Origin of the sequence: Halorubrum salinum (genome assembly GCF_024494575.1) — an archaeon.
In the GTDB taxonomy this organism is placed as follows: Archaea; Halobacteriota; Halobacteria; order Halobacteriales; family Haloferacaceae; genus Halorubrum; species Halorubrum salinum.
This window is the reverse complement of record NZ_JANHDO010000005.1, coordinates 54,663-107,121: the sequence shown is the minus strand read 5'-3', so window position 1 is coordinate 107,121 and position 52,459 is coordinate 54,663. Positions and strand designations below refer to the sequence as shown.

Sequence of the window (52,459 nt, the reverse complement as noted above, 5' to 3'; positions counted from 1 at the left end):
AACGACGGCCGCGAGGAGCTGTTTTACAACGCCGCCGGCGAGCCGAACCGCCTCTACGAGCGCGTCGAAGAACGGGCCACCGACCGGACCGACCGGGCCGACGCCGGCGAGGACGCGCGCTGGCGGCGCGTCGACCCCGGGCCCGCAGCCGAGCCGGACGGGTTCGGTACGGGAGCGGTCGCCGCCGACCTCGACGGCGACGGGGTCCTCGAACTGGTCGTCGTCCACGGCGAGGTCGCCGCACAGCCGATCACGGTGTACCGACATTCGGACGCCGCGGACGCCGACTGGCTTCGGATCCGGCCCTCGACGCGGTACGGAGCCCCCGCCCGCGGCGCGGTCGTCAGCCTCGATACGACGGACGGAACCCAGTGCCGCGCGATCGACGCCGGCGGGGGCTGTCTCTGTCAGACCGAGCCGGTGGCGCACTTCGGCCTCGGGGACGCGACGCCCCTCAGCGCGACCGTCCGCTGGCCGGACGGCCGCGAACGGACCCTGACCGATCTCCCGACGAACGCGTCGATCGGCGTCGAACACCCGTCGAACCTGGCCGTGACGCGACGGCGCGGCGGTCGAGTCGGCGGGTCGTCGGCGGGGCGGTGACCCCGCGGCGACAGTCGACCCGTCCGCCAGCGACCCGCCGCCGCTTATAATCCCGCGTCCCGATACGCCTGTATGGACGGAGACGCCACCGTCGTCGGCGGCGGGCTAAGCGGGCTCGTCGCGGCGGCCCGACTCGCGGACGCGGGCGCGGACGTGACGCTTCTCGAACGCCGCCCGGAGGTCGGCGGCCGCGTGCGGACCGAGACGGTCGACGGATTCACGCTCGACCGCGGGTTCCAGGTGCTTTTCACGGGCTATCCCGCCGTCGAGCGCGAACTCGGCTCCGACGGGGTCGACGACCTCGACCTCCGGCGGTTCGCTCCCGGCGCGACGATCTGTCGACCGGGGTCGCGCGCGGTGCTCGCCGATCCGATCCGCGACCCCCGGCACGCGCTCGCGTCGCTGCGAAACGACGAGGTGTCGTTCTCTGACAAGTTCCGGACGCTCGCGCTCCGGTACGACCTCGACCGACGGAACGAGAGCGACTTCTTCTCCGGACCGGACGCGTCCATCCGCGAGTACCTCCGCGACTGGGGGTTCGCCGACGACTACCTCGCGAACTTCGTCGAGCCGTTCTACGGCGGGATCACCCTCGACCGCACGCTGTCGACCTCCAAGCAGGTCTTCGAGTACACGTTCCGCGCGATGAGCCGCGGCGCGATCGGCGTGCCGGCGGCGGGGATGGCGGCGCTCCCCGAGGCGCTCGCCGATCGCGCCCGGTCGGCGGGCGTCGAGATACGGACCGACGCGGCCGTCGAGTCGGTCCGAGCGGCGGGCGGCGGGCGGCTCCCCTTCCGAGGCGGAGCGTCCGCCGGGCGCGCCGTCGTCGAGCTCGAAGACGGCTCGACGCGCGAGAGCGACGCGGTCGTCGTGGCCGCGTCGCCGCCGGAGGCCCGCGAGCTTACCGGCGTCGACGCGATCCCCACGGAGGGCGTCCCCAACGTCACCGGTTGGTACGCGCTGCCGGCGGACGCGGCCCCCGATGCCGGCTCCCGGATCCTGCTCAACGCCGCCGGCGAGTCGCCGAACGCGGTCGTGCCGATGTCGACGGTCGCGCCGGAGTACGCGCCCGACGGTCGGGCGCTGCTCGCGGCGACGTTCCTCGGCGACGGACCGCTACACCGCCCCGCGGACGCGCTCCGCGACGACGTCCGCGACGCGCTTCGCGCGTGGTTCCCGGAGGGCGACTTCGCCGACTTGGAGACCGTCGACGTCCACCGGATCCGGTTCGCGCAGTTCGCACAGCCGCCGGGCGTCCACGCGGCGCTCCCCGACACGGACGACCCCGAGGGGCCGGTCGTGCTCGCCGGCGACTACACGGAGTGGTCGTCGATTCAGGGAGCGATGGAGAGCGGGAGGACGGCGGCGGAGGCGGCGCGAACGTACCTGTAGGCTCGTGTGGCCGCGCGTTCCCGCTTCTCGCTACTCCCGCAGGAACGCGTCCTCGCCGTGCTCGTCGACCGCGGCGAGCAGTGCGTCGCGCTGGCGGCGGACCTCCGGCGGGAGTTCGGCGTAGGCGTGATCGAACATGTCCGCGGGGTCGGCCTCGACCGATTCCGCGGCGTCGATGGCGTCTGCGACGACCTCGTCCGCCTCCTCGCGGACCGCCGCGACGCCCTCGTCGTCGATCCGGCCCGTCTCGCGGAGGAACGTTTCCATCCGATCGATCGGGTCGAGCGCGCGCCACGGATCGACCTCCTCTTCGTCGCGGTAGACGGTGGGGTCGTCGGCGGTCGTGTGCGCGCCGAACCGGTACTCGACGAACTCGATGAGCGCGGGACGAGGGTGGGCGTCGTCGGACGCAGTGGCGTCCGTCCCGTCACCGCCCGCCCGCGCTCGCTTCGCCGCCTCGCGCGTGACCGCGTAGCTCGCCAGCGGGTCCATCCCGTCGACGCGGACGCCGTCGAAGCCGTAGGCGTCCGCCTTCTGCGCGAACGTCTCGCTCGCGGTCTGGTCCGACTCGGGGATCGAGATGGCCCAGCCGTTGGCGTGACAGCAGAACAGCGTGGGGGTGTCGAACACGCCGGCGAAGTTCATCGCCTCGTGGAAGTCGCCCTCGCTCGTCGCGCCGCCCCCGAAGTGGCAGGCGACGATCCGGTCCTCGTCGCGGTAGTCGAACGCCCACGACGCGCCGACCGCGTGCGGAATGTGCGCACCGATGCCGATGTTCAGCGGGAAGACGTTGCCCGCGGCGATCGCCTCCGTGCCGACCTCGTGGCCCATCCAGTAGGGGAGGTACTCGGTGAGCAGGTCGCGGACGACGATCGCGCCGTGCTCGCGGTACTGGTAGCTGATGAGATCGCGGTCCGCGAGCGCGTGCGTCGAGCCGACGGCGGACCCCTCTTGTCCCGCACAGGGCGCGTACGTCCCGATCCGGCCCTGTCGCTGGAGGCTGACCGCGCGCTCGTCGAACCGCCGGGTGACGACGAGGTCGCGGTAAATCGCCCGAAACCGGTCGTCAGAGAGGTCGGGAACGGTCGCGTCCGGGAGCGGACGCCCGTCCGCGTCGAGCACCCGGACCACGTCCTCGTCGGCGAGCGGGTCGGTCCCGTGTTCGTCCATGTCGTATCGATCTGCGCCGAGGTCAAAGGAGTTAGCGGTCGGGAAGGGGGAGACGCCGCGTGCGTTCGTCCGAGCGTTTTGGAGGAATTTATACCGACCGCGCACCCTCTCCCGGTATGATATTGTCGGACGCGGACATCCTCTCCCGGCTCGCGGACGGGGACCTCGCGATCGAACCCCTCGACGACGTCGACCAGCAGGTCCAGCCGGCCAGCGTCGACCTCCGGCTCGGCGAGCGGTTCTTGGAGTTCCAGCGGACCAACATCCCGTGTATCCACCCGACGGAGGCCGCCGAGGTCGGCGAGTACGTCACGGAGACCACCGTCGATCAGGGCGACGAGTTCATCCTTCACCCCGGCGACTTCGTCCTCGGTACGACCGCGGAGCGCGTCGCGATCCCAGACGATCTCGTCGCGCACGTCGAGGGGCGCTCCTCGCTCGGCCGATTGGCGATCGTCGTGCACGCGACTGCCGGGCTCTGTGACCCCGGATACGAGGGACAGATCACCCTCGAGCTCTCGAATCTCGGGACCGCGCCCGTCGCGCTCTCGCCGGGGATGCGCGTCTCACAGCTCACGTTCACGGAGCTCACCTCCGCGGCAGACAGGCCGTACGGAGCGGAGCGCGGCTCGAAGTACCAGAACCAGGACGGCCCGCAGGCCTCGCGGATCGGCGACGATCCGGAGTTCTCGGACGGCGGCTCGGAGGGCGACTCCCGATGAGGTTCATCGAGGAGGTCGTCGTCGACGAGTTCTTACCCACGGTGCGCTCGATGCTCGCCGAGGACCTCCGCGAGCGGGGGTTCACGCAGCTGGAAGTCGCTGACGCGCTCGGGATCTCGCAGTCTGCGGTCTCGAAGTACGCCCACGGCGAGGTCGCCAGACACGAGCGCGTCGTCGCCGACGACCGGGTCCGCGACCTCGTCGACCGCGTCGGCGAGGGACTCGCCGCTGGCGACCTCACGCCCGTCGGCGCGCTCGTCGAGATCGAGGTGCTGATCCGCCGGCTCGAGGAGGGCGACCTGCTCGCCGACCTCCACGAGGAGGCGATGCCGGCGCTGTCGGACGCCGACGTCGAGTTCTCCGTCCACGACCCGGACAGCGGGCTCCGCGAGCGCGAGCGCGTCCTCGGGTCGGTCCGGCGCGGGCTCCGCACCCTGACGAACGCGTCGGGGTTCGCGGGCCTGATCCCGAACGTCGGCGCGAACGTCGTGGAGTGTCTCGACGACGCGGCGACCGTCGACGACGTCGCCGCCGTCCCCGGCCGGCTCGTCGACGTGAAGGGGCAGGCGATGGTCCCGGGCGAGCCGGAGTTCGGCGTGAGCGAGCACGTCGCGAGCGTCCTGCTCGCCGCCCGCGAGGCCGGATCGACCGCCCGGGGCGCGGTGAACCTCCGGTACGGTCCCGAGACCGTCGAGACGCTCGCCGACTCGTACCCGACCGTCGAGTTCGATCCGGAGCGCCCGACGCGCGAGGCGGTACGGGAGGCGGTCGCGGCCGCCGACCTCTCAGCAGAGAGCGACGACGGACCGCTCGTCTGCTATCAGACCGGCGCGGTCGGCATCGAGCCGATCATCTACGTCCTCGCGCCGACCGCGTCCGAGGCGGCCGCGATCGTCCGGAAAATCGTGTGAGCGAGACGCGACTGGCGGCTGCTCCCATCTGTGGACGGTTCGTGATCGGTCTTCATTACCGTCCCGGACGAAGGTGACGTATGAGCGATCTCGACGCAGTTCGGATGGACGCAGACGAGCGCGACGAGTTCCTGGGACGGGCGGGAACGGGGGTCCTCTCGCTGTCGACGGGCGACGGCGATCCCCCGCACTCGGTTCCTGTCTCGTACGGGTACGATCCGGTCGACGCGGTGTTTTACTTCCGACTGGCCGTCGGAGAGGAGAGCGGAAAGGCGGAGCCGACGGAGCGCGACGCCACGTTCGTCACCTACGGGGAGCGCGGCGACCGGTGGAAGAGCGTGGTCGCGAGCGGCCGATTGGTGTCGACGGCGGACGAGTCCCTCTCGACCGAGGCGCTCGCCGGACTCGAACGGACGAGCCGGATACCGATAGTCGACGTCTTCGGTAAACCCACGAATCAAGTGACCTTCGAGTTCTACCGGCTCGATCCCGACCGACTCACCGGTCGGGCCGAACGGTCGATGGAGCCCTGACGAGCGGCTCCCGGACGCCGTCGCGGTCGGTCGCGTACTCGCGATCGGTCGCGTGCGGCACTCGTTGGCACGGCCGGGTGCGGCCTCGCACTCACGGGGGGATCCGCCTCGATCGCACCCGGAAATCAGGGGGCTTTAGGCCCGTATCCACGACAACACGAACACCCACCACATGAGCCACGACGACTTTCCCACCGACCACCCGGCGGTGGTGACCTGTGGACTGCCGTACGCCAACGGCGACCTCCACATCGGCCACCTCCGCACCTACGTCGGCGGCGACGTGTTCAGCCGCGCGCTCGACCGCCTCGGACAGGAGACCGCGTTCGTCTCCGGCTCCGACATGCACGGCACGCCCGTCGCGGTCAACGCCGAGAAGGAGGGCGTCTCGCCCGAGTCGTTCGCGCTCGACTGGCACGAGACGTACGCCGAGACGTTCCCGAAATTCAACGTCGAGTTCGACAACTACGGCCACACGCACGACGAGACGAACACGGAGACGACCCAAGGGCTCGTCCGCGACCTAGCGGACGGCGGTCACCTCTACGAGAAGGAGATCATGGTCGCGTACGACCCCGTCGACGACCAGTACCTCCCCGACCGGTACGTCGAGGGGACCTGCCCGTACTGCGGCGCGCACGCCCGCGGCGACGAGTGCGACGAGGGATGTCAGCGCCACCTCGAACCCGGCGAGGTCGAAGACCCCGTCTCGACGATCACCGGCAACCCCGCCGAGTACCGCGAGCGCACCCACAAGTTCTTCGAGGTCTCCGCGTTCGCCGACTACCTCTCCGAGTTCCTCGATCGCTTGGAGGGGACCTCTAACGCACGGAACCAGCCCCGCGAGTGGATCGATCAGGGGCTCCAAGACTGGTGTATCACCCGCGATATGGACTGGGGGATCGACTACCCCGGAGAGAACCCGCAGGACCTCGTCTTGTACGTCTGGGTCGACGCCCCCATCGAGTACATCTCCTCGACCAAACAGTTCTCGGAGCGGGTCGGCGCGGACGCCTTCGACTGGGAGGCGGCGTGGAAAGAGGGCGCGCACGACGCCCACCCCGAGGGCGGCGAGATAATCCACGTCATCGGCCGCGACATCATCCAGCACCACACGATCTTCTGGCCGGCCATGCTGGAGGCGACCGACCACGCCGAGCCGCGCGCGGTGATGGCGAGCGGGTTCGTCACGCTCGGCGGCAAGGGCTTTTCCACGAGCCGCGACCGCGCCGTCTGGGCCGACGAGTACCTGGAGGAGGGATTTCACCCCGACCCGCTGCGCTACTACCTCGCGACCAACGGCGGGTTCCAGCAGGACGTCGACTTCTCGTGGGAGAAGTTCGCAGACCGCGTGAACACCGAACTCGTCGGGACCGTCGGCAACTTCCTCTACCGGTCGCTGCTGTTCGCCCACCGCAACTACGACGAGGCCCCGATCGCCGAGGCGACGAGCGACGAGGTCGAAGGGCGGATCGACGAGGCGATAGCCGACGTCGAGGCGGCCGTCAACGACTACTCGGTGCGGGCGCTCGGCGACGCCGTCACCGACCTCGCGCGCTTCGGCAACGAGTACATCCAGCGGAGCGAGCCGTGGAAGCTCGTCGACGACGAGCCGGAGGAGGCCGCGCAGGTCATCCACGACTGCGTCGCGGTCGCGAAGGCGATCGCGGTCCTCTTCGAGCCGATCGCCCCCGAGAAGTGCGAGCGCCTCTGGGACCAGCTCGGCGAGGACGGCTCCGTCCACGAGGTCACCGTCGAAGCCGCTCGCGAGGGCCCCGCGGGCGACCTCGCGGAACCGACCGAGCTGTTCGCACAGATCGAAGACGAGCGCGTCGAGGCGCTGAACGAGAAGCTCGAATCGCGCGTCGCCGAGGCGGAAGCCGGCGACGGCGGCGACGCTGACGACGGCGAGGACGGCGACGCGACCGACGGAGACCACGACGACACCGACGACATGACCGACATCGAACCCCTCAGCGACGACCGCATCGGCTTCGACCAGTTCCAGGAACTCGACATCCGGGTCGGCCGGATCGAAGAGGCCGAGGGCATCGAGGGCGCGGACGACCTCCTCAAGCTCCGCGTCGACCTCGGTGCGGAGACGCGGACGATCGTCGCGGGACTCAAACGGCTCCACGACGTCGACGACCTGCCCGACACGAAGGTGATCGTCCTCGCGAACATGGAGAAGGCGGAGCTGTTCGGCGTCGAGTCGAACGGGATGGTGCTCGCGGCCGGCGAGGAGGCCGACCTCCTGACGACCTACGAAGACGCCGCTCCCGGAACGAAGGTGAAGTGAGGCGAGACGGGGGTAGTGAATAAGACGAAGTGAGACGCCGCCCGCGGACCGAGCCTCGCGCCGGACGTTCCGGTCAGGCGTCGAGCACTTCGATCAGGTTCCCTTCGGGGTCGACGACGAACAGGATCGTCGTGCCGCTCGACGTGGTCCGCGGCGGAGAAAGCGTCTCGACGGCGTCGTCGAGGTCGGCGTAGAACCCCTCCACGTCGTCGACGGAGAGCCCGAGGTGGACCGCTCCCGGCCGGTTCAGTTCGGGGTCGGGCTCCGGCTCGCCTCGCGGGTCGTACGCCACGAGTTCGACGATCGCGCCGTCGGCGTCGAGGTGCGCGAACGACGCGGCCGCCCCCTCCACGTCGACCGCCTCGGCGAAGGCCTCGCCGCCCACCGAGAACTCGGAGACGACGTCGAGCCCGAACGTATCGGTGTAAAACTCGACCGCGCGGTCGAGGTCGGAGACGGTGACGCCGACGTGGTGTGCGGTCGGATCGGACGCGGACGGTGAGTCGGACGCGAGCGAGGAGTCGGTCACAGAAGGTGAGTCGGTCACGGATCGCCGATCGGCGACCGCGGAAAAAACGGTGTCGACCGCGCTACATCCCCATGTCCGCGGCGGCCTCGGGGACGGGGAGGTCGCCGACCGCGACGCCGAGCAGCTCCGCGGCGTGATCGAGCGCCATGTCGAAGCCGTAGTACCGCTCCAGTTCGTCCCCGTCGGGGCCGGTCCGGACCTTCAACATCGCGTAGCCGTCGACGTTCTGGGCGACCGTCGCGGTCCCGCCTTCTGTCGAAAACGTGAGCAGCCGCTCGCCGTCGGCCTCCTCGTAGCGCGCGGTGACGCCGTTCGCCTCCGCGGTCGTGGTGTCGCTCATACACGCGGAACGGACCGAACGCGGTCGTATCTATCGGTTCCGCACGGGGTCGCGCCGCGGAGATGTCACCGCGGGTCCCAGCCGTGAAACGACGTGCCCTCCTCTAATTCGAGGTCGAAGGCGTCGATCATCTGCGCGAGCGCGCCGTAAGCACCCGCGATCGCGGCGACACCGACGATCGCGTCGTCGTCGTACAGCGCGGCGGTTTCGGCGTGGACGATCGCGTCGACCTCGTTGCGGGCCACCGCCAGCGCGTACTCCAGAAGCGTGCCCTCGTCGTCGTCGAGCGAGGCGAGGTCACCTCGTCCGACCGCGGCGATCTCGGCGTCGTCGATCCCCACATCGCGCGCGATGTTGACGTGCTGGTGCCACTCGTACCGGCTCCCGACTTCGGCTGCGACCGCGAGGATCACGAGCTCTCGTTCCCGGTCCGTGAGCCCGCTGTCCGTCCACAGCGCTCCGAAGAACGACCGGAGCCCGACGAGCACGTCGGGGTTGTTCCCGATCGACTCGTAGACGTGCATGGGCTTGCCCTGCAGCGACGACCGGAGGAGGTCCTCGTGTTCGTCCGGAACGTCTGACGCGTCGGCGTATGGTACGCGGGCCATACGACCGCCTCGCGACGCACGGGGATAGCTGTGTGCGCCTCGGTAGCGTTGGCCGGGACTGTCGTGGCGGGTCCAGCCGCGACGGAGACGATGGCGGCCCCGCGGGGCGCGTCCCGGCGTCGGCGATGGTAACCTTAAGGGGCGAACCGACCCAACTGAGCGTAATGAACGTTGAGGTGTCGCGGCGGCGGGCGTGGCTGATCGCCGCGCGGCCGCAGACGCTGCCCGCGGCGGCCGCGCCCGTGATCGTCGGCGTCGGACTGGCGGTCGACGCCGGCGTGTTCGCCCCGCTTCCCGCGCTGGCGGCGCTCGTCGGCGCGGCGCTGATCCAAGTGGGAACGAACTTCGCGAACGACTACTACGACGCGATTCAGGGCGCGGACACCGACGACCGCGAGGGGTTCACCCGCGTGGTCGCTAGCGGACTCATCGAGCCGCACGAGGTGAAGCGGGCGATGTGGCTCACGTTCGCGACCGCGATCGCCGTCGGGACCTACCTCGTCGCCGTCGGCGGTGTCCCGATCCTCGTGATCGGGCTCGCGTCCGTGGCCGCGGGGATCGCCTACACGGGCGGTCCGTACCCGCTCGGGTACCACGGGCTCGGCGACGTGTTCGTGTTCCTCTTTTTCGGCGTGATCGCCGTGACCGGAACCTACTACGTGCAGGCCGCGGCGCTCGCCGCCGGCGCGTTCCCGCTGTGGGTGCCGCCCGGAACCGTCACGCCGTCCGCGGTCGTCGCCAGCCTCCCGATCGCCGCGCTCTCGACGAACATCCTCGTCGTCAACAACGTCCGCGACCGCGACGAGGACGCCGAGACGGGGAAACGCACCCTCGCGGTGCGGTTCGGCTACCGGTTCTCGCGCGCGCAGTTCTGCGCGCTGCTCGCGCTCGCGTACCTCGTCCCGCTCTGGTTCGTCGCGACCGGACGCGGGCTCACCGCGCTCCTCCCGGTCGTCACGCTCCCGCTCGCCGTCGCCGTCGCCCGAACCGTCCTGACGGAGACGGCCGGAGACGCGCTCAACCCGGCGCTGGAATCGACCGGCAAGCTCCTCGCGGCGTACGCCGTCGCGTTCGCCGTCGGGATCGCGCTGTGACCCGGGCGTCGCTGCGCCCGTTCGCGCTCGAACTGACGAACCCGCTCGACACCGCTCGCGGACCGATCCGCGAGCGCGAGGGGTTCGTCGTCGCCGTCGACGCCGAAGCGTCCGGCTCGTCGGCGGCGACGGGGATCGGCGAAGCGACCCCGTTGCCCGGTTGGACCGAGTCGCTGTCGGCGTGTAAGTCCGCGCTTCGGGACGCGGGGGCCGACGAGACGCTCGCCTCCGATCCGCTCGTCCGCCTCGACTCGGCCGATGCGCCCGCGGCCCGCCACGGACTCGCCCTCGCGCTCACGGACGCCGCGGCCCGCGACGCCGGGCGGTCGCTGTCGGCGGAACTCGCCGCGGATCGCGGCCTCCCGTCCCCGAGCGAGACGGTACCGGTCAACGCGACGATCGGCGACGCCGACCCGGACGCGACGGCGGCGGCCGCGAGCCGCGCCGTCGGTGAGGGGTTCGACTGTCTCAAGGTGAAGATCGGCGCGCGGTCGGTCGACGCGGACGCCGCGAGGCTCCGAGCGGTCCGCGACGCCGTCGGCGACGCGGTCGCGCTGCGGGCCGACGCGAACGGCGCGTGGGATCGGCGGACGGCGCGCGAGGCGCTCGACCGGTTCGCGCCGTTGGATCTCGCGTACGTCGAGCAGCCGCTCCCCGCCGCCGACCTCGACGGTGCGGCTCGCCTCCGAGCGGACGCACCGGTGCCGATCGCCCTCGATGAGTCGCTTTCCGACCACGGCCTCGACGCGGTCCTCGACGCTCGCGCGGCCGACGCGCTCGTGGTAAAACCGATGGCGCTCGGCGGCCCCGACCGCGCGCTGTCGGCGGCGCTGCGGGCGCTCGCGGCCGGCGTCGACCCGGTCGTCACCACGACGATCGACGCGGTCGTCGCCCGGACCGCTGCGGTCCACGTCGCGGCCGCGATCCCCGAGGTGCGCCCATGCGGGGTCGCGACCGGGTCGCTCCTCGAAGACGACCTCGCTCCCGACCCGTGTCCGGTCGCCGACGGGGCCGTTGCGGTACCGAGCGATCCGGGGCTGGCGGGCGGCGCGTTCGACGCGCTCAGGTAGGCGGCGGCGCGCTCACGTGGGCGGCGGCGGCGCGCGCAGTCCGGGAGACGGGACCGGACGCATCGAGCGCGCGGGGACGGGCTTTTACTCGCGAGCGCCGAACGGCCGCGTATGAGCGAGTGGACAGACGCGATCGTCGGCGAGCGAATGACCGTCGACACCCAGTTCAACGACCGCGTGGCCGACTCCCGGTTTACCAGCCAAGAGTGGGGGCTCATCATGACCGCGGTCGATTTCGAGATCGAGAACCACGACGACCCCGACGCGGCCAGTCTGGTCGCCGACACGTCGAACCTCCCGACGATCATGCCGGAGCTGGAGAACGTCAGGTCACAGGTCGCGGCGATGGGCGGCGCGCCGGGCGGGTCGGGCGGGGGAAGCGAGTCCGGCGGAGGGATCGTCGACTCGATCAAAGGTGCGCTCGGCCTCGGCGGGGGCGGTGACGACGGGGTTTCAGAGGAGGAGCTCGACGCGGCCGAACGGCTCGTACAGGAGTACGCCGACGAGCTGCAGGCGCACTTGGAAGACGTCGGGAAGTGGGAGCAGGTCCGCGTCGCCTACGCGGAGTGAGCGGACCGAAGCACGTCAGTCGAACGGGTACCGAGCGGTCGATCCGCACTCGCGACAGCGGACGACGACGCGGCCCGGTCCGAGCCTGACCCGGCTCGTCTTCCCCGGGCGCAGGTACACGTCGCAGTCGTCGCAGGTGCGCCGCGAGAACGCGGCGGGGACGCCACATCGGTTCCGCTCCGCGATCCGGCGCGCGAGCGCCACGTACTCGCGAGCCCTGTCGTACTCGTCGTCCACGACCGCCTCGCGTGCCAGCGTGAACAGTCGCTCGATCCGTTCCGACGGGATCCCCATACGCCGTCCGGGGGAGCCAACCGTCAAAATCGTTGTCATCGGCCGCCGTCCGGGCCGGTCGACTCGCCCGGTCCCACCGGTGCGTCCGACCCGCACGGTTTTTTACCGGCGCACGCGAACCGGGAGGTATGAAGGAATCTCTGATGGACGTCGTCTGTTGTCCGCTCGACAAGGCCGACCTCGACCTCGACGCCGACGAGCGGGACGGAGGAGAGGTGCTGCGCGGGACGCTCACGTGCACCGAGTGCGGAGAGACGTACCCGATCGAAGACGGCATCCCGAACCTCCTTCCCCCGGACATGCGAGACGAGGCGGCCGCTTGAGTCGGTGCGAATCGAGACGCCTAGCGGAGTAGACGCACGCGACGAATCGTACTGCATCTTTTTTTAGTGTGAGTCCGTCGACCCACACGTGCCGACACTCGTCGTCGAACTGAACGGAGACTCGGTCCACGAGATACGGGCCCCGGACCGTTTCTCGGCGAGCGGGCCGTTCCCTATCGCGTTCGAGAACCGTGGACGCTCGACCCACGTCCACGTCCACTTCGACGACGACCTAGACCGGGTCGCGTCCGTCGACGAGACGAACCACTTCGTCGACGACGAGGCGACGAGACACGTTCACGTGTCCGTTTCGGCCGACGACCTCCGAGAGCCGGTCCGCGGAAAGCTGAAGATCGTCACCGGGTACGGCTCGGAGACGCGGTACGTGGACGTGCAGATCGACCCGCCGGCCGACACCGAGGCCGACACCGTCGCGGTCGACGAGACGTTCACGAAGCCGCCGGAGCGCCCCCCGGAGACGCCGCTGAGACAACGCGTCGAGAACGCGCTCGACCGGCTCGTCGAGCGGGGCGGCGTGCCCGCCGCCCTGCTCGCGCTCGTGGCCGTCGTCGCGGGTGTCTCGGTCGCGCTCACCGTCGACAGCGTGATCGTCTCCGTCGCGGTCGGCGTGGTCATCGCGGTGTCGGTGATCGCCGCGTTGCTTGCGGTGTGGTAACTGCGCCCGCCCCGCTTGCGGTGCGATGACGTTCTCCGGAGTTTCGACGGCGGCGTTCGGGATCCGCGCGCTTTTAACTGTCCCAGCGGAACGGGCATTCATGAGCTTCGAGAAGGAAGACGAGGTCGTACTCCACGACAAACACAGCGAGTACGACGGCGAGACGGGCACGATCACGCAGGTCATGGAGACGATGTTCGGCGACGCGACCTACACCGTCAGCTTCGAGGACGGTCAGGAGACCGGCGTTCCCGAGGAGTCCCTCGACGCCGTCGAGAGCGACGAGTAACGCCTCCCACCGTTTTACCCCGTAATGCCCACAGTCCCGTTCCACTACGTCGATCTCCGCGCGTTCGCGTACGCCACTGAAGACGAAAAGCGGGTCACGGACGCCCTCCGCACGTTCCTCCCCGAGGACGCCGAAATCGACCGCGCCGAGAACGTCGGCCACCACGGCGACCGCATCGTCGTGCTCTCCGCCCGCGTCGAGAACGCCGACGGGATGCGCCACGTGCTCGACGCCCTCGCCGACCTCGACGGCGTCGATCGCGTGATCGACGAGCTCGACGACCGCGTCGACGACAACTGCGCGCTCTTCTTGCGCGTCGACAAACAGGCCGCCTTCCGCGGCGAGGTCCGGCTCGGCCCCGGGATCACCGTTCGGGCGAAGGTAGAGGCGTATCCGGCGAAGAAAGAGAAGGCCGTCGAGAACGCGCGCGAGACGCTGTCGCGGCTGGCCGATGACGGTGACGGACCGGCCGCGACCGACGACGCCTGATCGGACGACGGGACCGTCCGACCGCCGTGGCTTTTTGAACGCACCCGCCGTTCCCCGCACCATGAGCGATCCGTTCGTCGTCGTCGGTGCGGACGCGGCCGGCCTGAGCGCCGCCAGCAAGTTCCGTCGGGAGGCACCCGATCGCGAGGTCGTCGTCTTCGAGAAGGGGCGGTGGATCTCGTACGCCTTCTGCGGGATGCCGTACTTCATCGAGGGGCGCGTCGAGCGCATGTCGAATCTGCTGTCGCTGTCGCCGAGCGAAGTCGACGAGCGCGGGATCGACCTCCGGCGGGCCTGCGAGGTGGTCACGGTCGACCCGGAGGCGAAGGCGGTCACGGTCGCGACCGCCGAGGGCGACCGGTTCGAGCAGTCGTACGAAGACCTGCTCGTGGCCACCGGCGGACGCGCGACGACGGGACCGTTCGACGTGCGCGGGCTCGACGGCGCGTTCACCCTCCACGACATGGACGCCGCGGCCGCGATCGACGCGTACGTCGCCGACCCCGCGGAGTACGACCCCGACCGCGCGGACGTGAGCGCCGTCGACCGCGAGCGCGTCGAGCGCAACGCCGCGATGGACGCGCCGGAGACCGCCGCGATCGTCGGCGGCGGGTACGTCGGCGTCGAGATGGCGGAGGCGCTCACCGAGCGCGGGCTCGACGTGCACCTGTTCCACCGCTCCGGTCACCTCCTCTCGGACTTCGGCGCGGCCGTCGGCGAGCGCGTCGAGGAAGCGATCGCCGAGCGGGGGGTGACGGTCCACACGAACGCGCCCGTCGGATCGATCGACGGCGGCGACCGGATCGAGTCGATCGCGTTCGAGGACGCAAACGGCGACCCGGAGACGCTCGCGGTCGACATGGCGATCGTCGGCGTCGGTATCCGTCCGAACACGGAGCTGCTCGACGGAACCGGCGTCGACCTCGGCGAGGGCGGCGCGGTCCGGACCGACGAGTACGGCCGGACGAACCTCTCGGACGTGTACGCCGCCGGCGACTGCGCGACCGCGCGCCACGCTGTCACGGGCGAGGACGCGTGGATGCCGCTCGGGCTCACCGCGAATCGGGCCGGGCGAGCGATAGGGGCGACGGTCGCAGGCGACCCCACGCCGGTGGGCGACATCGCCGCAACCGCCGTCGTGAAGGCGTTCGACATGGAGGCCGGCCGCGCGGGAATCCTCGACGACGCGGCGGCTCGCGAGGCCGGATTCGACCCGGTCCGCGAGACGGTGACGGCCGGCTCGCGGTCCGGCTACTATCCCGGCGCGGCCGAGACCGACGTGACCCTCGTCGCCGACCGCGACACCGGCCGGCTGCTCGGCGGGAGCATCGCCGGACCCGACCGCGCCGCGGTCCGGATCGACACGGTCGCGACCGCGCTCGAAGCGGACATGACGGTCGGCGAGGTGGAGCGGCTGGATCTGGCGTACGCCCCGCCCTTCAGCCCCGTGTGGGACCCCGTTCTCGTCGCGGCGAAGGTGCTCAACGGGAGCGTGGAGTAGAGAACGCCGTCGGAGGCGGAGAACGCGACCGACCCGTTCACCCGTTCGACCCGCGGTCAGTCGTCCGCGGTCGCACCCGACGCGTCCGGGCCGTCGTCGTCGGTCGACGAGGAGCCCGCGGTCTCGTCGGCATTCGATCCGATTCCGGCGATCGCGCGACCGAGACCGGATCCGACGACGCCGACTGCGACCGCGCCGGCGACGGCGGCCGCCAGCGGCTCACCGAGCGCGACCGCGAGCGAGACCCCCTCGTCGACCGGCAGCGCGTACGCCGTCGGTCCGATCGTCCTGAGGAGCGCGGCCGCGAGGGGGCCGTACGCGAGCGCCGCGGCGGGGAGGACGCCGCCGCCGGTCGCGCCGAAGGCGGCGACGCCGGCGACGGTCACCGCCGTGACGACGGCGGCGGCCGGCAGGGTCGTCGCGCTGGCGGCGGTCGACGACGCGACGCCGAGCGTGGCGAGGATGTCCGCTCCGAGCGCGACGACGTCGAAGGCGACGTACGAGACGCCGAAGCCGGCGGCGCTCCACACGGCGGCGCGCTCGAACCCGGCGTTTCCGAGGAGAGCACGCACGAGCCGGGAGGAGTCGGAGCCGTCCGTCATTCCGGACGCGTCGCACCCCGGCCCTCTCGGTCGGGGGTGAGGTGGCCGTGTTCGTCGATCTCGCCGGCGACGATCCGCGTCGAGGAGATGCGCTTGCCGTCGTCGGCCTCGACGTGGTCGACGACGACCACCTCAAGGGGCTCGTGTCCGTTCTCGGCGCGGATCTCGTTTATCCGCTTTCCGCCGTCTCTCGTTTCGGGCGAGACGATGAGCGCGTCGAACTCCGGTTCGACGGCGATGCCGGTCGGTTCGGTCAGCTCGCGGATCGCGTACTCGCGGTCGTACTTCTCCGCGCGCGGCGCGAGTTCGGCTTCGAGGTCGCGCTTCCGGCGGTCGTACGGACGGACGTACCGCTCGACGTGTCGGGTCTTCGGCGCGAGTTCGTCGGACGTGAGCCCGACGGTGACGTCCCCCAGCTCGAACGCCCGTTCGAACAGCTTCCGGTGGCCGTCGTGAACGGGATCGAACGTACCCCCCAGCGCGACGTTCATGTCCGTCCGTTGCGCGGGCGGGACTTAAATGGTCACGAAGCCGGGTCCGCGAGCTGCGTCGGCGAGGCGCTCGAACGCGCGCTCGGATCGACGAATGGCGGTTCAGCGGCCGTCCGAACCCGACTCGTCCGGCGTCTCGTCGGCCGCCGACTCGTCGGCCGCCGACTCGTCATCCGTGTCGGATCCGGCGTCGCCGACGGAGATCCTGACGGGGTCCGCGTCGCCTTCGGGTGACTCGCCGCCGAGCCGACGGTCGAGGTTGAACACGGCGTTCAGCTCCTGTTGCACGTCGCCGACGACGCCGCGGACCAGCTCGCTCGGGGCGATCGCCTCGTACTCGTAGGGGTTGTTTCCCGCCCCGCTCGCCTCGCGCTTGTCGCGCTCGACGGTCCCCTCGTCGTGGAGTTCGGCGAGCGCCTCTCGGACCGTGCTCGGGTAGAGCCCGGTGCCGTCGGCGACCTCGTCGCTCGTGCTCTGTGGGTTGTCGCGGAGGTAGACGTAGATCCGGGCGCGCGTCTCCGTGTCCAACAGCCACGAGAGGAGGTCGACGACGTTGTCGTCGAACTCCCGTACCGCCTTGTCCGCGCCTTCGCCGAGCCGCGCTTTGGTCTTGCGAAGCTCCTCGCGGGTGCGTTCCGTCGGGGACTCCTCGCCGTCGGCGTCGTCCGTGGTCATGCCCGAATCTGGGGTCCGCTCGCTCAAAAGGGTTTCTCGTCGTTTCTGCGACGACGGAACCCGGCAAGTCGGTGGCGCGGGCTACGGTGAGACGATCAGGTCGTCACACAGCGCGTCGACGCCCGCCTCGTCCCGGAGGCGTCGTTGGCGCGCCGACCCGCTCTCCGACTCGTACACGTCGCGGATGCCGGATATTCCCAGTCGGTCGCACTCGGCGTCGACCACCTCACCGAGCGATACCGTCGACTCGCCGTCCCGGTCGACGAACGACGCGTCGTGGCCGTGGCGGATCGCCCGCCACTTGTTCTCGTCGAGGAGCTCGCGCCGGAGCGGATCCGCCGAGCGCTCCCCGTCCGCGTAGCGCTCGGCGTAGTCGACGACGAGCGCGTGGACGTACTCGGCCAGAGCGAGGGTGATTTCGGGGTCGCGCTGGGCGTCCGGCGCGCGGACCTCGACGGTCCCGTGGCCGGTGTGCGGCCGCACGTCGAACCAGAGTTCGCCGCGGTCGGCGATGGAGTCCGTCTCGACCATCCGGCGCTCGTACCGCTGAAACGCCTCGAAATCGGCGAATGCCGACGGAATACCGGTGTTCGGGAGGTTCTCGAACACCTTCGCGCGGGCCGACGCGAGCCCGGTGTCGAAGTCGTACCAGTAGGGGGAGTTCACAGACAGCGCGAGCAACACGGGACAGTGCCAGCGGAGCCGGTTGGCGACCCACACCGCCTTGTCGGCGTCGTCGACGCCGACGTGGACGTGCAGCCCCGCGGTGAGGTTCCGGTGTTGCGGGTACTGGATTCGGTCCAGTTGGGCCTGATACCGAGGTTTTTTGACGTGTTCCAGCTCCCGCCACTTCGCGGTCGGATGGAGCCCCGCCGCGGCGATCTGGTACCCGTCGTCGGCCGCGTGGTCGACGAGGGCGCGGCGCACGGTCGAGAGGGCCGACCCGGCGTCGCTCGGGTCCTCGATGAGCGGCGTCTGCGCCTCGATGGTACAGGTGAAAAGCTCGTGGTCGAACCCCTCTGGGATCTCCGGCGGGGGGTCTCGCCCGTAGACGAGGTCGTCGGTTCCGGAGGTCGGGCGGCCCTCGGCGTCCACGATGTAGAACTCCTCTTCGATGCCGAGCGTCCCCATCCGAGCGAACGCGTCCCGCGAACCGAGGTCCATTACCCGCCTGTTCCGCCCCCGCGCTCTTATATCGATTGGAACCCGAAACGCAGGGCCGGTGCCGCGAAATGAGACCCGGGCCGCCGGCGCGCACGAACGCCTCGCTCGCCGCCGTCCCGGGGTCGTCCCCGGTTACCCGAGGACGTATCGGAGCTTCGGGAACCGCTCGACGAGCGCCTCGCCGCCGACCTGAATGCGCTCGATGTAGGCGTCGAGCCCGAGGATCCGACCCGCCCCGAACGCCGCGACCGTGAGGAACACGACCGCGTACACGAGCGTCGAGTCGAACAGCGCGAGGGCGTCTCCCGACCAGCCGCCGAGGTAGAACAACAGCATCTGGGCGGCCCCGCCGAGTGCGGCCAGCCGGACGAACGCGCCGACCACGAGCGCCGCGCCGATGAGCACCTGCGTGGCCGGGACGAACACGTTCGCGAACTCGACGAACCACGGCGTCGACGCCATCGCGGCGTACAGGCCGCTGACCGGGCTCGCCGACCCGACGTTCGCGAGGTAGCCGCTCGCGTCGAACGGCCACTCCGCGAGCTTTCCGAGCCCCGCGAACAGGATCATCCCGCCTATCGTCGCCCGCAGTAGAACGATGAACAGCGCCGACAGCGAGTGTGCCTTCCCGAGCAGCGTCACACCGCCGAACTCCCCGCCGAACTCGTTGGTCGCGTTAGTTGACATAGTGTCTCTCCTCACTTGCGAGTACGACGAGTACGAGGATAAACCCGGACGCGAGTTCCCTTTCGAAGAGAAACGGGTCGATCGCTCCCCCGGTCGGCGGGGGTTTTATATTCGAGAGCGTGTCTGTGCCGGCGTTTCACCACGCCTCGCCGCTGGCGAGGTCGACGTCGGCGTCGGGTTTCGCAGAGGGACAGAGGTCGGCGAGCACGCAGTCGCCACAGTCGGGGTTCCGCGCGGTACACACCGCGCGGCCGTGGTCGATCATGAGGTGCGTGAACTGCTGCCAGTCGCTCTCGGGGACGACGTCGAGGAGGTCCCGCTCGATCTTCTGCGGGCTCTCCTCCTCCGTGATTCCGAGCCGACGCGTGAGCCGCTGGACGTGGGTGTCCACGACGATTCCCTCGACCACGTCGTGGCCGTGCTGGAGGACGACGTTGGCCGTCTTGCGGCCGACACCGGCGAGGTCCGTCAGCTCCGACATCGTGTCGGGGACCTCGCCGTCGTGTTTCTCCGCGATGTCCGCGCACGCCGAACGGATGTACGACGCCTTGTTGTTGTAGTAGGTGATGGAGTTTATCGCCTCCGCGAGCTCCTCTTGCGGGGCGTTCGCGTAGTCCTCGGGGGTCTCGTACGTCTCGAAGAGGTCTGCACACACCGCGTTCACGCGCTCGTCCGTACACTGCGCCGATAGTATCACGGCGATGAGAAGTTCAAGCCGGTTCGAGTAGTTGAGCGAGATAGTAGAGTCGGGATACTCCTCGTAGAGCCGGTCGAGGACCTCCGCGACCTGTTCGTCCCGCGAGTCGAGTGGCGTGCCCATGTCAGTCACTCCGCCCGGTCGACATTGAACGATCCGGATGCAGGCGACCGTCCGCGGCGCGGCTCCCTTGGGCCGCGCCGCGGACGACGGAGTCGTGCCCGGACTGTGACCCGACAGATTCAGGCCCGGTCCGCGACTGGATCAGTCGTGTCCCGTCCCGGTGACGCCGACTCCCGCCCGCCCGTCTACCGTCGCCGCACGCGCGAGTTCTACTCGCTGTGGATCGCGGCGACGACGACGTACGGCGTCGGCGACGTCGTCTCGACCATCGCCTTCCTTCGGTACGTCCCCGCCGTCAGCGAGGCGAACCCCCTCGTCGCGGGCGCGGTCGACGCGTTCGGTCTCGGCGGGCTGGTCGCGCTGAAGATCGCCGTCTACCTCGCGATGCTCTGGATCAGCGTGCAGGGCGCGAACGAGGGCGACGCCCACCTCTATTATTTTCCCCCGATCCTCCTCACGCTCGTCGGCGCGATCCTCACCGCGAGCAACCTCCGTCTGCTCTGGCTCGCGTGACCGCGCCCGTGGCGTTTTATTCGATGGCGACGAACGGCCCGCATGGAGACGGAGACGACCCGTCAGCGCATCACCGAGGCCCTCCGTGAGGGACCGGCGACCGCGAGCGACCTCGGCGCGTCGCTGGCGCTGCCGACGCCCGTCGTGTACGACCACCTCGACCACGTCTCGCGGTCCGTCGCCGACAGCGACGCGTCCGAGCAGTTCCTCGTCGCGCCGCCGGAGTGCCGCGCGTGCGGGTTCGACGGGTTCGACGACCCGGTCAACGAGCCGTCGCGGTGTCCCGACTGCAAGAGCGAGCGGATCGCGGAGCCGCGGTTCGTGATCCGGTGACCCCCGACGGGCGGGCGAGTCGGCGCGCGTCGTCCGACGGCCACGACGCGGTTCGATCGTTTACAGTTCGTCCAGGAGCGTCCGGGCGGCCGCGGACGACGACCCCGGCCCGCGGGCGGTTAGCAGGTCGCCGTCGACGGTGACGCTCTCGTCGGCGTCGAGTTCGGCGTCCCAGTTCGCCCCGGCGAGCACGACCTCGTCTTCGACCCAGTAGGGGAGCTTTCGGCCGTCGGGCAGCACGTCCTCGTCGTCGACTATCCCCTCCTCCCACTCGTTCGGGAAGCCCGTGACGTCGCGTCCCTCCACGAGCGGCGTCCCGTCGGCCTCGCGGGTAAAGGCGAGGATGCCGACCGCGTGACAGACGACGAGCGCGACGCCGTCGTCGCCGGCGACCGCGTCGAGCAGGAGCTGGCGGGCGTGCCGGTCCTGGTTCACGTCCCAGACGGTGCCGTGGCCGCCGGGGAACACCACGGCGTCGTACCCGTCGGCGTCGACGCTCGCGAGCGGGGCTGGATCGGTGAGTTCCGGGTGGGTCTCGTCGACCTCGCGGAACTCGGCGGCCGCTTCCTCGCCGCCGGCCGCGTCCGGCTCCAGCGAGCGCTCGTCGACGACCGGCGGCGACCCGGAGGGCGTCGCGACCGTCACGTCGACGCCTTCGCTCTCCAGGGTCGACAGCGGCTCGATACACTCCTCGGCCCAGTACCCCTCCTCGCTCACGACGAACAGCGCGCGTGTCATGTGTCTCGTCGTTCACGCGCTCAGCATAAAAGGACCCCGCGACCGGCAGCGACGTGGGGTGACGTGAGTCGTATATCCCGGCGACGGAGGCGGCGCGGCGCGCGTTCGGTGCTCGCGGGGGCTCGGCTCTCGCCGGAGCGCCCGGATTAGTACTCCTCGTACGCGAGGTTCATCATCCACTGCGAGAAGGCGTCGGCCTGCGGGTCGACCTCCTCCTCGCCGATGAACGGCGACAGCATGTCGCCGGCCATCAGAAGCGAGAAGTCCAGGTCGCGGGGCGCGGGCTCCAGGTAGTAGGTGTTGTGGCCGTCGTAGACGGTCTCCTCGCGCTGGATGAGCCCGGACTCAGCCAACGCCTCCGCGATGCGGCTCCCCTTCCGCGAGGAGACGTCGAGTTCCTTCCAGAAGTCGCTCTGATGGATGCCACCGGTCTCGCGGATGAGGTCGAGGCCGGCGCGCTCGTCGGGGGACAGGTCGGCCTCGAGTTCGGTCGCGCTCATACACTCACAGCCGCCCGCGAGTCGCTTAAAACTGGCTTTCCGCGCCGTCGGCGGCGGCAGTGCCGAATCCGGCCGGAAGCGACACGGGCGCCGGCTCAGTCTCGCAGGGCGGGCCGTCCGCGTACGCGAACGCGGGATCGGAGCCGGTCCGGATCCGCGTGAACGACACCGTCCCGAACCCGTCGCCGTGGAGACACGCTCCGTACTCGTGGTCGGAGAGGACCTCGCCGGCGCGGTCGAGCCACGCGCCCCCCGACTCCCCGGAACCCGGCGCGAGCGCGTCGGCGACCGACCGCGCGCTCTCCGCGCGTTCCTCGCCGAACTCCCGTCGTCGCTCGGGGACCGCGAACCGTTCCGTCCCGTTGATCACGCCGCCGACGTTGCCGACGACGTGGACGCCGGGATCGAGTCGCGTCGCCGTGAGCGCGCCGTCGTACGCGAGCAGGAACGCCGACCGCGCGTCGGCGAGTACGAGATTGAATCCGTCGTACATACGCGCGTCCGTCTCTCGTTCGACGATGCGACGGGCGTCGAGGGCGGAGTCGGCTTGGAGGCAGTCGCGGACGAGCAGTCCGCGGGACCGGTCCCCGTCGCGGTCGGTATCGAGCCAGCGGTTGGTGACGGCGACGACGAGGCCGCCCTCAGTGAGGCCGATCCACGTCCCGCCGGCCTCCGCGTCGCGCGGGGCGACGTACCGGCCGGCCTCGGCGGCGTCGGCGGGAGCGCCGGCGGCGACAGCCGGGTCGGTGTCGGCGTCGGTGGCGACAGCGGTGTCGGCGTCGGTGGCGACAGCGGTGTCGGCGTCGGTGGCGACAGCGGTGTCGGCGTCAATGGCGTCGGTGGCGTCGGTCTCGCCGCCGCGGATCGCGGGCGGCTCGGCCGGGCGGTCCAGCGCCTCGTCCCGGTTGGCGGCGAGCGCGACCGGCGCGTCTTCGAAGGCCCGCCACGCGAGCGTCAGCGTGCACACGATACCGGCTACGCGGGAGCGAGGGAAAATCCCGCGGTTGGTCCCCGGAGGGGGCAGTCAGCTGAGCCATTCTTTACTCACAACAAAAGAAATCTTTTGGTGGGTGGCCGCATACGCCGGCGTATGAACGCGATCGCCGTGTACGAAGGGGCCGACGAGCCGGTCGTGACGGAGAGGCCGCGACCGGAGCCCGCACCCGGGGAGGCGCTCGTCCGCACGCTCCGCGTCGGGGTCGACGGGACGGACCACGAGGTCATCGCCGGCGGGCACGGGGGCGCGCCGGAGGGCGAAGACCACCTCGTGTTGGGTCACGAGGCGGTCGGCGTCGTGGAAGACCCGAACGACACGCCGTTCGAGGCCGGCGACGTCGTCGTGCCGACGGTCCGCCGGCCGCCGAACGGCGCGAACGAGTACTTCGCCCGCGGCGAGCCCGACATGGCACCGGACGGCGAGTACCACGAGCGCGGCATCGTCGGCGCACACGGGTTCATGGCCGAGTACTTCACCAGCCCCGCGGAGTTCCTCGTCGAGATCCCGCCGGCGCTGGCCGAGTGGGGGTTCCTCGTCGAACCGATCTCCATCGCCGAGAAGGCGATCGAACACGCCTACGCCAGCCGGTCAGCCTTCCACTGGGATCCGGAGTCTGCGCTAGTGCTCGGGAACGGATCGCTCGGGTTGCTTACGGTCGCGACGCTCGACGAGTCGTTCGATCGGGTCCACTGTCTCGGCCGACGCGAGCGACCGGACCCGACGATAGAGATCATCGAGTCGCTCGGCGCGACGTACGTGAACTCGAACGAGACGCCGGTGCCCGACGTGCCGGACGCCTACGAGCCGATGGACTTCGTCTTCGAGGCGACCGGCTACGCCCCGCACGCCTTCGAGACTATCGAGGCGCTCGCGCCGAACGGCGTCGGCGCGCTGCTCGGCGTCCCCGCCGACTGGGAGTTCGAGGTCGACGGCGGGCGGCTCCACCGCGAGTTCGTGCTCCACAACAAGGCGCTCGTCGGCAGCGTCAACTCGGGGTACGAGCACTTCGAGGCGGCCGTCGACTCGCTGTCTCACTTCGATCCTCGATTTCTCGACGATCTCGTCACCGGCGTCCACGGGCTCGACGAGTTCGAGGCCGCGTTCGCGGATGACGACACGACTATTAAAACGGCGGTCGAATTCGACGTATATGAAGAACGTTGACGACCTGATAGACAGCGCGGCGGAACTCGCAGAGCGGGGCCTCTCGAAGGGAGAGATCGCGGACGAACTGAACGTCTCGCGCGAGACGGCGAGCTGGCTCGTCGAGCGCGCCGGCGGGAACGACACCGCGGAGACGGCGGCGTCCGCGTCGACCGCCGACATCCACGTCGACTGGTCGGCGCTCGGCCGGGACTCGACCCGGCTCCGGTACGCCGCGAGCGCGATGGCGGACCTGCTGGCCAAAGAGGGCGAGGAGGTCGATCTCACCGTCGGCATCGAGAAGGCCGGCGCGCCGCTCGCGACCGCGGTCGCCGGGCAGCTCGACACGGACCTCGGAACGTACGCGCCCGCGAAACACCAGTGGGAGGAGGGCGACATCGACGAGCACGGCGGCGGCTTCTCGCGCAACTTCGCCGGGATCCGCGACCGCGACTGCTACGTCGTCGACGACATCATCACCTCGGGGACGACGATGCGCGAGTCGATCGACGCGATCCGCGATCAGGGCGGCGAGCCGGTCGCCTGCGTCGTTCTCGTCGACAAGCGCGGGTTCGACGAGATCGACGGCGTGCCCGTCTACTCGCTCGTCGACGTCGTGCGGGTCGACCGCCAGGAGTAGGTCCGCGACTGCGCGGCCGGGGCGCGCGGTATCGATTGGGATAGTCTCCGTGGCTGTGCGGAACCCATTTGCCTCGCCGTCGCGTACGGGCCCTCATGACGTTCAGTCCCGAAGCCGACGCCGACGCCGAGGAGATCGAACAGCGCGTCGAGGAGACCATCGCCGACAACGACGTGGTGCTCTTCATGAAGGGGAACCGGCTGATGCCCCAGTGCGGCTACTCACAGCGCGCGGTCGAACTCGTCTCACAGCACGTCGAGGAGTTCGAGACGGTCGACGTGCTCCCCGCGCTCCCGCAGTACCGCGAGGCGCTCGAATCCCACAGCGGCTGGGAGACCATTCCGCAGACGTTCGTCGACGGCGAGTTCGTCGGCGGGAGCGACGTGCTCGGCGAACTGGAGGAGCGCGGCGAGCTGGCCGCAGAACTCGGAGCCGAGTGACTCACGCGGATGACGTCGCGCGGACCGCGCTTGCGGGCGCGGCCGAGACGCGACAGCGCGTCCGAACGGTGATGCTCGAAGGGTAGGCCATATAAACCCACGGCACCTACATCGGGTAGGTGCAGCCGTTGCCGCTGTCGGTCCGACGACCGGCTCGACCCCACCTCACCCACCCAACAATGACAGGCCGCGTGTTCAGACTTCATTCGACGCTCGAACTGCCCCTCGAAGACGTTGAGACGTACTTCGAAGAAGATCCCGATCTGCCCGCGGAGATCGACGACATCGACATCACGCGTCGAAACAACACTCTCATCATCAAAGCCCTGTCCGACGACGAATCGATAAGCAAGTACACCCCGACGGCACAGCTCAAGGCGTCCGTCACGGAGACCCGCGTGTGGGAAGAGGAGCCGCCGCGCGCCGGCGGCCCGCAGTGGATGGACGACGAGGAAGAGGAGATCCCCTCCGAGCTCGTCGAGTTCGCGTGTTTCAAGGGTGACCGCGAGACCGTCCTCCAGAACTCCGCGCTCCAGTATCCCATGTTCCTCGTGCTCCGCGAACTGGCGCTGCTCTCGGAGAAGGGCACCCTGACCGCGATCACGGAGGCGGGTGACGATCTGGAGGCGACCCGCATCGTGGAGGGTGAGGCCCGCCCGGCGAGCATCGAAGTCGTCGAGAGCCCGCAGGGAGCGGGCGACGGGGACGGCGGCGTCAACTGGCGCGACAACGAGTTCATTTCGGACTGACCGGCTGCTAGAACGGTCGCGCGGTTTCCTGCGGCCGAGGCCGGCCGACGTCTACGAGCGTGACGAGAGCATCTCTGTCGCGACGTCGGCGAGGTCGGCGGCGTCGACGCCGCGAAGCCGCTCGTCGCCGAGTTTGAGCCGGAGTCGCGGGCGACCGACGTCGATCGGAACCTTCTCTGTGTCGACGAGTCCCGCGTCTTCGAGCCGCGTCTTCGTCCGTGAGAACGTCGCCTTCGAGGCGATACCGACGTCTTCGCCCCACTTCGAGATGTCGTAGAGGAGCACGTCGTTTTTCGCGGCCACGAGCAGCGAGGCGGTCACCTCGTCGATAGCGTCGGAGCCGCGGGCGGCCTCGACCGAGGCGAGGAGCGCGTCGAAGTCGTCCCGCGTGGCCGCGTCGATCTCGGCCGCCATCGTCTCGCGGACGCGGCTGATCGCCGGCGTCCGGAGGTCGTACTCCGCGGCGTCGTCGAAGGCCGCGCGGTTGGTCTCGAACACTTCGCCGACGAACTCGGCGTCGTCGGTCGAGAGCGCCGCGACGCGGTCGTCGGCGCTCACGAGCACGACGAGCTTCGACGGCGACACGAACAGGGCGTTGTCGACGTCGTCGGGAAGCAGGCGTATTCCGAGCGCCTCGTCCGCGACGAGGTCCGCGGCCGTGGACGCGGCGAGGAAGTCGTCCATCACGCTCGCGAGCTCGCTGTCGGCGGCCAGCATCGACATCGACGGCAGGTCCTCACGGGCTGTGGCCGCCTCGATCAGCGCCGCGATCGTCTCCGCCGACGGGTCGACGACGACGACTTCCTCGTCGTCCCCGGCGAAGGCCGCGTCGAGGACGCGTTCCACGTCGGCTTCCAATAAATTCGATACCATAGATGTCTTCGAATAAATGGCACATGCATATTTAATATTAACGGGAAGCGGCGAGTGAACAACCGAGAATAGCGTCTGAGCGGGGCGAACACGGCGGATCGACGGAGTTCGTAGCGCGGCCGGAACGCCGCGCCGCCGCCGCCCGTGCGACCGATCCTCGTCCGGCGGCGTTACGCAAGGATTAATGCGCGATCGGACCGGCGTTCGTGCATGGACACAGAGCACGTCCGGGAGGTCGATCCGGCGGTCGCCGACGCGCTGGCCGGCGAGCGCGACAGGCAGGAGCAGACCCTCGCGATGATCGCGAGCGAGAACCACGTCAGCGAGGCGGTCTTAGAGGCGCAGGGGAGCGTCCTCACGAACAAGTACGCCGAGGGATATCCGGGGTCCCGGTACTACGCCGGCTGCGAGTACGCCGACGACGTAGAGGAGCTGGCGATCGAACGCGCGACGGAGCTGTGGGGCGCAGACCACGTCAACGTCCAGCCGCACTCGGGGACGCAGGCGAATCAGGCCGTCTACTACGCGGTGTTGGATCCCGGCGACAAGATCCTCTCGTTAGATCTCACTCACGGCGGTCACCTCTCGCACGGTCACCCGGCGAACTTCACCGGACAGATCTACGACGTCGAGCAGTACGAGGTCGACCCCGACACCGGCTACATCGACTACGACGGGCTGCGCGCCGCCGCGGAGTCGTTCGAGCCCGACATCATCGTCTCCGGGTACTCCGCGTACCCGCGGACGGTCGAGTGGGACCGCATTCAGGCGGCCGCCGACGCGGTCGACGCCTACCACCTCGCGGACATCGCTCACATCACCGGGCTCGTCGCCGCCGGCGTGCATCCCTCGCCGGTCGGGATCGCCGACTTCGTCACGGGCTCGACTCACAAGACGATCCGAGCCGGCCGCGGCGGGATCGTCATGTGTGACGAGGAGTTCGCCGACGACATCGACAAGGCCGTCTTCCCCGGCGGACAGGGCGGTCCGCTCATGCACAACGTCGCCGGCAAGGCGGTCGGGTTCAAGGAGGCGTTAGAGCCCGAGTTCGAGGCGTACACCGAACAGGTCGTCGCGAACGCTCAAGTCCTCGCCGAGACGCTGCAGGACCACGGCCTCTCTCTCGTCTCCGGCGGGACCGACAACCACCTCGTGCTCGCCGACCTCCGCGACTCGCACCCGGACCTCCCCGGCGGCGACGCGGAAGACGCGCTCGCGGCCGCGAACATCGTCCTCAACGGGAACACGGTTCCGGGCGAGACGCGGTCGCCGTTCAACCCCTCGGGGATCCGCGCCGGCACCGCCGGGCTCACCACTCGCGGGTTCGACGAGGACGCGATGGCGGAGGTCGGCGACCTGATCTACCGCGTCGTCGACGACGTCGACAGCGACGACGTGATCTACGAGGTCGGCGAGCGCGTCGCCGAACTCTGCGAGGAGTACCCGCTGTATCAATAGCCACGGAGACACGCGAGTGGTCCCGGGTCGCTCCCGGCACCTCCCGCGGCCGACCGAATCCGTGCGTACAAAGTAGGGGCGTCTCCGACTGGTCGACATGGACGCCCCGTCGTTCCTCTCGGACCGCCTCGACCGCGCCGCCGCGCCGCTCCTGATCGGGGACCTCCTCGCGCTGATGGTCATGCTGACCGTCGGCACGCTCAATCACACCTCGGTCGGGTTCCTCACGGCGAACCCCCTGTACCTGCCCGGCGTCTACGCGCCGTTTCTGATCGCCTGGGTCCTGGTCGCCCCGCTGGTGGGCGCGTACTCCGCCGGCGCGGCGGAGACGGCGAAGTCGTCGGTGCCGCTCGCGGTCCGGTCGTGGATTCCGGCCGCCGTTCTCGCGCTCGCGCTCCGCGCGTTCGTCTTCCGCGGGGGCGCTGAACTGAGCTTCGCCGTCGTCATGCTCGTAGCCGGATCCGTGTTCCTCGGCGGCTGGCGCGCGCTGTACTTCCGGGTGCGGTAGGCCCGTCGCGTCCGGCTGCGCTCCGCACCGCTCGTGCTTCTCGACTCCGTACGACCCGTTCCCAGAGCCGACCTCGCAGTTCTCATCGTCCGATGCGATTCTATAAGTTATGCGTTGATTTTCCATACTTACTCTCAGCGTAACGAAAAACCACGAAAAAAATTTAATAGTCGTTTTGCCCTAGATCGAAGCGAGCATGACCGGGTACTACGACTACGTCCTCGGACTCATTCCGGCCGCACTGATCGGCGTGACCGCGGCGCTCTATCTGGTCGGGGTGCCGACGACGGCTGCGCTGCCCGGAGGCGCGCTCGTCGCGGGGACGATAATGGCCCACGCGATGTTCGTCCGGGCTCCGATTCGGCCCGCGGACGCCGGTGCTCGGTCGAACCCGTAGGAAGCCTCGACCGGGGACTCGGACGGCGTGTCGAGGATATCCGGCGGTACGTCGAACTGACTCCCGGTTCCCGTAGGGTGGCTCTGTTGAAGTCCTATTCTTCAGGCACATTCTCTTCTGAAACAGCCGATCGATGAGCGCTGCGAACGGACTCTCAAATGAACGTTTGTTCTATCATCAAAATTATACAGAATCAAGGAGAATACCTGCGCCTTTAGGCGCAGGATGAATCCGACAACTCCTACGCACTCCACCGTCAATAGCAAGGCCGGATATTCCACACCAACCGGCACTATTAACAAAACAGTATCCATAACCAGTTATGAAGCCAGAAATGAGTCGAACCATCCGAACCTTCGAGGCCACCATCACGAACCAGCAACAGGTTCGTGACGACCTCGATCAACTCGGATGGGCGGCCTCAAAACTCTGGAATGTCGGTCGCTACTACACGCAAGAACAGTGGGATGAAACGGGCGAGATTCCCGATGACGGGGAACTCAAAGCTGAACTCAAACGCCACGAACGCTACACGGACTTGCACTCTCAATCCAGTCAGCGCGTTCTCGAAGAACTCGCTGAAGCGTTCAACGGCTGGTTCGGCAAGCGTCGGAACGGCGACGACCGTGCCCGACCGCCCGGCTACCGCAAGCACGGAGACTCCCATCCACGCTCCACTGTGTCGTTCAAAGCGGCTGGCTTCAAGCACGACGCACAGTTCGCCCGTGTCCGCCTCTCGAAAGGCCGTAACCTCAAAGAACACCGTTCAGACTTCATCTTGTGCGAGTACCAGACGCGCCCGGATGTTGACCTGACCGAGTGGGACATTCAACAGGTTCGTGCCGTCTACAATCGAGATGAGTGGCGGCTACAATTCGTCTGTCGAACCACTATCGACCCGGAACCACCGGGCAACGAAGTGGCTGGTGTTGACTTTGGAATTTGCAACTTTGCCGCCGTCTCGTTCGGCGGGGAATCGGTGTTGTATCCCGGTGGCGCACTCAAAGAGGACGAATACTATTTCACGAAGAAGCGTGCCGAGACGGACGATTCGGCTTCACGCGAAGCGAAGCGTCTTGACCGAAAACGCACCGCTCGCCGGACACACTTCTTACACGCCCTCTCGAAAGCGATCGTAGAGGAGTGCGTCGAACGCGATATTGGTACGCTTGTCGTTGGTGACCTCGGTGGCATCCGAGAAGACGACGAGACTGGTGAGTCTCGAAATTGGGGCGACCATGGGAACTTGGACTTGCACGGGTGGGCGTTCGATCGGTTCACGACGCTACTCGACTACAAGGCGGAAGCCGAGGGCATCGACGTGGAGTTGGTGTCGGAGCGGGATACATCGAAGTCGTGTTCAGCATGTGGTCATACGGATGACAACCAGCGTGCGGAGCGTGGACTGTACGTATGTGAGGAGTGCGACACGGTGGCGAACGCTGATGTGAATGGTGCGGAGAACATCCGACAAAAGGTACTCCCGAGTCTCGCCACGGATGGCGGTGATAGGGATAACGGCTGGTTGGCACAGCCAGCGGTTCGCCTGTTCGACCGCAGCGTGGGCAGTTTTGCCCCGCGAGAACAGGTCGTGAACCGCGAACCGTAATATCCCAACTCAGCGGTGCGGTACCGTGGGATTCCCGCGTCTTCAGGCGCGGGAGGATGTCAATCGCGGCTAGTTACTAATCGAGGCTATGAATCGGAGATGTGTTCTCTCGGCTATCGGAACGTCAACACTTGCCCTTTCGGGGTGTTTGGATAACCGTACTGAAGGTGGGACGGCCGAGGACTCCGGATCAACTGACGGGCGTTCGGTTACGATTGCGCTCACACACGTGGCCGGCGATGAAGCGATCAGTTTCAGTTACAACGTTCATCGCTCGGAGATTACTGAAGAGTCTCCGGCGGTGATCGAACTGATAGCGAAAAACGAGACGGAAAGTGAAATCGAGTACGGGACCGGTGCCCCGAGCCCATTCGGAGCGCTTTACGATCCAGATTCGCCTGAAGCAATTTTATGGACCGAGAAGTACGTCGAGAGTCAACACGTAGAGACGGACGGCCGTCGGATAACCGGAATGAACGATATCGGGATCAGTGTTAGGCTCTCTCCCGGGGAGTCTCGATCTGAAACGTATGAATTTACCGCCTCTCCGGGGAGCTATTCGATACAGCGGACCGGAAACCCCCTCACGCTCGGAGGCGAGACGTACGAGTTAGATATCACCATTTCGGAGACATGATCCCTCGTCAATACCTTCTGTTGACCGATCGTTCTCTCCCGTCGATTGGCCCCTGTTCGTACCACATTCGTGCCCTGTATTCAGCGGGACGCCGAGAACGGATCACCAATTGAGGATTCAAACGGAGCCTGTAGGGTTTAGTTCGCGGGGCTCGACGTTCCGACCATGACCGACACGCTGTTTCTCACGAGCGCCGACGTCGACGACCTCGCTGAGCCGGCGGACTACGTCGCGGCCGTCCGCGACGGCTACCGGCAGGTCGGCGAGGGCGCGCCCGCGGAGCCGCGGACGCTGCTTCCCAGCCGCGACCCCGCCGGCATGTTGACGACGTACGCCGCGATCCTTCCGGAGACGGGCGCGATGGGCGGGTACACCTACTCGGCCGGGTTCGGCGCGCGCGACGCCTGGTTCATGACGCCGCTCTTCGACGCCGACTCGGGCGAGCCGCTCGCGCTGCTCGACGGGGCGTCGATGAACCCGTTCAAGACCGGCGCGGCCGGTGCCGTCGCCGTCGACGCGCTCGCCCGCGAGGACGCCACCGAGATCGCCGTGATCGGCAGCGGGGCGCAGGCCCGGGGACAGCTCGCCGCGACCGCGACGGTCCGGGCGTTCGAGTCGGTCCGCGTCTTCTCGCCGACGGCGGAGAGCCGGGAGGCGTTCGCCGACGCGTTCGACGACCGCCTCGACGCGACCGTCTCGGCGGCGGAGAGCGCCGGGGCGGCGGTCGACGGAGCGGACGTGATCGTCACCGCGACGACGGCGAGCGACCCCGTGATCGACGACGCCGACGTCGCGCCCGGCGCACACGTCACCGCGATGGGCCAGTACGATCCGGACAGAAACGAACTGCCGCCCGAACTCGTCGCCCGGGCAACCTACGTTCCCGATATCCGCGAGCGGGCGACTCAGGACGCCGGCTCCTTCCTCGCGGCGCGGTCTGCCGGCCTGATCGGCGACGACCACGTCGCGGCGGACCTCGGCGAAGTGGTGGCCGGTCGTCACCCCGGGCGGACGAGCGACGGGGAGGTCACGGTGTTCGACTCGGGCGGGACCGGGATCGAGACCGTCGCAGCCGCACACATGCTCTACGAGCGGGCGAGCGAGGCGGGACGAGGGAAAACGATCGAGTTCGCGCCCGCGAGCGAGGCGCTCACCGGCGAGTGACGCGGGTCAGAGCACTCGCTTGCCGAACGCGCTCGCGGCGAGCTCCGTCGCGAGCTCGGCCGTCTCGTTGTGTTGATCAAGTGTGGGATTCACCTCGACGAGCTCCATCGACCGCAACGAGCCCGTCTCGTCGACGATCTCCATCGCGCTGTGGGCCTCTCGGTAGGTGACGCCGCCGCGGACGGGCGTCCCGACCCCGGGCGCTTCGTTGGGGTCGAGCCAGTCGAGGTCGAGGCTGACGTGAACGCCGTCGACGTCCGCGGCGGCGGTCGCCATCGCCTCCTCCGTGACGGTTGTAATCCCGCGCTCGTCGATGTCGGACATCGTGTAGACGGAGAAATCGCGCTCTCGGAGGAGGTCCGCCTCCGCACCGTCGACGGACCGAAGGCCGACCAGGGCGACGTTCTCCGGAGAGAGGCCGGGTGCGTTCGCCCACTCGGTGTCGGCGAACGCCCCGATCCCGAGCGCGGCCGCGAGCGGCATCCCGTGGACGTTCCCCGACGGCGTCGTCGTCGGCGTGTTGAGGTCGGCGTGGGCGTCGAACCACACCGCGCCGATCTCGGCGCCGCGCGCCGACCCGGAGAGGGAGCCGATGGCGATCGAGTGGTCGCCGCCGAGCGCGAGCGGGACGCTCCCGTCCGCGAGCGTGTCGCTCACCTCCTCGGCGAGGCGACCACAGACGTCCGCCGTCTCGCGGAGGAACTTGGCGTTCCACTCGCTCGGAGTGTCCGCGTCCGGATCGCGCTCCTCCGCGCGGGGGACGGCGAGGTCGCCCGCGTCGACCGGGTCGATCCCCGCGCTCACCAGTTGATCGGCGAGGCCGGCGTACCGGATGGCGGACGGCCCCATGTCGACGCCCCGCCGGTTCGCCCCGTAGTCGGTCGGCGCGCCGATGATCCTGACTGTGGTCATACCCGAACGCCGGACGCGCCGACGCTTGAATTGTCGGGTTCGGGAAGTGAGCGTACCCTCGGACCTCGGCTACCGCCGTGTCCGCCTCGCCGAACGCCCACCGTTTTCACGCTGGGAGTCGAACCGCGGAACATGAGCGACGCCGCGGGTGATCCCGCAGACGGCGTGGAGTCCGAGAACGGGACGGCCGACGACGATGCGGAGTCGACCGAGTACGATCCGACCGACATCGATCCCTCGTCTATCACGCCGATGGCGGGACTGATCGTCGTCGCGTTCACCGGAGCCGTGATCGGGCTGGTCGGAGCCGCGGTGTCGCTCGTCGTCGCCAACCTCGGACTGGCGCTCGTCGGCGTCGGCGTCGTGGTCGCGCTGTCGAGTCCGATCGCGTACGTCCGGCTCCGCAGACGGTACGGAGGCTAGCGGTGCGTACGTGTTTTTATAACGGGGTTCCATCGCATTTAAGCGGTACCGACCTGTATTCGGTCGTATGTCATCGATCGAACTCACATCGAGTCAGAAGAGCATCCTCTCGGCCCTCATCAACCTGTACGGGGAACAGGAAGACGCCGTCAAAGGCGAGGCGATAGCCGAGGAGGTCGACCGCAACCCGGGCACGATCCGGAACCAGATGCAGAGCCTCAAAGCTCTCCAGCTGGTCGAGGGCGTACCGGGGCCGAAAGGCGGCTACAAGCCCACCTCGAACGCGTACGAGGCGCTCGACATCCAGCGGATGGACGAGCCCGCAGACGTGCCGATCTTCCACGAGGGCGAGGAGCTGACCGGCGTCAACGTCGACGGGATCGACCTCTCCAGCGTCCACCACCCCGAGCTGTGCCGCGCCGAGATCCACGTCCAGGGCTCCGTCCGCGAGTTCCACGACGGCGACTCGGTCACGGTCGGCCCGACGCCGCTCTCGAAGCTCGTCATCGACGGCACGGTCGACGGGAAAGACGACACCGCGAACGTCCTCATCCTCCGCATCGACGACATGCGAGCGCCCGACGAGCCCGCCGAGCACTGACCGCGGAGCACACCGTCGTCTCCGACGAGAGCGATCCGCTCCGCCGTACACGACCAGACTGACTTCTCCCTCGACTTTACCAGAACCAGACCGCCGTTCACAGCACGCGTCGACTGGAGGCGGCGGCGTCGCTTGATCTCACGTGAACACGACGGGTAGTCGCGTCACCTGCCGAACATCGGTCGCGTGCGTTCGATCGGGTGCGTTCCCCGTCTCCTACATGTCGCCGAACGCGCTGACGCCGCGCCCGGTCGAGGAGACCTTGGCGATCCAGCGCGTGGCGATGGCCTTCTTGAGGAGCTTCGCGGGCGTGCCGCCGAACGTCTGGATCGGCATTCCCATGACGTCGTGTGCGACGGCCTCCTCGCCGACGGAGATGACGGTGCCTTTGTCCTCGTGTGTCCACGACTTGAGAGGCGCGCCGCGGGCGGCGCGAGCGAGGTTCTCGCCGGCGACTTCGGCGGCCTGCCACGCGGCCTGCGCGGTCGGCGGGGCCACGTCGTCGTCCCCCTGCTCGACTAATGCGGTGTCGCCGATGGCGAACACGCGGTCGTCGCTGGTGGTGAAATCGGAGCCGGCGTGGACGCGGTGTGACCGCTCGTCCTTCTCGACGTCGACGTCTTCGATCTCCGGCTGCCCGGTGATGCCGCCGGTCCAGATCAGCACGTCGTAGTCCAGTTCCTCGGGCGCTTCGTCCTCGCCGCCGCCGAGGTAAACGGTGTCCTCGTCGGCCTTCGAAATGAAGTCCCCGGTGCGGATGTCGATGTCGGCGTCCTGGACTCGCTGACGCAGCGCGCCCTGTATCTGCGGGTCGTTGTTGGGGAATATCTCGTCGAGCCCCTCGACCAGCGTGATCTCGATCGGCGCGCGGTGTTTGTCGCGGTACTCGGCGATCTCGCCGGCGGTCTGGATGCCGGAGAGGCCGGCACCGCCCACGATGACCTCGACCGGCTCGGAGCGCGTCGCCTCCGCGGCGGCCGAGCGGACGTCCTCGTGGATCGCTTTCGCGTCGTCGAGGCCCTTCAGCTGGTGGGCGTTCTCCTCTAACCCCTCGATGCCGAAGAAGGCCGTCGTCGAGCCGACGGCCAAGAGGAGGTAGTCGTAGTCGACGGTCGTTCCGTCGTCGGTCTCGACGACGCGGTCGTCGACGTCGACGTCGACGACGCGGCCCTGCACGAACGCCGATTCGGGCGATTTGATCTCGTCGACGGGGATCGTGATCTTGTCTTCGACCGCGGGGTTGCGGATCGCGCGGTGGACCTCGTGGAGCACGAGGTGGTAGTCGTGTTCGGATATCCAGGTGAGTTCGGCCTCGCCCTCGCCGACCTCGTCTTCGAACGCCTTCACTGCCCCGGCACCGGCGTACCCGGAGCCGACGACGACGATCTGGGTGGTCATGCCTGTCAGTCCGACGCGCGCGGGTAAAGTCGCTTTGGAACGGTCGCGATTCGCCCGACTACAGCGACAGCCCGGCGTGCCAGCGGTCGGCACCGGCCTCGCGTTTGACCTCGTCCATGCGGGCGAGAAGCGCCACCGCGAGACTCGCCGTCTCGGACGCGCGCGACTCGCCCTCGGTCCTGAACTCGCCGGTGACTCGGTTGGCGTAGACGGAACAGACCGCGCCGGCGCGGAGGCCGTAGACGCTCGCGACCGTGAGGATCGCCGACGCCTCCATCTCGATGTTCTTCACGTTCGCCTCTCGCAGTTCCGCGACCAACTCGGCCGACCCGGCCGCCTCGAACCCCTCGAAGCCGGGGCGGCCCTGCCCCGCGTAAAAGGAGTCGGCGCTCATCGTGACGCCGGTGTGGTAGTCGTATCCGAGCCGCTCTGCGGCGGCGACGAGCGCGGAGACGACCTCGCCGTCGGCGGCGGCCGGGTAATCCTCGCGAACGTACTCGTCGCTGGTTCCCTCCTGTCTGACCGCGCCGGTCGTGATGACGAGGTCGCCGACGTCCATCTCCGGCCGGATCGCGCCGCAGGAGCCGACGCGAACGAAGGTGTCGACGCCGACGCGAGCGAGTTCCTCGACGGCGATGGCGGCGGACGGCGAGCCGATTCCGGTGGAGGTCACGGAGATCGGCGTACCGTCGTAGCTCCCGGTCGCGGTGCGGTACTCGCGGTGGGAGGCGACCTCCTCGGCGTCGTCCCACAGCCCGGTGATCGTGTCGACGCGCTCGGGGTTTCCGGGAAGGAGGACGGCGTCGGCGACGTCGTCCGGTCCCACCTCGACGTGGTACTGCACCTCGTCGCCGGGATCTTCGCTGTCGCCGGGGCTCGCGCCGCGCTCGTCAGTCATGTCCCCGGACCTTCGCCGAGACGTTTAAAAGGCGTTCCGGCTCGGAGAGCGGTTCCCGATCGGGGTGTCCGCGCGGACGGCCGCGCTCCGAACTCACCGGTTCCGCGCGTCGTCGAGCGTGCCCTCGTGTATCGCGTTCGGGAGCAGTTCGCCGAGCGTGTACTCGCTCGTCTCGCCGTCGCCCTCGTCACAGACGACGACGAGGTCGGCGGCGGCGAACTCGGCGAGCGTCTGTCGGCACATCCCGCAGGGGGTGACGCCGTCGCGCACCCCGGAGGAGACGGCGATCCGGTCGAACTCTCGGTGGCCGTTCTTCACCGCCTCCGCGACCGCGACCTCCTCGGCGTGGAGGCTGTTGGAGTAGTTGGCGTTCTCGATGTTACAGCCCGTGTACACGGTTCCGTCCGCGGTCCGGAGCGCGGCACCGACGCGGTACTCGGAGTACGGGACGTGCGCGTCACGGAGCGCGTCACGGGCGGCGTCGATCAGGTCGTCCATGTTAGAAGGGGTCGGGCGGCGGGAGGATAACGGTGGTGTCCCGTCGGTGGGCAGGCGTCGATCGAGCGGGCCGCCGCCGCACCGCGGCGGTCACCTGCCGGCGATCCCGAGCGCCTGTATCGTCGGGAGTTCCCAGCCGTACGCGACCGCGGCGAGCCGCGTCCCGACGGTCACCGCCGCACACACCGCGGCGGCGGTGCTCCCCGGAAAGCCGACGGCGGCCACGAGCCAGTACGCGCCGCCGCCCAACACCGCACAGCTCGCGTAGAAGTCGTCGAAGAGGATGAACGGCGACCGGTCGAGGAGGATGTCGGCGAACGCGCCGCCGCCGACCGCGTTGATCGTCGCGACGGCGACGACCCCGAACGCCGACACCCCCGCCCCGGTGGCGACGATCGCCCCTGTCGTGGCGAACGCGCCGAGGCCGATCGCGTCCGAGACGACCGTGATCGGATGGGTGTCCGGCGACGCGAGCACGACGCGCAGCGCGACCGCGAAGCCGACGCCGAGCAGTCCGAGCCCGATCTCGATCGGCGACTGCAGCGCGAGCGGCACGCGCGCCACGAGGAGGTCGCGCGTGACGCCCCCGACGAACGCCATGGCGAGCCCGACGACCGTGATCCCGAACAGGTCGAACTCCTCGCGGATCGCCTTCGTCGACCCGACGAGCGCGAACGCGATCAGGCCGACCGTGTTCATCACGGCGAACGGGTCGCCGAAAAGCACCGTGGAGAGATCCGTCGTCACTGGTCGTACGTCGGCAGACGACCGTATTGAAGGCTGTGTTCGGGGTCGAAGCCGCGACGGCTGTCGGCTGCTGCGACCCCGTCCGCCTTACCGCCCGGTGTCGTACTTGTACGTCGCCGAGTCGGGGTCGATGCCGAAGTCCTCCGGCGACTCCACCGTGTCGTCGTCCGCGGCGTCCGCGGGCTCTGCGGCCTTGAACGCCTCGCGGAACCGGTCGGGCATGGAGAACTCGCGGTCGGCGAGTTCGAGTCCGGTGACGCCGCCGCCGAGGAACTCTCGCTTCTCCGTCAGCCGGTCGGAGAGCGCCGGCGGGAGGTCGTCGGTGTCGACGCGCTCGAAGCCGAACTGGGTCAGATACTCCGGCTGGTCGGTGAGCACGTACACCGTCTCGAACCCCTCTGCGTCGGCGGTGTCGACGAGCCGCTCGACGACGTGCGCGCCGACGCCGCGGCCGCGCCACTCGGGGAGCACCCCGATCCCCGTGAGTTCGATCCGGTCCGCTTCGTCGTCGTCGCCGCGGTGGAGACGGAGCCGACCGAACCCCGCGCGGTCCCCGGAGTCCTGATCGACCGCGATCACGTAGTCCCGCGACCGGAAGGCGACGTCGTCGAGCCCGAGCCGCTCGATCGCGTCCAGTAACCACGCCTCGTCACGGTTCTTGGCGTCGCGGACGTACATACCCGAACGTACGCGGGGGCACGTAAAAACGGTTCCCCGGAGCGGATCGCGGGACGGGCGAGGCGTCCATCCCCGACAGTCGGCTCGTCAGAGACTCAGATTCCCTGTCCCATCAGGTGGCTCCGGAGCACGTCCGGCGTCTTGAGCCCCGCGTCGCTGTTGACGAGGACGACCGTTTCGTCGCCGTCGAAGAAGTCGTCCTCGGCGAGCGCCCACGCGCCGGCGGGCGCGGCACCGCCGGTCGCGCCCATCTCCATGACCTCGTTCTGCGCGACCGCGACCGCGCTCGCGAGCACGTCCTCGTCCTCGACGCCGACGGCCGTTCCGCCGCTCTCTCGGATCGCCTCCAGCGCGGCCGCCCCGCCCGCCGGGTCGGCGATCTCCAGCTCGCCGCAGATGGTGTCGGGCGTCTCCCACGGTTCCGGCTCGTCCAGACCGCGCTCGAACGCGGCGGCGATCGGCGCGCAGCCGGCCGCCTGCGCCGCGACGACCTTCGGGACCGCCTCGATCGCGCCGACCCGCTCCAGCTCGCTGAATCCCTTGTACACGCCGGCAACGACCTCGCCGGTGCCCGTCGGGACGACGACCACGTCGGGAGCCGCATCGAGGTCGGCGACCAGCTCGAACGCGAGCGTCTTCACCCCGTCGTGGCGGTACGGCGTCGCGAACTCGCCGAGGTCGGTGTAGTCGGTCTCCAGCTGGTCGTCGACCGCCTCTGCGGCGTCCGGGAACCGCCCGCCGACCACGCGCATGTCGCCGCCGTGAACGTTCGTCATCGCCTTGTTCGAGAACGCGCAGCGGGAGGGGACGAAGGCGTACGACCGGAGGTCCGCCCGGCCCGCGTACGCCGCCATCGACTGCCCGGCGTTGCCGGGACTCGCACACGCGAGCGGCTCCACGTCCGCGCCCGCTTCCGCCCGAGCCGCGACCGCGGTGAGCGCGACCGAGAGCCCGCGGTCGAGCACGGTGCCGGTGGGGTTCCGGCCCTCGTCTTTGACGTACACCGCGTCGACGCCGAGCTCGTCTGCGAGCCGCTCGGTCGGCACGAGCGGCGTCGATCCCTCGCCCGCGGAGAGCGCCTCGTCGGCCGGGAACGGAAGGAGGTCGTCGAAGCGCCAGTGGCCGCGGCCGGCACCGGCGGGGCCGTCGCGCGCCGGCGCGAGCAGCGCCTCGGGGTCGACCGCGTCGTAGTCGTAGGCGGGGTCGAGCCCCCGCGCCTGCTCGTCGTCGGGAACGGTCGTCGGGTCGGCCGTCTCGTGGACGCGTCCCGACGCGCGGCTCGCAAGCCCGCGGAACGCGGCCGTGGTCTCGATCGGCTCCGTCGAATCCATACCCGCCCTTTCGGCGGCGGCGACTAATCGCTTCCCTCTCGGCGGTGCGTCGCCGCACCCGACTCGCTCGACCGGGCGGTCGCCGCCGCGCGAGCGGTCGCCGCCGCGCGAGCGGCCGTGGCTGCGCGAGCGGTTCGGTCGTGACGGACCCGACCGCCGGCTCGACGGACGCACCTTTTAGGTCGTCGGGCGTTCCGCACTCCGTATGATAGACCGGCTGCTCGGTCGGGCCGAACTCAAAGAGCGGATCGCGGAGCTCGAGGAGGCGAACCGCCACCTCGAACGCCGCGCCGAGGCCGAAGAGGAGCGGCGCTCCGACGCCGTCGCCGACCGCCAGCGCGCCGAAGAGCGCGTCAACGAGCTCGAACACCGGATCGAATCGCTGGAGGAGCGACTGGAGCGAACGGGCGGCGACGAGGCCGCGGTCGAGTACCGCCGCGTGAGCGACGCCCGCGGCGCGCGCCTCGACGACGCGCTCGACAGGCTTCGGGCGATAGAAAGCGACGACCCGGAGGGGCTCCTCACGGCGTTCGTCCCCGACGCCAACGCCGTGCCGGAGAGCGTCTCCGACTGGTTCGGAGAGCGGACCGCGCTGGTGCGGCGGGCCGCCCCGGCCGTGGTCCTCGCCGACGACACCGGTGCGGTGAGCGCCGCGATCACGCCGCCGGTCGAGCCGGCGGCCTTCGACCGATGGGACGACCGGTTCCGGCTGGAACGGTCGTGGTTCCGGCCGGCCGGCACGCTCGTCTTCGCCGTGGTCCGTTCGGACACCTTCGCGCTCGGCGTGTACGAGGACGGCGACCGCGTCGACTTCGAGGGATTCACCTCTGAGGTGAAGTCTGCGCACTCGAAGGGCGGGTTCTCGCAGGGGCGGTTCGAGCGCCGGCGTGAGGGGCAGATCGAGGAGCACCTCGACGACGCGAACAGCGCGATAGCGGCGTACGCGGACGGGACGGAGTCCGCCGCGATCGACGCCGACCGAGTCATCGTCGTCGGCGAGCGGAGCGTCCTCGGTCGGGTCCGCGAGCACGCCGACGTCACCGACGTCTCCGACGCGACGGGAAGTCCGAAGGAAGCGCTCGACGACGCGTTCCGCGACTTCTGGACGGCGCGAATACACGCGATCTGAACGCATCGGACCGAAACGGGGCGCGTCGGGCGAGTTAGAAAGGCGCGTCGGGGCCCTCGTCGGTGTCGGAGGCGTGGCCGCCGGTGTCGCTGGCGTCGCCCCCAGCGTGCTCGCCCGACGTGGCGACCAGGTCGCCGTCCTCGCGTCCCCAGGCTTCGAGCCCGCCGCGGAGGCTCTCGACGCGCGCGTCCTGCGCGTCGGCGTAGCTCCCGATCAGCTGTGCGGCCTGCTGGCTCGCGATCCCGTGGGGACAGACGGTGACGACGCGAGACGCGCCCGAGAGTTCCGTGATCCGAGTCGACAACTCCGGGAAGGGAATACACTCGCTTCCCGGGATGTGCCCGCGGTCGAACGCGCGCCGGTCGCGGATGTCGACGATCCGCGTCTCGCGACGCTCGCCGTCGGACAGCGACGCGAGGTCGTCGGGGTCGATCTCGTCGACCATCAGGGGAGCGGACAGAGGCTCGCCGTGACCACGGCGCGCTCGTCGGTGTCGTTTCTGAGCCCGTGGACGACGCCGCGCTCGTTCGGCACCACCGCCGGGGCCGCGAGCGGTTCGGCGTCGTCGCCGCGGACCACGGTCGGTTCCCCCTCGATCACGTGGAAGACGTTCGTCGCGTCGCCGTGCTCGTGCGGGTCGATCGCGGCCCCGGGGCCGAGGACGAACGCCTTCACGAGCACGTCGTCGGTGACGACCAGTTCGGCCGTCTCGACCGCGCCCGGGTCGGGTCGCAGGTCGTCGACGGCGTCGGCGTATCGGTCTATCGTCATGGCCGTCCGTCCGCGGCGGCGACACCTAAATCATTCGCGCGCGCCGGGCGGCAGCGGGTCGGCGTGGTCGGCGATCGCCTCGGCGACGCGGTGCGGCTCTTCGTGGACGACCCAGTGGGTGGCCGTCTCCAGCGTGAGGAGCCGGCCGTCGGCGCAGTGCTCGACGCTCCGCCCGGCCATCCGCCTGGTGAGGAACTGATCTCTCGCGCCCCAGAGCACGAGCGTCGGGACCTCGACCGCGGTCCGCTCGGGCGAGGGGCGCTCGCGGACGATCGCTCGGTACCAGTTCACCATCGCTTGGAACGCGCCGTCGCGGTTCCACGCCCGGCGGTACCGTCTGACGTCCTCGTCGTCGAACGTTCCGGGCAGACTCGACTCGCGGAGGCCGCGCACCGCGAGCCGCCAGTTCCCGGCGCGGGCGACGGCCTCTGGCACCCTCGGAAGCTGGAACGCGAGGACGTACCAGCTCTTGAGCCGCTGGTCCCACGAGCCGCGAAGCTCCCGCTCGAAGACGGTCGGGTGCGGGACGTTGACGGCGACGAACTCCGAGACGCGCTCCGCGTGGTGGAGCGCGAGCCACCAGCCGACGGCCGCGCCCCAGTCGTGGCCGGCGACCGCCGCAGTCTCCCGCCCGTAGGCGTCGATAAGGCCGACCACGTCCCGCGCGAGTTCGCCGATCCGGTAGTCGCGCACGGCCGGCGGCTTCTCGGAGCAGTTGTACCCGCGCTGGTCGGGGACGACGACCCGGTAGCCCGCGTTCGCGAGCGGCGCGATCGCCTCGTGCCAGCCGTACCAGAACTCGGGGAACCCGTGTAGCAGGACGAGGAGCTTCCCGTCTTCGGGGCCGGCCTCGACGACGTGGAGCCGGACCCCGTTCGTCTCCACCGCTCGCGACTCGCCGGGTACCGAATCGGGAATCTCGTCGGCCGGAACCGGCTCGTCGAGGATGTCAGCGCTCCGCACGGCGGGTGCGTCGGTCCCGCCGCTCGGGTCGGTCCCGTCACTCGGATCGATACCGGCTTCGTGCATACCCGACCGTGGGTCGCCAGCGGCAAATAGCTACGCTCGGGCCCGACGTCGGTGCAATCGAAATCCTCAAGCCGCTGGCAGTCGCCAGTCCGGGTAGACTAGCGATTCTGACGCCCGGCCCGGACGCGGTGGGGACGTCGCCCGCGACGGACGGCGACGGTCCGGGACGGACCGGACGGCACCGGATCGAACCGGGACAGCTCGGATCGGATCGGCCGGCGAAACGCGGTTCGGTCGGGCCGGGGTCCGTCGGATCCGTCCGAGTCGGCCGACGTCTCGGTCGCGTCGGAACGCGCGGATCGCACACCATGGCATCGAACACGTCATCACCGGACGGGACAGCACCGGAGGAAACGAACGGCTCGGCGGGCGACCTCGACAGCGCCGGCGCGTCGTCGGAACCGGACGCCGACCGTCCCGACGTCTCGAACGTCCTGCTCGTCACGATCGACTCGCTCCGGGCGGACGCGATCGCGCCGTACGACGGCGACCGCCACTCGCCGGTGTTACAGGGCCTCGCCGACGGCGGCACCGTGTTCGACAACGCCTTCGCGACCGGCAACTGGACGCCCTTCTCGTTCCCCTCCATCCTCGCCTCCGAGCCCGTCTTCGCCCGCAACGGCGACATCGGCGTTCGAGGTGCGGAGACGCTCGCGTCGGTGCTCTCCGACGCCGGGTTCGCGACCGCGGGCTTCAACGCCGCGAACGGCTTTCTCACCTCCCACTGGGGGTATCCGGAGGGGTTCGACGAGTTCGAGCCGTTCGTCACGAGCGTCGGATCGAGCCGGTACAGCCGGTACCTCGCGGCACACCCGACCGTCGAGGCGTGGATACAGCTCGCGACCTCGCCGATCCGCCGGCTCGGCTCGAAGTTCCGCGGCGAGAGCGACGACCGACCGTTCCTCGACGCCTCGCGGATGTTCGACGTGGAGGACGCCGCGACGGGGTTCATCGACGACACCGACGACCCGTTTTTCCTCTGGGTCCACTACATGGACACCCACACGCCGTACGTGCCCGCGCCGCGGTACATCCGCGAGGTGTCCGACGGGATCGTGGGGACACACCGCATGCTGCACGCGCACACCCGGACGAGCCTCGGCTGGGAGGTCGGCGAGCGGACCCTTCGAGAGCTTCGGACGCTGTATCAGGCGACGGTGCGACAGGTCGACGCGAGCGTCGGGCGACTGCTCGACGCGCTCGACGCGGCCGGCATCGCCGACGAGACGGCGATCGTCGTCGCGGGCGACCACGGCGAGGAGTTCCAGGAACACGGCCACCTCGCACACTACCCGAAGCTGTACGACGAGCTCATCTCCGTGCCGCTCATCGTGAACGCCCCCGGCGCGGACGGCGGCCGGCGCGTCACCGAGCACGTCGGGCTCGACGCCGTTCCCCCGACCGTGGCCGACCTCTTGGGCGTCGACGCGCCGGACGACTGGCGCGGCGAGTCGGCCGTGCCGGCGGTTCGCGGTGAGGGGGCCCTCGACGACGATCCCGTCGTCTCCGTGACGGTGCGCGGCGAGGAGGTGACGGAACAGCCGATCCCGCGGTCGATGGCCGACGGCGACCTGCTCGTGAGCGTCCGCGACGCCGAGTGGACGTACATCGAAAACGTCGACGAGGAGACGGTGGAGCTGTACCACAGGCCGTCAGACCCGACACAGCAGACGGACCTGTCCGCCGATCCGACCGAGGAGCAGCGGGCCGTCATCGAGCGCTTCGCGCCGATCGCCGCCGCCCACGCCGCGGAGCTCCGCGAGCGCGGAGCGGAGTCCGCGGCGGCGGGCGGCGAGGGGGACGAGGTCGACGCCGACCTCGAAGCCCGACTGGAGGCGCTCGGGTATCGGTGATGCTACGGGCGATCCTCCGCGACCTCGCGAGCGGACCGATCGCCGTCCAACTCCGTCGGTTCGTCATCGTCGGCGCGGTCACGGCCGGGATCCAGATGGCCCTTTTGTGGGCGTTCGTCGACGCCGCGGGCGTGAACTACCTCATCGGCGCGACGGTCGCCATCGAGATCACGATCGTGTTGTCGTACGTGTTCAACAACGCGTGGACGTTTCAGGCGAGCCAGAACACGGGCGTCTCCGAGTACCTCACCGGACTGTTAAAGACGAACCTGGTACGCGGGACCGCGATCCCGATCCAGCTCGCCGTGCTCTTCGCGCTCGTCGAGTGGGCGGGAATCCTGTATCTCGTCGGAAACGCCGTCGCCATCCTCATAAGCGGCGTCTACCGGTTCGTGCTCGACTCGCTCTGGACGTGGGGGTGACCGCCGGTTGATCGGTCGGCTCACAGCCGAAAAGAAGACGCTCACGAGTCCAGTCGTGGGTCACTGACAGCACGCACGTTTACCCGTTCGGTGTCTGTACGAGGTGACATGACAGACCCGACCGGTGACTTCGACCCGGAAGCGCCCGAGGAGCGCGAGGTCGCGGGCGAGGCGGCGAGCGACCGCTCCGATTTCCTCTCGCTCATGGCACACACGTACCGCGGCGAACTCGGCCGGACGACGTCGTGGCGAACCCGGATCGACCGGACGACAAACTGGGCCGTCGTGCTGGTGGCGACGCTCCTCACGTGGGCTTTCTCGGGGGGCTCGCGGCCGCATTACGTCCTGCTCGTCGGGGTTGCCATGGTGACGGTGTTCTTGGGGATCGAGGCCCGCCGCTACCGCGTGTACGACATCTGGCGCTCTCGGGTGCGGCTGCTCGAAGAGAACGTGTTCGCGAACGCGCTGGACCCGGAGGGGGTCAAACAGCGAAACTGGCGCGAACTCCTCAGCGAGGACCTCCGGGAGCCGGCGGTGAAAACGCCGCTCGTCGAGGCGGTGTCGCGGCGGCTCCAGCGCGTCTACTTCGCACTGATCTCCGTGTTGATAGGGTCGTGGGCCGTTCGGCTGACGGTGTTCGCCGAGTCGTCGGCCGGGGTGGTCGAGACCGCGGCGGTGGGACAGGTCCCGGGCGGCGTCGTGCTCGCGAGCGTGGCGCTGTACTACGCCGCCGCGCTCGCGCTCACGTTCTGGCCGGGCCGGCGGCGAGCGAAGGGCGAACTGCAGTCACGGCCCGACACGGACGAGTGGAAGTGACCGCCCGCGGGGGAGCCCGTCGGTGAGGGGGGAGTCCGAAAGGGCCGGTCAAAACGGGAACCGCGGTTCGAGCCGCGCGACGAGGTCGCGAACGGCCTCCTGTTTGTAGTAGCCGACGACGGACGCGAGGACGACGAGCGCGATGAGCACGAACGCCAGCCGGAACCGCCCGACTGCCAGCTGACCGCCGGCGTACACGGTGATCACGTACGCCGGGAGTCGGCCGACGCTGATGACGGCGATGAACGTCCGGAGCCGCCACTTGGTGAGTCCGCTCAGGAAACAGATCGCGTCGTCGGGGAGCCCGGGGATCACGACGAACGCGAACAGGCCGGGGATTCCCACGGTGTCGACGAAGTCGTCGAACCGGGTGATCACGTCCTCGTGGATCACCTCCTCGACGAACGAGCGGCCGTAGCGCTTGGCGAGCGAGAAGGCGACCGCGCTACCGATCAGGACGCCGGTGAGGCTGTAGACGGTGCCCGCGACCGGACCGAAGAGGTATCCAGCGACGAGCGCCACAACCTGTCCCGGGATCGGCGCGACGATCACTTGGAGCGCCTGAATCAGGATGAACACGAGCGGGGCGAGCACGCCGAACTGACGGAGCCACGTGCGGAGCGCCTCCTGGTCGGTGAGGAACGTGGCGTACTCGCGGACGAATAAGTAGAGGGCGAGGAAGCCGATCGAGACCCCGACCAGCGCGAGGATCCCTCGACGACGGTCCGACGCCGAGGCAAAGAGTTGCATCCACGCTACCAACCGGCACGGGACATCTTGAACCTTACCAAACGGGGACACGCCGCGGCCGTGTGGGTGACCGGTCGCGCTGGCGTGTGCGGAAGGTACAAACCGCTCGTCTCCCAACCGTGTCCCATGTCATCGCCGCTCGCGGACGAGCCGGTCGAACCGCCCGCAGAGGGAGCCGAGCCGCTGACCGAGTCGGGGTACGCCGAATACCTCGACACGCTCGGCGAGGCGTGGGAGGTCGTCGACGGCCACCACCTCGAAGCGACCTACGAGTTCGACGACTTCGCGGCGGCGCTCGCGTTCACGAACGAGATCGGCGAACTCGCCGAGGCGGAGTGGCACCACCCCGACATACACCTCTCGTGGGGGGAGGTCGGCGTCGAGATGTGGAGCCACGACATCGACGGTCTCGCCAAGTCGGACTTCGTGATGGCGGCGCGCATGGACCGGATCTACGAGGGCGAGTGAAGAGAGCGGCAACGGACGGGTTTAAAACCCTCCCGGCGAAACTGGGGTGCAATGAGTGCGAACGTCTTTCTGGTTCCGGTCGATCCGGAGAACTTCGATCGAACGGTCCGGTCCGCGGTCGATCTCACCGAGTACGACGACCGTCCCGACGCCCTCGGCGACGTCGACGAGGCCCGCCTGTGGGCCGTCGACGACGACAGCGGCAACGGCTCGACGTTCGACCGGATGGAGTCCGGCGACCTCCTCCTGTTCTACCACGACGGCGAGTACGTCGCGACCGGCCGCGTCGGCACGACGTTCGAGGACGACGACCGCTGGGTCAGCGGCACGTTCTGGACCGCGTTCCCGACGACCCGCGTGTACACCGTTACGGACTTCACCGCCGTCTCCGCTCCCAAGCGCGCCGTCAACGCGCTGTTCGACTACTCCAAGTCGTACACCCCCGGATTCATGCGCGTCGCCGACAGCCGGGTGACGGCCGACCTCTCGTCTATCGAATCGGCGATCGACCACTACACGAAGCGGAACGCCTAGCGCACGCGCCCGACGACTGGCGCGGGCACGACCGAATCCGGGGTCGACTTCTGCCGTGCGTCACGCCGCCTCGAACAGCGCCTCGTACGCCGGTCCGTACGCCGACGCCACGCGGTCCGGGTCGCCGCGTTCCTCGCCGCCGAGCGCCGGCAGGTCGACGGTCGCGAGCGGGTCGACCATCCCCGTCACCGCGTCCGTGTGCTCCTCGCGCGTCCCCTCGCGGGGGCTTCCAGACGCCACCGCCCGCGCCTTCGCGTATCGGTCCCCGGCGTAGATCCGCGCTCGCCCGGGGTCGACGACCGCGACCGCGTCGGGGGCGACCGGACCGTCGCGCGGGAGCGGGCCGGCGACGTCCGCGTACGACTCGACGACGACGGGGACGCCGCCCGCCGCGGTCGACGCGACCCGCTCCGCGAGGCGGTCGAACGCCGGGAGGTACGCGGCCGCCATCACGTCGTTGAACGCGGCCACGCCCTCGACGCGGGTCGCGTCCGCGAGCGGAAGCCGGTCCGCGAGGTCGTCCGGGAGCAGGCCCGCCGACTCGGCCGCACCGTTGACGACGAACCGGGTCTCCGTCGCCGTCGCGGCGTCCGCCGACGTGTCGTCCCCGACCGCCGCGGGCGCGGTCACCCGGTCACAGAGGAACGTGCGGTCGGCGTCGCCGAGCATCCCGGTCCGGTCGGGCGTCGGCAGCCACAGCCGATGGACGGGATTGATCGACTCGGGCGTGATCACGTCGGCGGCGTCCGCGAGCGGCCGCGTGCTCGCGGCCGCGAGCCGTCGGGCGTCCTTGCCGTAGAGGCGTCCCGACTCCGCCGCGATCCGGTAGTCGTCGTGGTCGAACCAGAAGTCGTTGCCGGCGCGGGGCTTGACGCCGACGGCGTCGCCGACGCGGTCGGCGAGCGCGCGCACGAGGCCGGTCGAGAACGTCGTCTTGCCCGCGTCGACGCGCGCCCCGCCGGCGACGAGAAGTACCGGAGCGCCGTCGCCGCGTCGCTCTCCGCTCACGACTCGGCGGGCTCGTCGGCGTCGGTTTCGTCACCGTCCGTCCCGTCGTCGGCCGCCGGTCCGGACGCCGACTCGGCGGCGGTCGGATCGACCCCGTAGTAGCCGGGACCGTCCTCCGAGAGCGGCTCCGCTATCACCATGTCGTCGGCGTGGCTCATCACCCAGGGGATGGCCCAGTCGATCAGCACGGCCTCGGTGTCGGGGGCGACGTCGGCGTCCGGCTCCAGCCCCTGAAGCAGCCGACCGATCTCCGGGATCGTGTACATCAACTCGGGGTCGAACAGCTCCGCGGGCTCGTAGAACTCACACGGGAACGTCTCGTCGAACGCGTCTTTCGGTTCGGGCATGCGCGGGGCTACGCCCGCGGGTCCGTAAACGGTGCCGATAGGCGTCGACGGACGCGCCGATCCGACGCGACGGCGGCGTCGACGAGCGTCGGCGGACTGCCGGCCGCGTCGCCGGCGATCTCTCCCCAATTCAGAAGATGTTCGCTTGGTCGTACACGGAGATGCCGGTGTCCGTGATGTCGTACGGCTTCGTCTCCCGAGAGTGGTTCGCGTCGCGGATCTTCTGTATCTCGACGGCCAGCCGGGTCTCGCGGAAGTCGGAGCCCCGGACGTACTGCAACACGAACACCGCGTCGGTCAGGTACTCGACGATGCCGTGCCGGGAGGCGTACGCCGACTCGTCGCTGGCCTCGGAGGTGAGAAGCGTCGTCACGCCGGCGTCCTTCAGCGACCGGGTGAACCCGAACACCTCGGAGCGGCGCTTCGCCGGGTGGTCGTACATCATCTCCAGAAGCGAGACGGAGTCGAGCACCAGCCGGTCGGCGTCGAACTCGGCGATGAGCCGCGTGAGGTCGTTCCGGATGGAGGCGAGCGAGTTCGCCATCTCGATCGGGTCGATGGCGACGACCGCGAGCCGGTCCTCGGCGGCGTGCTCCTCGAAGGACCACCCCTTCTCGGCCGCCGTCGACAGGATCGACTCCCGGGTCTGTTCGAGCGTGATGTAGACGCCCTTGCCGCCGGATTCGAGCGCCGCGTTGAGAAACTGGAGCGCGAACGTCGTCTTGCCGGTTCCCGCTCCCCCGATCACCGAGATCAGCGACCGGGCGGGGATCCCGCCGAGGATCATCTCGTCGAGCCCCTCGATCCCGACGTCGATCCGCGGGATCGCCGACTCGAACTCCTCGGGGTCGACGTCGAACTCCGCGGGGCTCGGGGCGTCCGCTCCGCCGGGCGCGTCCGTCTCGCCCGCGCCGCCGCCGAAGCTCGCGAACCCGAACTCGTCGTCCGGCGAGGGTGCAGTCCCTCGGTACCCCCCGAACGGGTCGGCGTCGGCGGGCGGTCCGTCGTCGAAGTTCGTGCCGTGGTCGGGGGCGGCCCCGCTGTCGCCGCCTGCCGTTCCGTCGCTGTCGGCGTCTCCCTCGTCGCTGTCGGCGTCTCCCTCGTCGTCTCCGGACGTCTCTCTGAACCCGCCGAACGGGTCGTCTTCGGCCGGCCCGTCGCCCGCACCAGCCCCGTCGGGATCCGAGCCCGCCACGGCGTTGGGTTCGCCGTCGTCGCCGCTGTCGGACCGCTCTCCGGCGTCGTCGCTGTCGGCGTCGCGGTCGTCGCCGTCGGACGCCTCGTCGATCTCGCCGAGCGCGCGCTCGAACCAGTCGTCCTCCTCGCTCATCGTCCCAGTCGGCCGTGAGGGGTCGACATGTGACGGGCAACGAGGGCGCACGGCTTGAAGCTTTCCGGGAGCGCGAGTCGCCCGAGGGGTCGGCGGCGGGGGAGTCGTCACACCGGGCGATGTCCGCACGCTTTTGTTCGCCCGGTCGGATCGGTGGCGCATGGACGTAGGCATCGTGGCGCGAAAGGGGAGCGAGCGAGCGGTCGCGGTCGCGGCCGATCTCAGAGACGCCGTCACCGCGGCCGGCGCGTCCGTCTGGGTCGACGCGGAGACCGCGGACGCCCTCGACGGAGCGGCCGACGGTCGCTCCGTCGAAGCGCTCGCTGACTGCGACCTCGCCGTCGCCGTCGGCGGGGACGGGACGTTCCTCTTCGCCGCGCGCAACGCCGGCGACACGCCGATCGTCGGGATCAACCTCGGCGAGGTGGGCTTTCTCAACGCGGTGTCTCCCGAAAACGCCACGGAGGCGGTCTGCAACGAGGTCGAGGCGTTCGAGCGGGGCGAGATGGACGTCCGCGAGGTCCCGCGGCTCGCCGCGCGGTCAGGCGCGTGGACGTCGGTGGCCGCGGCGAACGAGATCGTCATTCAAGCCGGCCGCCGCGGTCCGGGAGCCGGGATCGACTACGCGGTCCACGTCGACGGCTCCCGGTACACCGGAGGCCACGCGGACGGCGTCCTCGTCGCGACGCCGACCGGCTCGACCGCGTACAACCTCTCCGAGCGAGGACCGCTCGTTCACCCGAGCGTGAGCGGGCTCGTCGTCACCGAGATGGTCGCCGAGGAGGGGATGCCGCCGCTCGTGACGGACATCGACTCGACCGTCACCGTGTCGGTCGAGGGCGTCGACGAGGCCGTCGTCGTCAGCGACGGCCGAAACGTGACCGAACTCGACGCGCCCGCCGAGGTGACCGTCGAGCGGACCTCGCCGCCGATGCGGATCGCGGGGCCGCCGTCGGACTTCTTCGAGGCGCTCGGCAAGCTCTCGTGAGTCGAACGGGTAACCCACAAAGCGTTTATTCTCCGGTGGGAGACCACGTCCCGTGACTCGTCGGGCCGTCATCACGGGGTACGCCGTCGCCGCCGTCGCCGTCGCGGTCTCGGTCGCGGCCGCGTGGACCGCCTCGCCGGCGGCGGTCGTCGGCCCGCTCGCCCGCCTCGCGGACCGACCGGTGTTGTTCGGCGTCGCGCTGCTGGGCCTCGCCGCGGTTCGCCCGGCGATCGCGTGGCCGACGACGCTGCTCTCGGCCGCGGTCGGTTTCGGGTACGGATGGGTCGGCGCGCCGGTCGGCGTCGCGCTCGTGACGGCGACCGCGATACCGCCGTACGGACTCGCCCGGACCGGTCGGGCACGGTCTCCCGACGGCCGCGTGGGGCGCGTGACCGCCCGCGTCTGCGACGCCGGCGAGCGACTCGCCGCGGTCGCCGGGAGCGCGCGCACGGTGGCCGCGGCGCGGCTGTTACCCCTGCCCTCGGACGCCGTCTCACTGGGGGCCGGCGTCGCGGGCGTGCCGCTCCGTCCGTTCCTCGTCGGCACCGCCGTCGGCGAACTGCCGTGGGTGCTCCTCGGCGTCGCCGTCGGCGTCTCGCTCGACCGGCTGGCGACCGGCGACCTCTCGGTCGTCGACCCGACCGCGCTCGTCGCGATGGCGAGCGCGGGAGTGCTGCTGCTCGCCGGGCCGGTGTACCGAACCGTCAGCGGAGAATCCGTCGCGACGGCGTGACCGTCGCACGAGTGACGACCCCCGCGTCAGCGGCGCGAGTCGTCGCGTAGGTGGGACGTTCGACCGCCCGAACGCAGTCGCCTGCGTCAGCCGGTCGAACCGAATCGTGTGCCTCTGATCGGAGACCGACGCGAGCGTGCATTCCCCTGGTCCCCTACTCCCGGGACCGCTCCCAGCCCTAACCCCGAAGTCGCCGTCACGCGAGCCGTCGCCGGCCCGGATTCGCACGACTTCCACGGGGGAC

The 52,459-nt window shown here is 69.6% G+C and carries 65 protein-coding genes (1 of these 65 running past the window's edge); 36 read left to right on the top strand and 29 right to left on the bottom strand.

Translation table 11 applies throughout. The features are described 5' to 3' along the window. Together NO930_RS12865 and NO930_RS12860 are read left to right on the top strand one after the other, a co-directional pair. Nucleotides 1-603 carry the final stretch of a CRTAC1 family protein gene (locus NO930_RS12865; RefSeq protein ID WP_256403760.1) on the top strand. 855 nt of this gene lie to the left of the window's left edge, so only the last 603 of its 1,458 coding nucleotides appear in the window; its start codon lies beyond the left edge, outside the window; it ends in the stop codon at nt 601-603. 72 nt (nt 604-675) lie between these two features. Then, nucleotides 676-1,995 carry an NAD(P)/FAD-dependent oxidoreductase gene (locus NO930_RS12860; protein ID WP_256403759.1) on the top strand — a complete coding sequence of 440 codons (1,320 nt, stop codon included), beginning with the start codon at nt 676-678 and terminating at the stop codon, nt 1,993-1,995. Nucleotides 1,996-2,025: 30 nt separating this feature from the next. Here the strand turns inward: NO930_RS12860 and NO930_RS12855 are convergent, their stop codons facing one another. Next, the gene (locus NO930_RS12855; RefSeq protein ID WP_256403758.1) at nt 2,026-3,165 is read right to left on the bottom strand and encodes a thiamine pyrophosphate-dependent dehydrogenase E1 component subunit alpha; all 1,140 of its coding nucleotides are present in this window, start codon (nt 3,163-3,165) and stop codon (nt 2,026-2,028) included. A 116-nt stretch (nt 3,166-3,281) separates the two neighbouring features. Between NO930_RS12855 and dcd the strand changes: the two genes are divergently transcribed. The 4 genes from dcd (at nt 3,282) to metG (ending at nt 7,630) form a co-directional block, all read left to right on the top strand. Then, on the top strand, nt 3,282-3,887 hold the full coding sequence (dcd, locus tag NO930_RS12850; RefSeq protein ID WP_137784710.1) for a dCTP deaminase: 606 nt from the start codon (nt 3,282-3,284) through the stop codon (nt 3,885-3,887). After that, on the top strand, nt 3,884-4,798 hold the full coding sequence (locus NO930_RS12845; RefSeq protein ID WP_256403757.1) for a thiamine-phosphate synthase family protein: 915 nt from the start codon (nt 3,884-3,886) through the stop codon (nt 4,796-4,798). The genes dcd and NO930_RS12845 overlap by 4 nt, the downstream gene beginning before the upstream one ends. A gap of 80 nt (nt 4,799-4,878) precedes the next feature. Beyond that, the gene (locus NO930_RS12840; RefSeq protein WP_256403756.1) at nt 4,879-5,331 is read left to right on the top strand and encodes a pyridoxamine 5'-phosphate oxidase family protein; all 453 of its coding nucleotides are present in this window, start codon (nt 4,879-4,881) and stop codon (nt 5,329-5,331) included. Nucleotides 5,332-5,503: 172 nt separating this feature from the next. After that, complete coding sequence (gene metG, locus NO930_RS12835; protein WP_256403755.1) at nt 5,504-7,630, top strand: methionine--tRNA ligase; 2,127 nt, start codon at nt 5,504-5,506, stop codon at nt 7,628-7,630. Between the two features lie 73 nt (nt 7,631-7,703). Here the strand turns inward: metG and NO930_RS12830 are convergent, their stop codons facing one another. The 3 genes from NO930_RS12830 to NO930_RS12820 all read right to left on the bottom strand — a co-directional run bounded on the left by NO930_RS12830 (nt 7,704) and on the right by NO930_RS12820 (nt 9,107). Next, a complete protein-coding gene (locus NO930_RS12830; protein ID WP_256403754.1) occupies nt 7,704-8,177 on the bottom strand; it encodes a VOC family protein in 474 nt (157 codons plus the stop codon). 43 nt (nt 8,178-8,220) lie between these two features. Next, entirely contained in the window at nt 8,221-8,499 is a 279-nt protein-coding gene (locus NO930_RS12825) for a DUF7111 family protein (RefSeq protein WP_137783311.1), read from the bottom strand. A gap of 65 nt (nt 8,500-8,564) precedes the next feature. Beyond that, entirely contained in the window at nt 8,565-9,107 is a 543-nt protein-coding gene (locus NO930_RS12820) for a carboxymuconolactone decarboxylase family protein (protein WP_137783312.1), read from the bottom strand. Nucleotides 9,108-9,271: 164 nt separating this feature from the next. Between NO930_RS12820 and NO930_RS12815 the strand changes: the two genes are divergently transcribed. From NO930_RS12815 to NO930_RS12805, 3 genes are all read left to right on the top strand, one after another. Continuing rightward, a complete protein-coding gene (locus tag NO930_RS12815) occupies nt 9,272-10,201 on the top strand; it encodes a 1,4-dihydroxy-2-naphthoate polyprenyltransferase (RefSeq protein ID WP_137783313.1) in 930 nt (309 codons plus the stop codon). Then, a complete protein-coding gene (locus NO930_RS12810; protein WP_256403753.1) occupies nt 10,198-11,271 on the top strand; it encodes a mandelate racemase/muconate lactonizing enzyme family protein in 1,074 nt (357 codons plus the stop codon). The genes NO930_RS12815 and NO930_RS12810 overlap by 4 nt, the downstream gene beginning before the upstream one ends. Before the next feature lie 111 nt (nt 11,272-11,382). Continuing rightward, the gene (locus tag NO930_RS12805) at nt 11,383-11,841 is read left to right on the top strand and encodes a DUF5799 family protein (protein WP_256403752.1); all 459 of its coding nucleotides are present in this window, start codon (nt 11,383-11,385) and stop codon (nt 11,839-11,841) included. Between the two features lie 15 nt (nt 11,842-11,856). Here the strand turns inward: NO930_RS12805 and NO930_RS12800 are convergent, their stop codons facing one another. After that, entirely contained in the window at nt 11,857-12,135 is a 279-nt protein-coding gene (locus NO930_RS12800) for a ribonuclease P protein component 4 (protein ID WP_137784233.1), read from the bottom strand. A gap of 128 nt (nt 12,136-12,263) precedes the next feature. On the opposite strand from NO930_RS12800, the gene NO930_RS12795 reads away from it, so the two are divergent. The 5 genes from NO930_RS12795 to NO930_RS12775 all read left to right on the top strand — a co-directional run bounded on the left by NO930_RS12795 (nt 12,264) and on the right by NO930_RS12775 (nt 15,413). Continuing rightward, complete coding sequence (locus tag NO930_RS12795; protein ID WP_137784232.1) at nt 12,264-12,458, top strand: methytransferase partner Trm112; 195 nt, start codon at nt 12,264-12,266, stop codon at nt 12,456-12,458. Between the two features lie 88 nt (nt 12,459-12,546). Beyond that, a complete protein-coding gene (locus tag NO930_RS12790) occupies nt 12,547-13,134 on the top strand; it encodes a DUF7524 family protein (protein ID WP_137784231.1) in 588 nt (195 codons plus the stop codon). A 100-nt stretch (nt 13,135-13,234) separates the two neighbouring features. Next, a complete protein-coding gene (locus NO930_RS12785; RefSeq protein WP_049982377.1) occupies nt 13,235-13,423 on the top strand; it encodes a hypothetical protein in 189 nt (62 codons plus the stop codon). A gap of 24 nt (nt 13,424-13,447) precedes the next feature. Continuing rightward, on the top strand, nt 13,448-13,912 hold the full coding sequence (locus NO930_RS12780) for an RNA-binding protein (protein WP_256403751.1): 465 nt from the start codon (nt 13,448-13,450) through the stop codon (nt 13,910-13,912). A gap of 61 nt (nt 13,913-13,973) precedes the next feature. Next, the gene (locus tag NO930_RS12775) at nt 13,974-15,413 is read left to right on the top strand and encodes an FAD-dependent oxidoreductase (protein WP_256403750.1); all 1,440 of its coding nucleotides are present in this window, start codon (nt 13,974-13,976) and stop codon (nt 15,411-15,413) included. Between the two features lie 56 nt (nt 15,414-15,469). Here NO930_RS12775 and NO930_RS12770 read toward each other — a convergent pair whose 3' ends face one another. The 6 genes from NO930_RS12770 to nth all read right to left on the bottom strand — a co-directional run bounded on the left by NO930_RS12770 (nt 15,470) and on the right by nth (nt 19,852). Continuing rightward, complete coding sequence (locus NO930_RS12770) at nt 15,470-16,015, bottom strand: hypothetical protein (protein ID WP_256403749.1); 546 nt, start codon at nt 16,013-16,015, stop codon at nt 15,470-15,472. Further along, the gene (locus NO930_RS12765; RefSeq protein ID WP_256403748.1) at nt 16,012-16,506 is read right to left on the bottom strand and encodes a phosphopantetheine adenylyltransferase; all 495 of its coding nucleotides are present in this window, start codon (nt 16,504-16,506) and stop codon (nt 16,012-16,014) included. The genes NO930_RS12770 and NO930_RS12765 overlap by 4 nt, the downstream gene beginning before the upstream one ends. A 102-nt stretch (nt 16,507-16,608) precedes the next feature. Next, nucleotides 16,609-17,181, bottom strand: coding sequence for a winged helix-turn-helix domain-containing protein (locus NO930_RS12760; RefSeq protein ID WP_256403747.1), 573 nt, complete (start codon nt 17,179-17,181; stop codon nt 16,609-16,611). Between the two features lie 81 nt (nt 17,182-17,262). Beyond that, entirely contained in the window at nt 17,263-18,345 is a 1,083-nt protein-coding gene (locus NO930_RS12755; RefSeq protein ID WP_256403746.1) for a glutamate--cysteine ligase, read from the bottom strand. A 132-nt stretch (nt 18,346-18,477) separates the two neighbouring features. Then, nucleotides 18,478-19,032 (bottom strand): DoxX family protein, encoded by a 555-nt coding sequence (locus NO930_RS12750; RefSeq protein ID WP_256403745.1) that lies wholly within the window; start codon nt 19,030-19,032, stop codon nt 18,478-18,480. A gap of 136 nt (nt 19,033-19,168) precedes the next feature. Next, a complete protein-coding gene (gene nth, locus NO930_RS12745; RefSeq protein ID WP_137784058.1) occupies nt 19,169-19,852 on the bottom strand; it encodes an endonuclease III in 684 nt (227 codons plus the stop codon). 147 nt (nt 19,853-19,999) lie between these two features. Between nth and NO930_RS12740 the strand changes: the two genes are divergently transcribed. Then, nucleotides 20,000-20,365 carry a DUF5658 family protein gene (locus tag NO930_RS12740; RefSeq protein ID WP_256403744.1) on the top strand — a complete coding sequence of 122 codons (366 nt, stop codon included), beginning with the start codon at nt 20,000-20,002 and terminating at the stop codon, nt 20,363-20,365. A gap of 42 nt (nt 20,366-20,407) precedes the next feature. Continuing rightward, nucleotides 20,408-20,698, top strand: coding sequence for a transcriptional regulator (locus NO930_RS12735; RefSeq protein WP_137784980.1), 291 nt, complete (start codon nt 20,408-20,410; stop codon nt 20,696-20,698). Between the two features lie 60 nt (nt 20,699-20,758). Here the strand turns inward: NO930_RS12735 and NO930_RS12730 are convergent, their stop codons facing one another. From NO930_RS12730 to NO930_RS12720, 3 genes are all read right to left on the bottom strand, one after another. Next, nucleotides 20,759-21,436, bottom strand: coding sequence for a type 1 glutamine amidotransferase domain-containing protein (locus NO930_RS12730; RefSeq protein WP_256403743.1), 678 nt, complete (start codon nt 21,434-21,436; stop codon nt 20,759-20,761). 146 nt (nt 21,437-21,582) lie between these two features. Next, on the bottom strand, nt 21,583-21,936 hold the full coding sequence (locus tag NO930_RS12725) for a helix-turn-helix transcriptional regulator (protein ID WP_256403742.1): 354 nt from the start codon (nt 21,934-21,936) through the stop codon (nt 21,583-21,585). A gap of 25 nt (nt 21,937-21,961) precedes the next feature. After that, complete coding sequence (locus tag NO930_RS12720; protein WP_256403741.1) at nt 21,962-22,903, bottom strand: NRDE family protein; 942 nt, start codon at nt 22,901-22,903, stop codon at nt 21,962-21,964. 123 nt (nt 22,904-23,026) lie between these two features. Here NO930_RS12720 and NO930_RS12715 point away from each other — a divergent pair, with 123 nt between their 5' ends. From NO930_RS12715 to NO930_RS12700, 4 genes are all read left to right on the top strand, one after another. Further along, complete coding sequence (locus tag NO930_RS12715) at nt 23,027-24,097, top strand: glucose 1-dehydrogenase (protein ID WP_256403740.1); 1,071 nt, start codon at nt 23,027-23,029, stop codon at nt 24,095-24,097. Next, nucleotides 24,084-24,716: a transcriptional regulator GfcR gene (gene gfcR, locus NO930_RS12710; RefSeq protein WP_137784626.1), complete on the top strand. Its 633-nt coding sequence runs from the start codon at nt 24,084-24,086 to the stop codon at nt 24,714-24,716. The genes NO930_RS12715 and gfcR overlap by 14 nt, the downstream gene beginning before the upstream one ends. Before the next feature lie 95 nt (nt 24,717-24,811). After that, nucleotides 24,812-25,156 (top strand): glutaredoxin family protein, encoded by a 345-nt coding sequence (locus NO930_RS12705; RefSeq protein ID WP_092562134.1) that lies wholly within the window; start codon nt 24,812-24,814, stop codon nt 25,154-25,156. Nucleotides 25,157-25,335: 179 nt separating this feature from the next. Then, nucleotides 25,336-25,905 carry a DUF7110 family protein gene (locus tag NO930_RS12700; RefSeq protein ID WP_256403739.1) on the top strand — a complete coding sequence of 190 codons (570 nt, stop codon included), beginning with the start codon at nt 25,336-25,338 and terminating at the stop codon, nt 25,903-25,905. A gap of 51 nt (nt 25,906-25,956) precedes the next feature. Here NO930_RS12700 and tbsP read toward each other — a convergent pair whose 3' ends face one another. Next, the gene (gene tbsP / locus NO930_RS12695) at nt 25,957-26,778 is read right to left on the bottom strand and encodes a transcriptional regulator TbsP (RefSeq protein ID WP_137784405.1); all 822 of its coding nucleotides are present in this window, start codon (nt 26,776-26,778) and stop codon (nt 25,957-25,959) included. Between the two features lie 210 nt (nt 26,779-26,988). Here tbsP and glyA point away from each other — a divergent pair, with 210 nt between their 5' ends. The 6 genes from glyA to NO930_RS12665 all read left to right on the top strand — a co-directional run bounded on the left by glyA (nt 26,989) and on the right by NO930_RS12665 (nt 32,551). After that, on the top strand, nt 26,989-28,236 hold the full coding sequence (gene glyA, locus NO930_RS12690; protein WP_256403738.1) for a serine hydroxymethyltransferase: 1,248 nt from the start codon (nt 26,989-26,991) through the stop codon (nt 28,234-28,236). Nucleotides 28,237-28,333: 97 nt separating this feature from the next. Then, nucleotides 28,334-28,744, top strand: coding sequence for a DUF3054 domain-containing protein (locus NO930_RS12685; RefSeq protein ID WP_256403737.1), 411 nt, complete (start codon nt 28,334-28,336; stop codon nt 28,742-28,744). 196 nt (nt 28,745-28,940) lie between these two features. Beyond that, nucleotides 28,941-29,141, top strand: coding sequence for a DUF8015 family protein (locus NO930_RS12680; protein ID WP_137783600.1), 201 nt, complete (start codon nt 28,941-28,943; stop codon nt 29,139-29,141). Between the two features lie 334 nt (nt 29,142-29,475). Next, nucleotides 29,476-30,750, top strand: a complete 1,275-nt coding sequence (locus NO930_RS12675) for an RNA-guided endonuclease InsQ/TnpB family protein (RefSeq protein WP_137783601.1) — start codon at nt 29,476-29,478, stop codon at nt 30,748-30,750. Between the two features lie 88 nt (nt 30,751-30,838). After that, on the top strand, nt 30,839-31,387 hold the full coding sequence (locus NO930_RS14190; RefSeq protein WP_486608191.1) for a DUF8130 domain-containing protein: 549 nt from the start codon (nt 30,839-30,841) through the stop codon (nt 31,385-31,387). Between the two features lie 165 nt (nt 31,388-31,552). After that, entirely contained in the window at nt 31,553-32,551 is a 999-nt protein-coding gene (locus tag NO930_RS12665) for an ornithine cyclodeaminase family protein (protein WP_256403735.1), read from the top strand. 6 nt (nt 32,552-32,557) lie between these two features. Here the strand turns inward: NO930_RS12665 and rocF are convergent, their stop codons facing one another. Then, the gene (rocF, locus tag NO930_RS12660; RefSeq protein ID WP_256403734.1) at nt 32,558-33,463 is read right to left on the bottom strand and encodes an arginase; all 906 of its coding nucleotides are present in this window, start codon (nt 33,461-33,463) and stop codon (nt 32,558-32,560) included. Between the two features lie 132 nt (nt 33,464-33,595). Here rocF and NO930_RS12655 point away from each other — a divergent pair, with 132 nt between their 5' ends. Continuing rightward, nucleotides 33,596-33,886 carry a hypothetical protein gene (locus tag NO930_RS12655; protein WP_256403796.1) on the top strand — a complete coding sequence of 97 codons (291 nt, stop codon included), beginning with the start codon at nt 33,596-33,598 and terminating at the stop codon, nt 33,884-33,886. A gap of 67 nt (nt 33,887-33,953) precedes the next feature. Further along, entirely contained in the window at nt 33,954-34,487 is a 534-nt protein-coding gene (locus NO930_RS12650; RefSeq protein ID WP_137783847.1) for an Rrf2 family transcriptional regulator, read from the top strand. A 216-nt stretch (nt 34,488-34,703) separates the two neighbouring features. On the opposite strand, the gene NO930_RS12645 is transcribed toward NO930_RS12650, so the two are convergent. The 6 genes from NO930_RS12645 to NO930_RS12620 all read right to left on the bottom strand — a co-directional run bounded on the left by NO930_RS12645 (nt 34,704) and on the right by NO930_RS12620 (nt 40,037). Next, the gene (locus NO930_RS12645) at nt 34,704-35,885 is read right to left on the bottom strand and encodes an NAD(P)/FAD-dependent oxidoreductase (protein WP_092561888.1); all 1,182 of its coding nucleotides are present in this window, start codon (nt 35,883-35,885) and stop codon (nt 34,704-34,706) included. A gap of 58 nt (nt 35,886-35,943) precedes the next feature. Then, nucleotides 35,944-36,783, bottom strand: coding sequence for a nucleoside phosphorylase (locus NO930_RS12640; protein WP_256403733.1), 840 nt, complete (start codon nt 36,781-36,783; stop codon nt 35,944-35,946). Nucleotides 36,784-36,876: 93 nt separating this feature from the next. Further along, complete coding sequence (cdd, locus tag NO930_RS12635; RefSeq protein ID WP_256403732.1) at nt 36,877-37,281, bottom strand: cytidine deaminase; 405 nt, start codon at nt 37,279-37,281, stop codon at nt 36,877-36,879. 90 nt (nt 37,282-37,371) lie between these two features. Next, nucleotides 37,372-37,980, bottom strand: coding sequence for a trimeric intracellular cation channel family protein (locus tag NO930_RS12630; protein ID WP_303650559.1), 609 nt, complete (start codon nt 37,978-37,980; stop codon nt 37,372-37,374). Nucleotides 37,981-38,115: 135 nt separating this feature from the next. Next, nucleotides 38,116-38,706 carry a GNAT family N-acetyltransferase gene (locus tag NO930_RS12625; protein ID WP_256403730.1) on the bottom strand — a complete coding sequence of 197 codons (591 nt, stop codon included), beginning with the start codon at nt 38,704-38,706 and terminating at the stop codon, nt 38,116-38,118. Between the two features lie 95 nt (nt 38,707-38,801). Then, nucleotides 38,802-40,037 carry a pyridoxal-phosphate dependent enzyme gene (locus tag NO930_RS12620; RefSeq protein WP_256403729.1) on the bottom strand — a complete coding sequence of 412 codons (1,236 nt, stop codon included), beginning with the start codon at nt 40,035-40,037 and terminating at the stop codon, nt 38,802-38,804. Nucleotides 40,038-40,242: 205 nt separating this feature from the next. Here NO930_RS12620 and NO930_RS12615 point away from each other — a divergent pair, with 205 nt between their 5' ends. Further along, nucleotides 40,243-41,166: a Vms1/Ankzf1 family peptidyl-tRNA hydrolase gene (locus tag NO930_RS12615; RefSeq protein ID WP_256403728.1), complete on the top strand. Its 924-nt coding sequence runs from the start codon at nt 40,243-40,245 to the stop codon at nt 41,164-41,166. Nucleotides 41,167-41,200: 34 nt separating this feature from the next. On the opposite strand, the gene NO930_RS12610 is transcribed toward NO930_RS12615, so the two are convergent. The 3 genes from NO930_RS12610 to NO930_RS12600 are packed head-to-tail and all read right to left on the bottom strand — an operon-like array spanning nt 41,201 to nt 42,966. Next, nucleotides 41,201-41,611: a rhodanese-like domain-containing protein gene (locus NO930_RS12610; protein ID WP_256403727.1), complete on the bottom strand. Its 411-nt coding sequence runs from the start codon at nt 41,609-41,611 to the stop codon at nt 41,201-41,203. Next, nucleotides 41,611-41,937 (bottom strand): cupin domain-containing protein, encoded by a 327-nt coding sequence (locus NO930_RS12605; RefSeq protein WP_137784818.1) that lies wholly within the window; start codon nt 41,935-41,937, stop codon nt 41,611-41,613. Before NO930_RS12605 ends, NO930_RS12610 begins: the two co-directional genes overlap by 1 nt. A 30-nt stretch (nt 41,938-41,967) precedes the next feature. Next, the gene (locus NO930_RS12600; RefSeq protein WP_256403726.1) at nt 41,968-42,966 is read right to left on the bottom strand and encodes an alpha/beta fold hydrolase; all 999 of its coding nucleotides are present in this window, start codon (nt 42,964-42,966) and stop codon (nt 41,968-41,970) included. Between the two features lie 308 nt (nt 42,967-43,274). Here NO930_RS12600 and NO930_RS12595 point away from each other — a divergent pair, with 308 nt between their 5' ends. The 3 genes from NO930_RS12595 (at nt 43,275) to NO930_RS12585 (ending at nt 46,057) form a co-directional block, all read left to right on the top strand. Beyond that, complete coding sequence (locus NO930_RS12595) at nt 43,275-44,819, top strand: sulfatase family protein (RefSeq protein WP_256403725.1); 1,545 nt, start codon at nt 43,275-43,277, stop codon at nt 44,817-44,819. After that, complete coding sequence (locus tag NO930_RS12590; RefSeq protein WP_137784356.1) at nt 44,819-45,241, top strand: GtrA family protein; 423 nt, start codon at nt 44,819-44,821, stop codon at nt 45,239-45,241. Before NO930_RS12595 ends, NO930_RS12590 begins: the two co-directional genes overlap by 1 nt. 108 nt (nt 45,242-45,349) lie before the next feature. Then, complete coding sequence (locus NO930_RS12585) at nt 45,350-46,057, top strand: DUF2270 domain-containing protein (RefSeq protein WP_256403724.1); 708 nt, start codon at nt 45,350-45,352, stop codon at nt 46,055-46,057. A 48-nt stretch (nt 46,058-46,105) separates the two neighbouring features. On the opposite strand, the gene NO930_RS12580 is transcribed toward NO930_RS12585, so the two are convergent. After that, the gene (locus NO930_RS12580) at nt 46,106-46,807 is read right to left on the bottom strand and encodes a TVP38/TMEM64 family protein (protein WP_256403723.1); all 702 of its coding nucleotides are present in this window, start codon (nt 46,805-46,807) and stop codon (nt 46,106-46,108) included. Nucleotides 46,808-46,933: 126 nt separating this feature from the next. Here NO930_RS12580 and NO930_RS12575 point away from each other — a divergent pair, with 126 nt between their 5' ends. Next, nucleotides 46,934-47,275, top strand: coding sequence for a 4a-hydroxytetrahydrobiopterin dehydratase (locus tag NO930_RS12575; RefSeq protein WP_256403722.1), 342 nt, complete (start codon nt 46,934-46,936; stop codon nt 47,273-47,275). A gap of 51 nt (nt 47,276-47,326) precedes the next feature. Next, a complete protein-coding gene (locus NO930_RS12570; RefSeq protein WP_137784583.1) occupies nt 47,327-47,809 on the top strand; it encodes a hypothetical protein in 483 nt (160 codons plus the stop codon). 60 nt (nt 47,810-47,869) lie between these two features. Here the strand turns inward: NO930_RS12570 and NO930_RS12565 are convergent, their stop codons facing one another. The 3 genes from NO930_RS12565 to NO930_RS12555 all read right to left on the bottom strand — a co-directional run bounded on the left by NO930_RS12565 (nt 47,870) and on the right by NO930_RS12555 (nt 50,494). Next, nucleotides 47,870-48,817, bottom strand: coding sequence for an ATPase (locus NO930_RS12565; RefSeq protein WP_256403721.1), 948 nt, complete (start codon nt 48,815-48,817; stop codon nt 47,870-47,872). After that, nucleotides 48,814-49,164, bottom strand: a complete 351-nt coding sequence (locus NO930_RS12560; RefSeq protein ID WP_256403720.1) for a DUF5827 family protein — start codon at nt 49,162-49,164, stop codon at nt 48,814-48,816. The genes NO930_RS12565 and NO930_RS12560 overlap by 4 nt, the downstream gene beginning before the upstream one ends. A 130-nt stretch (nt 49,165-49,294) precedes the next feature. After that, nucleotides 49,295-50,494 carry a KaiC domain-containing protein gene (locus NO930_RS12555; protein WP_137783893.1) on the bottom strand — a complete coding sequence of 400 codons (1,200 nt, stop codon included), beginning with the start codon at nt 50,492-50,494 and terminating at the stop codon, nt 49,295-49,297. Between the two features lie 160 nt (nt 50,495-50,654). Between NO930_RS12555 and NO930_RS12550 the strand changes: the two genes are divergently transcribed. Then, nucleotides 50,655-51,482, top strand: a complete 828-nt coding sequence (locus tag NO930_RS12550) for an NAD(+)/NADH kinase (protein WP_137783892.1) — start codon at nt 50,655-50,657, stop codon at nt 51,480-51,482. A 52-nt stretch (nt 51,483-51,534) separates the two neighbouring features. Then, nucleotides 51,535-52,215: a TVP38/TMEM64 family protein gene (locus NO930_RS12545; RefSeq protein WP_256403719.1), complete on the top strand. Its 681-nt coding sequence runs from the start codon at nt 51,535-51,537 to the stop codon at nt 52,213-52,215. The last annotated feature ends 244 nt before the right edge of the window (nt 52,216-52,459 follow it).

What these genes read in the sequence shown, in the direction of transcription:
- NO930_RS12620 (WP_256403729.1), bottom strand. Translation starts at nt 40,037, where the DNA reads ATGGATTCGACGGAGCCGATCGAGACCACGGCCGCGTTCCGCGGGCTT.
- NO930_RS12585 (WP_256403724.1), top strand. Translation starts at nt 45,350, where the DNA reads ATGACAGACCCGACCGGTGACTTCGACCCGGAAGCGCCCGAGGAGCGC.
- NO930_RS12665 (WP_256403735.1), top strand. Translation starts at nt 31,553, where the DNA reads ATGACCGACACGCTGTTTCTCACGAGCGCCGACGTCGACGACCTCGCT.
- NO930_RS12590 (WP_137784356.1), top strand. Translation starts at nt 44,819, where the DNA reads ATGCTACGGGCGATCCTCCGCGACCTCGCGAGCGGACCGATCGCCGTC.
- NO930_RS12760 (WP_256403747.1), bottom strand. Translation starts at nt 17,181, where the DNA reads ATGACCACGGACGACGCCGACGGCGAGGAGTCCCCGACGGAACGCACC.
- NO930_RS12820 (WP_137783312.1), bottom strand. Translation starts at nt 9,107, where the DNA reads ATGGCCCGCGTACCATACGCCGACGCGTCAGACGTTCCGGACGAACAC.
- NO930_RS12735 (WP_137784980.1), top strand. Translation starts at nt 20,408, where the DNA reads ATGGAGACGGAGACGACCCGTCAGCGCATCACCGAGGCCCTCCGTGAG.
- NO930_RS12795 (WP_137784232.1), top strand. Translation starts at nt 12,264, where the DNA reads ATGAAGGAATCTCTGATGGACGTCGTCTGTTGTCCGCTCGACAAGGCC.
- NO930_RS12630 (WP_303650559.1), bottom strand. Translation starts at nt 37,980, where the DNA reads ATGAACACGGTCGGCCTGATCGCGTTCGCGCTCGTCGGGTCGACGAAG.
- NO930_RS12675 (WP_137783601.1), top strand. Translation starts at nt 29,476, where the DNA reads ATGAGTCGAACCATCCGAACCTTCGAGGCCACCATCACGAACCAGCAA.
- NO930_RS12800 (WP_137784233.1), bottom strand. Translation starts at nt 12,135, where the DNA reads ATGGGGATCCCGTCGGAACGGATCGAGCGACTGTTCACGCTGGCACGC.
- NO930_RS12855 (WP_256403758.1), bottom strand. Translation starts at nt 3,165, where the DNA reads ATGGACGAACACGGGACCGACCCGCTCGCCGACGAGGACGTGGTCCGG.
- NO930_RS12705 (WP_092562134.1), top strand. Translation starts at nt 24,812, where the DNA reads ATGACGTTCAGTCCCGAAGCCGACGCCGACGCCGAGGAGATCGAACAG.
- nth (WP_137784058.1), bottom strand. Translation starts at nt 19,852, where the DNA reads ATGGGCACGCCACTCGACTCGCGGGACGAACAGGTCGCGGAGGTCCTC.
- NO930_RS12655 (WP_256403796.1), top strand. Translation starts at nt 33,596, where the DNA reads ATGAGCGACGCCGCGGGTGATCCCGCAGACGGCGTGGAGTCCGAGAAC.
- NO930_RS12750 (WP_256403745.1), bottom strand. Translation starts at nt 19,032, where the DNA reads ATGTCAACTAACGCGACCAACGAGTTCGGCGGGGAGTTCGGCGGTGTG.
- NO930_RS12840 (WP_256403756.1), top strand. Translation starts at nt 4,879, where the DNA reads ATGAGCGATCTCGACGCAGTTCGGATGGACGCAGACGAGCGCGACGAG.
- gfcR (WP_137784626.1), top strand. Translation starts at nt 24,084, where the DNA reads ATGAAGAACGTTGACGACCTGATAGACAGCGCGGCGGAACTCGCAGAG.
- NO930_RS12570 (WP_137784583.1), top strand. Translation starts at nt 47,327, where the DNA reads ATGAGTGCGAACGTCTTTCTGGTTCCGGTCGATCCGGAGAACTTCGAT.
- cdd (WP_256403732.1), bottom strand. Translation starts at nt 37,281, where the DNA reads ATGGACGACCTGATCGACGCCGCCCGTGACGCGCTCCGTGACGCGCAC.
- NO930_RS12860 (WP_256403759.1), top strand. Translation starts at nt 676, where the DNA reads ATGGACGGAGACGCCACCGTCGTCGGCGGCGGGCTAAGCGGGCTCGTC.
- NO930_RS12650 (WP_137783847.1), top strand. Translation starts at nt 33,954, where the DNA reads ATGTCATCGATCGAACTCACATCGAGTCAGAAGAGCATCCTCTCGGCC.
- NO930_RS12605 (WP_137784818.1), bottom strand. Translation starts at nt 41,937, where the DNA reads ATGACGATAGACCGATACGCCGACGCCGTCGACGACCTGCGACCCGAC.
- NO930_RS12580 (WP_256403723.1), bottom strand. Translation starts at nt 46,807, where the DNA reads ATGCAACTCTTTGCCTCGGCGTCGGACCGTCGTCGAGGGATCCTCGCG.
- tbsP (WP_137784405.1), bottom strand. Translation starts at nt 26,778, where the DNA reads ATGGTATCGAATTTATTGGAAGCCGACGTGGAACGCGTCCTCGACGCG.
- NO930_RS12730 (WP_256403743.1), bottom strand. Translation starts at nt 21,436, where the DNA reads ATGACACGCGCGCTGTTCGTCGTGAGCGAGGAGGGGTACTGGGCCGAG.
- NO930_RS12700 (WP_256403739.1), top strand. Translation starts at nt 25,336, where the DNA reads ATGACAGGCCGCGTGTTCAGACTTCATTCGACGCTCGAACTGCCCCTC.
- NO930_RS12600 (WP_256403726.1), bottom strand. Translation starts at nt 42,966, where the DNA reads ATGCACGAAGCCGGTATCGATCCGAGTGACGGGACCGACCCGAGCGGC.
- rocF (WP_256403734.1), bottom strand. Translation starts at nt 33,463, where the DNA reads ATGACCACAGTCAGGATCATCGGCGCGCCGACCGACTACGGGGCGAAC.
- NO930_RS12755 (WP_256403746.1), bottom strand. Translation starts at nt 18,345, where the DNA reads ATGGACCTCGGTTCGCGGGACGCGTTCGCTCGGATGGGGACGCTCGGC.
- NO930_RS12845 (WP_256403757.1), top strand. Translation starts at nt 3,884, where the DNA reads ATGAGGTTCATCGAGGAGGTCGTCGTCGACGAGTTCTTACCCACGGTG.
- NO930_RS12685 (WP_256403737.1), top strand. Translation starts at nt 28,334, where the DNA reads ATGGACGCCCCGTCGTTCCTCTCGGACCGCCTCGACCGCGCCGCCGCG.
- NO930_RS12640 (WP_256403733.1), bottom strand. Translation starts at nt 36,783, where the DNA reads ATGACTGACGAGCGCGGCGCGAGCCCCGGCGACAGCGAAGATCCCGGC.
- NO930_RS12645 (WP_092561888.1), bottom strand. Translation starts at nt 35,885, where the DNA reads ATGACCACCCAGATCGTCGTCGTCGGCTCCGGGTACGCCGGTGCCGGG.
- NO930_RS12825 (WP_137783311.1), bottom strand. Translation starts at nt 8,499, where the DNA reads ATGAGCGACACCACGACCGCGGAGGCGAACGGCGTCACCGCGCGCTAC.
- NO930_RS12785 (WP_049982377.1), top strand. Translation starts at nt 13,235, where the DNA reads ATGAGCTTCGAGAAGGAAGACGAGGTCGTACTCCACGACAAACACAGC.
- NO930_RS12680 (WP_137783600.1), top strand. Translation starts at nt 28,941, where the DNA reads ATGACCGGGTACTACGACTACGTCCTCGGACTCATTCCGGCCGCACTG.
- dcd (WP_137784710.1), top strand. Translation starts at nt 3,282, where the DNA reads ATGATATTGTCGGACGCGGACATCCTCTCCCGGCTCGCGGACGGGGAC.
- NO930_RS12555 (WP_137783893.1), bottom strand. Translation starts at nt 50,494, where the DNA reads ATGAGCGAGGAGGACGACTGGTTCGAGCGCGCGCTCGGCGAGATCGAC.
- NO930_RS12805 (WP_256403752.1), top strand. Translation starts at nt 11,383, where the DNA reads ATGAGCGAGTGGACAGACGCGATCGTCGGCGAGCGAATGACCGTCGAC.
- NO930_RS12610 (WP_256403727.1), bottom strand. Translation starts at nt 41,611, where the DNA reads ATGGTCGACGAGATCGACCCCGACGACCTCGCGTCGCTGTCCGACGGC.
- NO930_RS12595 (WP_256403725.1), top strand. Translation starts at nt 43,275, where the DNA reads ATGGCATCGAACACGTCATCACCGGACGGGACAGCACCGGAGGAAACG.
- NO930_RS12615 (WP_256403728.1), top strand. Translation starts at nt 40,243, where the DNA reads ATGATAGACCGGCTGCTCGGTCGGGCCGAACTCAAAGAGCGGATCGCG.
- NO930_RS12780 (WP_256403751.1), top strand. Translation starts at nt 13,448, where the DNA reads ATGCCCACAGTCCCGTTCCACTACGTCGATCTCCGCGCGTTCGCGTAC.
- NO930_RS12625 (WP_256403730.1), bottom strand. Translation starts at nt 38,706, where the DNA reads ATGTACGTCCGCGACGCCAAGAACCGTGACGAGGCGTGGTTACTGGAC.
- NO930_RS12575 (WP_256403722.1), top strand. Translation starts at nt 46,934, where the DNA reads ATGTCATCGCCGCTCGCGGACGAGCCGGTCGAACCGCCCGCAGAGGGA.
- NO930_RS12765 (WP_256403748.1), bottom strand. Translation starts at nt 16,506, where the DNA reads ATGAACGTCGCGCTGGGGGGTACGTTCGATCCCGTTCACGACGGCCAC.
- metG (WP_256403755.1), top strand. Translation starts at nt 5,504, where the DNA reads ATGAGCCACGACGACTTTCCCACCGACCACCCGGCGGTGGTGACCTGT.
- NO930_RS12815 (WP_137783313.1), top strand. Translation starts at nt 9,272, where the DNA reads ATGAACGTTGAGGTGTCGCGGCGGCGGGCGTGGCTGATCGCCGCGCGG.
- NO930_RS12725 (WP_256403742.1), bottom strand. Translation starts at nt 21,936, where the DNA reads ATGAGCGCGACCGAACTCGAGGCCGACCTGTCCCCCGACGAGCGCGCC.
- NO930_RS12550 (WP_137783892.1), top strand. Translation starts at nt 50,655, where the DNA reads ATGGACGTAGGCATCGTGGCGCGAAAGGGGAGCGAGCGAGCGGTCGCG.
- NO930_RS14190 (WP_486608191.1), top strand. Translation starts at nt 30,839, where the DNA reads ATGAATCGGAGATGTGTTCTCTCGGCTATCGGAACGTCAACACTTGCC.
- NO930_RS12560 (WP_256403720.1), bottom strand. Translation starts at nt 49,164, where the DNA reads ATGCCCGAACCGAAAGACGCGTTCGACGAGACGTTCCCGTGTGAGTTC.
- NO930_RS12715 (WP_256403740.1), top strand. Translation starts at nt 23,027, where the DNA reads ATGAACGCGATCGCCGTGTACGAAGGGGCCGACGAGCCGGTCGTGACG.
- NO930_RS12775 (WP_256403750.1), top strand. Translation starts at nt 13,974, where the DNA reads ATGAGCGATCCGTTCGTCGTCGTCGGTGCGGACGCGGCCGGCCTGAGC.
- glyA (WP_256403738.1), top strand. Translation starts at nt 26,989, where the DNA reads ATGGACACAGAGCACGTCCGGGAGGTCGATCCGGCGGTCGCCGACGCG.
- NO930_RS12770 (WP_256403749.1), bottom strand. Translation starts at nt 16,015, where the DNA reads ATGACGGACGGCTCCGACTCCTCCCGGCTCGTGCGTGCTCTCCTCGGA.